The organism is Pseudomonas sp. OA65 (genome assembly GCF_017498305.1).
In the GTDB taxonomy this organism is placed as follows: Bacteria; Pseudomonadota; Gammaproteobacteria; order Pseudomonadales; family Pseudomonadaceae; genus Aquipseudomonas; species Aquipseudomonas zanjanensis.
Map to the genome: position 1 here is coordinate 138,593 of NZ_JAGDEZ010000010.1, position 57,276 is coordinate 195,868.

Sequence of the window (57,276 nt, forward strand, 5' to 3'; positions counted from 1 at the left end):
GTCCAGCTTGATGACCTTGAATTCCAGCTCTTTGCCTTCCAGGTGCGTGGTGTCGCGCACTGGACGAACGTCAACCAGGGAACCTGGCAGGAACGCACGGATGCCGTTAACGTCGACAGTGAAGCCGCCTTTAACCTTACCGTTGATAACGCCCTTGACCACTTCCTCAGCTGCGAAGGCCGCTTCCAGAACGATCCAGCATTCAGCACGCTTGGCTTTTTCACGGGACAGCTTGGTTTCACCAAAGCCATCTTCAACCGAGTCCAGCGCAACGTGAACTTCGTCACCGACGTTGATGTTCAGTTCGCCAGCGTCGTTGTAGAACTGCTCAAGCGGGATCAGCGCTTCAGACTTCAGACCAGCGTGAACGGTTACCCAGCGAGCTTGGTAATCGATATCAACGATAACGCCGGTGATGATGGAGCCTGCCTGAAGGTTCAGGGTTTTCAAGCTTTCTTCAAAGAGTTCCGCAAAGCTTTCGCTCATTTTAATTCCTGTTGATTAGGGCGAAGTAAACGCCCATCTCCACACCCCAGACAGTGTGGGTTAGTTTCATATAAAAGAAGCGCCGCAGGACTATGACTGGTCCCCTGCGGAGCTTCCTGTCACCCGGCGATATCGCGAAGCGCGATCTCGCTCATGATGCGTTGCAACACCTGATCAATGGACAACTCCGTGGAATCCAGCTGTATCGCATCGGCCGCCGGCTTTAGCGGGGCTACTGCGCGCTGGGTGTCACGCTCATCGCGTGCACGGATCTCATCTAGCAGACTCGACAGACTAACATCCTCGCCTTTGCCCTTCAACTGCAAATATCGGCGGCGCGCCCGTTCCTCGGCGCTGGCAGTCAGGAAGATCTTCAATGGCGCATCGGGGAACACCACCGTGCCCATGTCGCGGCCATCGGCCACCAGCCCCGGCGGCTCCTGGAATGCGCGCTGGCGTTGCAGCAATGCCTCGCGCACCGCTGGCAACGCGGCGACCTGGGAGGCCCCGGCGCCCACGCTTTCGGTACGGATGACATCGCTGACTTCATCGCCTTCCAGAATGATGCGCTGGAGCTGGCCGTCGGTCGCCGCAATGAATTGCACGTCCAGATGAGCGGCCAGTGCCTTGAGCAACTCTTCGTTGGTCAGGTCGACGCCATGGTTGCCAGCGGCGAACGCCAGCAGACGGTACAAGGCACCCGAATCCAGCAGGTTCCAGCCCAACTGCCTGGCCAGGATCCCGGCGACGGTGCCCTTGCCCGAACCGCTTGGGCCATCGATGGTGATGATCGGTGCCTTGATGTTCACGACTGTGCCTCTTGTGCTACTCGGATACCGACCTGCGCGCACAGCGCCAGGAAGTTCGGGAACGACGTCGCGACGTTGGCGCAGTCATGGATGCGAATCGGCGCGCTGGCGCGCAAAGACGCAACACTGAAGGCCATGGCGATGCGGTGATCGCCGTGACCGTGGACTTCGCCGCCGCCGATCTGGCCGCCGTCGATGATGATCCCATCCGGGGTTGGCTGGCACTTGACGCCCAGGGCGAGCAAGCCATCGGCCATCACCTGGATGCGATCCGATTCCTTGACCCGCAGCTCTTCGGCACCGGTCAACACGGTGCGGCCTTCTGCGCAGGCGGCCGCCACGAACAGCACCGGGAACTCGTCGATGGCCAGCGGAACCAAGGCCTCCGGAATCTCGATACCCTTGAGTTTAGCCGCTCGTACGCGCAGGTCCGCTACCGGCTCGCCACCCACTTCACGCTGGTTTTCCAGGGTGATGTCGGCGCCCATCAGGCGCAGGATGTCGATCACGCCGGTACGGGTCGGGTTGATGCCAACGTGCTCCAGAACCAGGTCGGAGCCTTCGGCGATCGAGGCGGCCACCAGGAAGAACGCCGAGGACGAGATGTCGCCCGGCACTTCGATGTGGGTCGCGGTCAGCTTGCTGCCAGACTCGACGGACGCCGTGGCGCCATCGACCGTGACCGGGTAGCCGAAGCCGCGCAGCATGCGCTCGGTGTGGTCGCGGGTCGGGGCCGGCTCGGTGACGGTGGTCTTGCCTTCGGCGTAGAGACCGGCCAGCAGCAGGCAGGATTTCACCTGGGCGCTGGCCATGGGCATGGTGTAGGTCAGGCCCTTGAGCTTGTTGCCACCACGAATGGTCATCGGCGGACGACCCTCGGCGGCCGTCTCGATGACCGCGCCCATTTCCCGCAACGGGTTGGCCACGCGATTCATCGGGCGCTTGGACAGCGACGCATCACCGGTCAGGGTGCTGTCGAAGTCCTGGGCGGCCAGCAGGCCGGACAACAGGCGCATCGAGGTCCCGGAGTTGCCCAGGTAGATCGGCCCCGGAGCAGGCTTGAGGCCGTGCAGGCCGACACCATGGATGGTCACGCGACCGTGGTGCGGGCCTTCGATGACCACGCCCATGTCGCGAAACGCTTGCAGCGTCGCCAGGGCGTCTTCGCCCTCGAGGAAGCCTTCCACCTCGGTCACGCCTTCGGCCAGGGAGCCAAGCATGATCGAACGATGGGAAATCGATTTATCGCCCGGTACACGAATACGCCCACTCAGGGAGCCACCAGGTTGTGCCAGGAAAATCAGATCGTTGGAGTTCATAGCGTCCACATAGGCCCGACGGGCCAGGATTTTACTGAAATGCTCGCGGGCCACCCTGGCGCGTGTGAAAACGCCCAGCAATTGGTGCCCGTCCCCTGCATCGACCGCGTCGCGCAAGGCGTCGAGGTCGCTGCGAAATGTATCGAGTGTGCGCAAGACAGCTTCGCGGTTGGCGAGGAAGATGTCGTGCCACATGACCGGGTCGCTTCCGGCGATTCTCGTGAAATCGCGGAAACCGCCGGCAGCGTAACGGAAGATCTCAAGATTTTCATTGCGTTTGGCCAATGAATCCACCAGGCCGAACGCCAACAGGTGCGGTAAATGGCTGGTGGCCGCCAACACCTCATCGTGACGCTCGACCTGCATGTGCTCGACATCGGCGCCCAATTCACGCCACAAACGGTCCACCACCGCCAGCGCGGCCGGATCGGTCTGGTCCAGCGGCGTAAGGATCACTTTATGACGTCGAAACAGTTCGGCATTGGAGGCTTCCACCCCGCTCTGCTCGGAACCGGCAATCGGATGACCGGGCACGAAGCGCGCCGGCATCCCACCGAACGCCTCGGTGGCCGCACGCACGACGTTGCCCTTGGCGCTGCCGACGTCAGTCAGGATCGCTTGCCCCAGGTTCATGGTCGCCAGGCGCGCCAGCAGTTTTTCCATGGCCAGGATCGGCACCGCCAGCTGGATCACATCCGCGCCCTGGCACGCGAGCGCCAGGTCATCTTCGCAGCGATCGACCACCCCCAGCTCCACGGCCAGCTTGCGCGACTGCGGATCCAGGTCGACACCGACCACCTCGCGACACAGACCGCTTTCACGCAAGCCCTTGGCAAACGAACCGCCGATCAACCCCAGGCCGACCACCACCAGGCGACCGATCATAGGGGTAGCAGGTTGCAGCGAAGTGACATCAACCACGAACCAGGACCTTGCTCAACGCCTCGAGGAAACGGCTGTTTTCCGCCGGCAGGCCAATGGTGACGCGCAGATGGTTCGGCATGCCGTAATTGGCCACAGGGCGCACGATCACACCTTCGCGCAACAACCCCTGGTAGACCGGCGCAGCGACGCGCCCCAGGTCGATACAGATGAAGTTGCCTTTCGAGGGAATCCAGCCCAAGCCCAGCTCACGCAGACCGGCTTCCAACTGCTCCATGCCGGCTGCGTTGAGGCGACGGCTTTCGGCCAGGTAGGCTTCATCCTGCAAGGCCGCACAGGCGGCGGCCAGGGCGAAGCTGTTGACGTTGAACGGCTGGCGCACGCGATTCAGCACATCGGCCACCACCGCAGTGGACAGGCCGTAGCCGACCCGCAGCGAAGCCAAGCCGTAGGCTTTGGAGAACGTGCGCGAAACCAGCAGGTTCGGGTAAGCCGCGAGGAAATCCAGGCCATCGGGCAAATCGCTGCCTTCGGCGTATTCGATGTAGGCCTCGTCCAGCACCACCAGCACATGGGCGGGCACGTCCTGGAGGAAGTCATCCAGGGCCTGGGCATCGAACCAGGTGCCGGTCGGGTTGTTCGGGTTGGCAATGAAGACCACGCGGGTGTTGGCATCGATGGCCGCCAGCATGGCCGGCAGATCGTGCCCCCAGTCCTTGGCCGGAACCACATGGGCGTCCGCGCCGACGGCCTGGGTCGCGATCGGGTAGACCGCGAACGCGTGCTCGCTGAAGACGGCGTTGAGACCTGGCGCCAGGTACGCCCGCGCCACCAACTCAAGAATGTCGTTGGAGCCATTGCCCAGGGTCACCTGGTTCAGCTCGACACCGCAACGCTCGGCCAGCAGGCTTTTCAGTGCAAAGCCATTGCCATCAGGGTAACGGGTCAGCTCGGCCAGTTCGTCGCGGATCGCCGCCAACGCCTTGGGGCTCGCGCCCAATGGGTTTTCGTTGCTCGCCAATTTGACGATGCTGGCCGGATCCAGGTCCAGCTCGCGAGCCAGTTCGTCCACGGGCTTGCCCGGAACGTAAGGCGAGAGTTGTTGCACGCCTGGCTGAGCCAGGGCGAGGAAGTTGCCACTCATTTGCTATCCGCCCTTAAAGAACTGCCTTGGGGTAGGAACCCAGCACCTTGAGTGCCACTGCTTCCTGACTGATTTTTTCCAGCACACCTTTTACCAGCGGATCGCGGTGGTGGCCGACGAAATCGATGAAGAACACGTAGGTCCACTTACCGCTACGCGACGGACGGGTCTCGATCCGCGTCAGGTCGATACCGTTGTCATGGAACGGCACCAGCAGCTCATGGAGCGCACCGGGCTTGTTGCTCATGGACACGATAATCGAGGTCTTGTCGTCGCCGGTCGGCGGGACTTCCTGGCTGCCGATCATCAGGAACCGCGTGGAGTTGTCCGGGCGATCCTCGATCTTTTCAGCCAGGCGCGTCAGCCCGTAGAGGCCGGCCGCCATGTCGCCGGCAATCGCCGCCGAGTTCCACTCGCCCTTGACCCGCTTGGCCGCCTCGGCGTTGCTCGAGACCGCCACGCGTTCGACGTTCGGGTAATGGGCGTCCAGCCACTTGCGGCACTGGGCCAGCGATTGGGCGTGGGAATAGATCCGGCTGATGCTGTCGGTCTTGGTGTTCTCGCCCACCAACAGGTGATGATGGATGCGCAGTTCGACTTCACCGCAGATCACCATGTCGTGCTCGAGGAAGCTGTCCAGCGTGTGGTTGACCGCGCCTTCGGTGGAGTTCTCCACCGGCACCACGCCAAAATTCACCGCGCCGGCGGCGACTTCACGGAACACTTCGTCGATGGCCGCCATCGGCTTGCTGATCACCGCGTGACCGAAGTGCTTCATGGCCGCAGCCTGTGTGAACGTGCCTTCCGGCCCCAGGTAGGCGACTTTCAGTGGCTGCTCGAGGGCCAGGCACGAGGACATGATTTCGCGGAACAAGCGCGCCATCTCTTCGTTGCCCAGCGGCCCTTTGTTGCGCTCCATGACACGCTTGAGCACCTGGGCTTCACGCTCGGGGCGATAGAACACCGGCACTTCGCCTTCAGCCAGGGAGGCCATTTTCACCCGGGCGACTTCCTGGGCGCAGCGCGCGCGCTCGCTGATCAGCTCCAGGACTTTTTCGTCCAGGGCGTCGATGCGCAGGCGCAGCGCCTTGAGTTCTTGCTCAGACATCAGCCATGTTCCTTCTCGAACTCTGCCATGTAGGCGATCAGCGCATTGACGGCGTTGATGTCGACGGCGTTGTAGATGGAGGCGCGCATGCCACCAACCGAACGGTGGCCCTTGAGGTTCAGCAGGCCGCGCTCGTCGGCACCGGCCAGGAACGGCTTGTCGAGACGGTCGTCGGCCAGGCGGAACGGCACGTTCATCCATGAGCGATCAGACTTGTTGATCGGGTTGCTGTAGAGGCCGCTGGCGTCGATGAAGTCATATAGCGTGCGCTGCTTCACTTCGTTGAGCTTGCCGATGGCTTCGACACCGCCCTGCTCTTTCAGCCATTCGAACACCAGGCCGGACAGGTACCAGGCCAGGGTCGGCGGGGTGTTGTACATCGAGCCGTTGTCGGCTGCGACCTTGTAGTTGAGCATGGTCGGACACAGCGAACGGGCGCGCCCCAGCAGGTCTTCACGAATGATGGCGACCAGGATGCCGCTTGGGCCGATGTTCTTCTGGGCACCGGCGTAGATCATGCCGAAACGGGAGATATCCACCGGGCGCGAGAGGATGTCCGAGGACATGTCGGCCACCAATGGCACGTCGCCAGTTTCCGGAATCCAGTTGAATTCCAGGCCGCCGATGGTTTCGTTCGGCGCGTAGTGAACGTAGGCCGCGTCCTTGGACAGGTTCCATTCGTTCTGGCCGGGAATCGCGAAATAGTCGTAGGGCTTGGCGGTGGCCGCCACGTTGACGTGACCGTAGCGCGACGCTTCTTCGATGGCTTTCTGCGACCAGATGCCGGTGTCGATGTAGTCGGCGCTGGCGTTTTCCGGCAACAGGTTCAACGGGATCTGGGCGAACTGCTGACTGGCGCCGCCCTGCAGGAACAGCACCTTGTAGTTGGACGGGATGTTCAGCAGATCACGCAGGTCCTGCTCGGCCTTGGTGGCAATGGACACGAACTCATCGCTGCGATGGCTCATTTCCATGACCGACAGGCCTTTGCCGTGCCAGTCGAGAAGTTCACCCTGGGCACGCTTCAGGACCGCCTCAGGAAGCGCCGCCGGGCCGGCACAGAAGTTATAGGCTCTCTTGCTCACATCCAATCTCGCTCTGATCTGGTGGTTCACGCAATTAATACGGTATCAGGTGGTGCGCATTGTGGGCCTAGGGCGAGAGAGCAAAGGTGTGGGAGCAAGGCTTGCCCGCGATAGCAGACTGTCATCCAACATTGATGTTGACTGGTCTACCGTCATCGCGGGCAAGCCTTGCTCCCACAGGCTTTGCTCCCACACAGGCCTTGCTCTCACAAAGCTGTAATTTGATACGAAATTTCAAACAGAACAAACAACAAGGGGGCGAATCTTCATCCGCCCCCTGCGTGTCCGCTTAGTCCTGCGGTTCTTCTTCGTCTGCGGCAGCGTCGAGCGGTTGGTCGCCGACAGCGTCGTCGACATCGGCGCCAAGGGTGCCGTCGAACGCCACGCCACCTTCACCTTCCAGCTCCGCGCCTTCCAGCTCCTCGCCTTCGACTTCCGACGGTTCCTGGACCCGCTCGAGCCCGACCAGCGTTTCATCGCTGGCCAGCTTGATCAGCGTCACGCCCTGGGTGTTACGGCCCAGGCTCGACACTTCGGCGACTCGCGTGCGCACCAGGGTGCCCTGGTCGGAGATCAACATGATCTCCTCGCCATCGAGCACCTGGACCGCACCGACCAGACGACCGTTACGGTCGTTGCTGACCATGGCGATCACGCCCTGGCCGCCACGCTTGTACTCGGGGAACTCGCTGATGGCCGTGCGCTTGCCATAACCACGGGCCGAAGCGGTGAGGATCTGGCTGCCTTCTTCAGGGATCAGCATGGAAATAAGCTTCTGCCCTTCCGGCAGGCGCATACCACGGACACCGCGGGCGGTGCGGCCCATGGCGCGGACGTCGGATTCCTTGAAGCGGGTAACCTTGCCGCCGTCGGAGAACAGCATGACCTCACGCTCGCCGTCGGTGATGGCGGCGGAAATCAGCACGTCGCCTTCGTCCAGCTCCAGGGCGATCAGGCCGACGCTGCGCTGGCGACTGAAGGATTCCAGCGGAGTTTTCTTCACGGTGCCGTTGGCGGTCGCCATGAAGATGTAGTGACCTTCGGTGTATTCCTCCACCGGCAGCATGGTGGTGATGTATTCACCATCGTCCAGCGGCAAGAGGTTGACCAGCGGACGGCCGCGAGCGGCACGGGACGCTTCCGGGATCTCGTAGGTCTTGAGCCAGTACACCTTGCCTTTGCTGGAGAACAGCAGCAGCGTGGTGTGGCTGTTGGCGACCAGCAGGTGAGCAATGTAGTCCTCGTCCTTGACGCCGGTCGCCGACTTGCCTTTGCCGCCGCGACGCTGGGCCTGGTAGGCGGCCAGCGGCTGGGTCTTGGCGTAGCCGCCGTGGGAAATGGTCACCACGCGCTCTTCTTCCGGGATCATGTCACCCAGGGTCAGGTCCAGGCGTGCATCGAGGATCTCGGTGCGGCGCACGTCGCCGTATTCGGCGCGGATCACTTCCAGTTCTTCGCGGATCACTTCCATCAGGCGCGTGGCGCTGTTGAGGATGCGGATCAGCTCGCCGATCTGGTTGAGGATTTCCTGATACTCGGCCAGCAGCTTCTCGTGCTCCAGGCCGGTCAGGCGGTGCAGGCGCAGTTCCAGGATGGCTTGCGCCTGTTCCGGGGACAGGAAGTACTTGCCTTCGCGCAGGCCGTATTGCGGGTCGAGGTTCTCCGGACGGCAGGAATCGGCACCGGCGCGCTCGACCATGGCGACCACCGCAGAGGACTCCCAAGGCGTGCTGACCAGCGCTTCCTTGGCTTCCGACGGCGTTGGCGAGGCCTTGATCAAGGCGATCACCGGGTCGATGTTCGACAGGGCAACGGCTTGGCCTTCAAGAATATGGCCCCGCTCGCGCGCCTTGCGCAGTTCGAATACGGTACGGCGGGTGACCACTTCGCGACGGTGACGGACGAAGGCTTCCAGCAGGTCCTTGAGGTTCAGGATCCGCGGACGGCCGTCGATCAGCGCAACGATGTTGATGCCGAACACGCTTTGCAGTTGGGTCTGGGCGTAGAGGTTATTGAGGATCACCTCAGGCACTTCGCCACGGCGCAGCTCGATCACGACGCGCATGCCGTCCTTGTCGGACTCGTCACGCAGCTCGGTGATGCCTTCGAGCTTCTTCTCTTTCACCAGCTCGGCGATCTTCTCGATCAGGCGAGCCTTGTTCAGCTGGTACGGCAGTTCGGTGATAACGATCTGCTGGCGGCCGCCGACCTTGTCGATGTCTTCGACGGTCGAGCGGGCGCGCATGTAAATGCGGCCACGGCCGGTGCGGTAGGCTTCGATGATGCCGGCGCGACCGTTGATGATCGCGGCGGTAGGGAAGTCCGGACCGGGGATGTATTGCATCAGCTCATCGACGGTCAGCTCGGGATTGTCGATGAGGGCCAGGCAACCGTCGATGACTTCACCGAGGTTGTGCGGCGGGATATTGGTCGCCATGCCCACGGCAATACCGCTGGAGCCGTTGACGAGCAGGTTCGGGATACGGGTCGGCATGACCGCCGGGATCATTTCGGTGCCGTCGTAGTTCGGCACCCAGTCCACGGTTTCCTTGTGCAGGTCGGCCAGCAGTTCGTGGGCCAGCTTGGTCATGCGCACTTCGGTGTATCGCATGGCCGCAGCGTTGTCGCCGTCCACGGAACCGAAGTTGCCCTGGCCGTCTACCAGCAGGTAGCGCAGGGAGAATGGCTGCGCCATACGAACGATGGTGTCGTACACGGCAGTGTCGCCGTGGGGGTGATACTTACCGATCACGTCGCCGACGACACGGGCGGATTTCTTGTACGGCTTGTTGAAGTCGTTGCCCAGCTCGCTCATCGCGAACAGCACGCGCCGGTGCACGGGCTTCAAGCCATCGCGCGCATCCGGCAGCGCCCGCCCGACGATTACGCTCATTGCGTAGTCGAGGTAGGACTGTTTCAGCTCGTCTTCGATATTGACCGGGAGGATTTCTTTGGCCAGTTCGCCCATGAGAAGCCTGATTCCTTTTTCTGGTGAAACCTCGTCACATCCAGATGGGACGAACGAAGCTCGCCGCTGCAGAACAAATGCCGTGCAGCGACTTACGACAAATCAACGAGTTATGCCATGGATCTGCGCAGTAAAGGCCACCTCGCGAGGCAGCCTTGGAAACCGCCGGATGTTATCACAAGAGCCGCCACGCACCTATCCCCCAGATGCGCATGGTGCGTAGTTAGTTGACCGGTGACAGGCTGATATGGGATCAGAGGGGCTTAGAAGCGCTGCGGCTGGAGATTCAGGGGGCAAATGCAAGGAATTTGTTGCCTTTAAGGGCCTCATCGCGAGCAGGCTCGCTCCCACAAGGGTCTCTTATGCCTGAAACTTCAGACACACTCACTATCCACTGTGGGAGCGAGCCTGCTCGCGATGGCGATGGAACAGACACCAAAAGTCTTCAGTGCAACCGCTTGCGACACATCAACTGCGCCAGCTTGGCGGTGTCCGGGCGCTCGATGATGCCTTTCTCGGTCACAATCACATCGATCAAATCCGCCGGGGTGACATCGAAGACCGGGTTGAAAGCGCCTACCTCCGCGCCGAGCCCCTTGCCGTCGATTTCCAGCAGTTCGCACCCGTCGCGCTCTTCCACCGGGATGTCATCACCGCTGGCCAGGCCCATGTCGATGGTCGAGCTCGGCGCCACGACCATGAAGCGCACGCCATGGTGCATGGCACAGACCGCCAGCTGATAAGTGCCGATTTTGTTCGCCACGTCGCCATTGGCGGCGATGCAATCGGCACCGACGATCACCCAGGTCACACCTTTTGTCTTCATGATGTGGGCAGCGGCCGAGTCGGCGTTGAGGGTCACCGGAATGCCCTCACGAGCCAGTTCCCACGCCGTCAGGCGCGAGCCTTGCAGCCACGGCCGGGTTTCGTCGGCATAGACGCGCTCCACCATGCCTTCGATATAGGCACCCCGGATGACCCCCAAGGCCGTGCCGAAACCGCCGGTGGCCAGGGCGCCAGTGTTGCAGTGGGTGAGGATGGCCTGGGCGTTGCCCTGGTGTTTGCGGATCAGGTCGACGCCGAGCTGGGCCATGGTCAGGTTGGCTTCGCGGTCGCTCTCGTGGATGGCGATGGCTTCGGCCTCGAGCACCGCCAGCGGCTCGGCCTGCTCTTTCAAGCGCCCCAGCCGATCACGCATCCGATCCAGCGCCCAGAACAGGTTCGCCGCCGTCGGCCGGGCCTCGGTCAGCAAGGCAAAATCAGCCTCCAGCGCCGCTTGCCAATCGCCGCCCTCGGCCATCCTGGCCCGCGCCGCCAGCACAACGCCATACGCCGCGCTGATGCCGATGACCGGCGCGCCGCGCACGACCATTGAGCCAATGGCCTCGGCCACGTCGGCGACACGGGTGCAGGCGATCCAGTTTTCCTCGAACGGCAAGCTACGCTGGTCCAGCAGGTACAGGACGCCATCGCGCCAATCGATGGCCTTCACCTTCTCCGCAGCCAATAGTCGATCGCGCATCCTTCACCCCGTACTCATGAACAAAAGCCGCCGATTATAGCGATCCCTCCGCGAAGACGCTCGGGTATACTTCGCCATCCTTTATACCCCATGGAACCGTTCCACGATGCCCAAGCCTGCCGTTGCGCTCGACTTATTATTGCTGCCGACCTGGTTGGTGCCTGTCGAGCCCGCCGGTGTAGTGCTCAAGGAGCATGGCCTGGGCATCCGCGACGGTTGCATTGTGTTCATCGGCCCACGGGCAGAAGCCTTGAAGTGCGACGCCACCGAGGTCCGTGAACTGCCGGGCATGCTGCTGAGCCCAGGCCTGATCAACGCTCACGGCCACGCGGCCATGACCCTGTTTCGCGGCTTGGCCGATGACCTGCCCTTGATGACCTGGCTGGAACAGCACATCTGGCCGGCCGAGGCCAAATGGGTCGATGAAGATTTCGTGCGCGACGGCACCGACCTGGCGATCGCCGAACAGATCAAGGGCGGCATCACCTGCTTCTCCGACATGTATTTCTACCCCAAGATTGCCAGCGAGTGCGTTCACGACAGCGGGATCCGCGCGCAGATCGCCATTCCGATCCTCGATTTCCCGATCCCCGGTGCCGCCAGCGCCGACGAAGCCATTCGTCAGGGCATCGAATTATTTGGCGACCTCAAGCACCACCCACGGATCAAAGTCGCATTCGGCCCGCACGCGCCCTACACGGTAGGCGACGAGAACCTGGAGAAAATCCGCGTGATCGCCGAGGAACTGGACGCGGCCATTCATATGCATGTTCACGAAACCGCCTTCGAAGTGCAGCAGGCTGTGGATAACACCGGTGAGCGGCCGATGGCTCGCCTCGGGCGCCTGGGCCTGCTGGGGCCACGCTTCCAAGCCGTGCACATGACTCAAATCAGCGACGAAGACCAGGCCTTGCTGGTAGAAAGCAATTGCAGCGTGATTCATTGCCCGGAGTCGAACCTGAAGCTGGCCAGCGGTTTCTGTCCGGTGGAACGCCTGTGGCAGGCCGGCGTCAATGTCGCCCTTGGCACCGACGGCGCGGCGAGCAACAACGACCTTGACCTGCTCGGCGAAACCCGCACCGCCGCCCTGCTGGCCAAGGCCGTCGCCGGTTCGGCCACGGCCCTGGACGCCCATCGGGCGCTGCGCATGGCCACGCTCAACGGCGCCCGGGCGCTGGGCATCGAAACGACCGTCGGCTCGCTGGAAGTCGGCAAGGCCGCCGACCTGGTGGCTTTCGATTTGTCGGGCCTGGCCCAGCAACCGATCTACGACCCGGTGTCGCAGTTGATCTATGCCACCGGTCGCGATTGCGTCAAACACCTGTGGGTAGGCGGCAAGCCGTTATTGGAGGATGGCCGGCTGACCCGCATGGACGAACCGACACTGACCGCCACGGCCCAGGCCTGGGGTCGCCGCATCAGCGGCCACAACGAATGACCACACCCCTGGAGCCACGGCTCGGGGCACCTGATTTTTCAAGCTTTTCGAGGATCTGCAATGAGCAACGTCGACCACGCCGAAATCGCCAAATTCGAAGCCCTGGCCCATCGCTGGTGGGACCGTGAAAGCGAATTCAAACCGCTGCACGACATCAACCCGCTGCGGGTCAACTGGATTGACGAACGGGTCAACCTGGCCGGCAAGAAAGTCCTCGACGTCGGCTGCGGCGGCGGCATCCTCAGCGAAGCCATGGCCCAGCGCGGCGCGACGGTGATGGGCATCGACATGGGCGAAGCGCCGCTGGCAGTGGCGCAACTGCATCAGTTGGAATCGGGTGTCAGCGTGGAATACCTGCAGATCACCGCCGAAGCCCTGGCCGAAGAAATGCCCGGCCAATTCGACGTGGTCACCTGCCTGGAAATGCTCGAGCACGTGCCGGACCCGTCCTCGGTCATCCGCGCCTGCTTCCGCATGGTCAAACCGGGTGGGCAAGTGTTCTTCTCCACCATCAACCGCAACCCGAAGGCCTACCTGTTCGCCATCATCGGTGCCGAATACATCATGAAGTTGTTGCCACGGGGCACCCACGACTTCAAGAAATTCATCCGCCCTTCCGAGCTGGGCGCCTGGAGCCGCGCGGCCGGGCTGACGGTCAAGGACATCATCGGCCTGACCTACAACCCGCTGACCAAGCACTACAAGCTGGCCGCCGACGTTGACGTCAACTACATGATCCAGACCTTGCGCGAGGAATAAGTCGATGCGTCTCAAAGCGGTTCTCTTCGACATGGACGGCACGCTGCTCGACACCGCGCCAGACTTCATCGCCATCTGCCAGGCCATGCGCGCCGACCGTGGCTTGCCACCGATGAACACCCAGCACATACGCGACGAGATTTCCGGCGGCGCCCGGGCGATGGTCGCGGTGACCTTTTCCATGGACCCGGAATCACCGGGGTTCGAGGAACTGCGCCAGGAATTCCTCGACCGCTACCTCAAGGGGTGCGCGGTCCACAGCCACCTGTTCGACGGCATGGCCGAGGTGCTGGCTGATATCGAAGCGGCCAACCTGATCTGGGGCGTTGTGACCAACAAGCCGGTGCGTTTCGCCGAACCGATCATGCAGCAACTGGGCCTGGCCGAGCGCTCGAAAGTGTTGATCTGCCCTGACCACGTGAAAAACAGCAAGCCAGACCCGGAACCCTTGACCCTGGCGTGCAAGATGCTCGACCTGGACCCGGCCAGCGTGCTGTTCGTGGGCGATGACCTGCGGGACATCGAGTCCGGTCGCAGCGCCGGCACCAAGACCTGCGCGGTGACCTACGGCTACATTCACCCGGACGACAACCCCAAGCACTGGGGCGCGGATGTGGTGATCGATCACCCCTCGGCGTTGCGCGAGGTGCTGGATTGTGGGAGCAAGGCTTGCCCGCGATGAAGGCGATGGGGTCTTTCAGAATCGAGTCGCCTGCTTCGCGAGCAAGCTTTGCTCCCACAGCCTGCTCCCGTATCGCGAGGATTACTCCCCTCGCCACAACAGCTTCTGCCGACAAATTGATTTTGTTGAGGTTTTTTTATGTTTGATTATTCCGCCCGCCCCGACCTGCTCAATGGCCGGGTGATCCTGGTCACCGGCGCCGGTCGTGGAATCGGTGCCGCTGCGGCGAAAGCCTACGCCGCCCACGGTGCCACCGTCCTGTTGCTGGGCAAGACCGAAGCCAACCTGACCCAGGTCTACGATGAAATCGAAGCGGCCGGTCATCCGCAGCCAGCGGTGATCCCGTTCAACCTCGAAACCGCCCTGCCGCATCAATACGATGAACTGGCGGCAATGATCGAAACCGAGTTCGGGCATTTGGACGGCCTGCTGCACAACGCCTCGATCATCGGTCCACGCACGCCCCTGGAACAGTTGTCCGGCGAGAACTTCATGCGGGTGATGCACGTCAACGTCAACGCGATGTTCATGCTCACCAGTACCTTGCTGCCCTTGCTCAAATTGTCCAAGGACGCGTCGGTGGTGTTTACGTCCAGCAGCGTCGGCCGCAAGGGCCGGGCCTACTGGGGCGCCTATGGTGTGTCCAAGTTCGCCACCGAGGGGCTGATGCAGACCCTGGCCGACGAAGTCGATACCGTCGCCGCGGTGCGCGCCAACAGCATCAACCCCGGCGCCACCCGCACCAGCATGCGTGCCCAGGCCTATCCGGGAGAAAACCCGCTCAATAATCCAACGCCCGAAGAAATCATGCCGGTCTACCTGTACCTCATGGGCCCGGACAGCACCGGCGTCAACGGCCAGGCGTTCAACGCGCAATAATGATTCTGCCGGTATCGCGACGATTTACCGTCGCGATACCGGCACCGGTCGATGCCAAACCAGGCGAACCGCCAAGCCCACGTCGCCTCAGCCTACCGCGAGCTGTTTTCAATCCATTGATTCCTAATCGGTTTTTACTGAAATGAACCGAATGGCACGACTTTCGCTCTAACCTCTTCAAACATGCCATGTTCGGCAGGTAATGGACGTTGAGACGAGACTTATGCCGGCCATGGAAAGCGGACTAGACTCAAATCAGTTGTCCTACGGGACTGATGGACCAGTACGACGCGCAGCCCAAAGCCGCCACACCCAACCTGCGGGACAGATTTAGCTTAGGGGCTAATGCCATATGAAAACGCCCACCCAGATCAACGCGATCGACTTCGATAGCGCCAAGTTGCAGCGCCTGGGCCTGGCCCAGACATCGCCGCTGGCGGCACGCTCTGTCAGTCTGTCGCAATTGCGTCAACAACTGAGCCAGCAACTGCAGACCAGCCTGGAGCCACAGCGCATCCTGGGCCTGTTTTTCCGCGAAATTCAGCGACTGGTGCCACTGGATGCGTTGGCCTATCAGCACAAAGCCAGCGACCTGCGCCTGGAGTTCGGGCAACGTGGGCATCACACCCTCAGCTACAACCTCAGCCATGAAGGCGAACACCTGGGTGAATTGGTATTTCGTCGCAACCAACGTTTCACCGAGGCGGAACAGAGCGATCTCGAATCCATCATGTCGACGCTGCTGTACCCGCTGCGCAACGCCCTGCTCTACCGCGCCGCCACCCAAAGCGCCCTGCGTGATCCGCTGACCGGTACCGGCAACCGCATCGCCATGGACCAGACATTGATGCGGGAAATCGACATGGCCAAGCGTCATTCGCAGCCCTTGTCGGTGCTGATGCTCGATATCGATCATTTCAAGCGCATCAACGACAGCCATGGTCACGGCGTGGGCGACGAAGTGCTCAAGGCCGTGGCCGAGTCGATCAAGGGGCAACTGCGCAACGTGGACATGGTGTTCAGGTTCGGCGGTGAAGAATTTTTGATCCTGCTGGCCAATACCAGCCGGGACGCGGCGGCCATGGTTGGCGAACGGTTGCGTTATGCCGCCCAGACCCAGGATTACTTCTCCGCAGGCACCAGGATCGAGCTGACGGTCAGCCTGGGGTGCGCCACCCTGTTACCGGGGGAATCCTCGGAAAGCCTGCTGCGCAGGGCCGACAGCGCGCTGTACGTGGCCAAGCGCGAGGGTCGCAACCGACTGGCGATGGCTGGCTGACAAGTATCGGCAGCAAAGAATATCGAAATATCTGTGGGAGCGGGCTTGCTCGCGAAAGCGGTGGATCAGCCTAATGAATATGTTGAACGCACCGAAGTCTTCGCGAGCAAGCCCGCTCCCACAAGGTTTTGCAGCGACCACAAGCCAGCATTCACCCAAAAACAACTGTGGGAGCGAGCCTGCTCGCGATAGCGGCCTGGCAGTCAACCTCCCCGTCGACTGTCAGACCGCTTCGCGAGCAGGCTCGCTCCCACATGGGTGTGGCTATCTGTAGCGGTAGTTATCAGCTACCGGCCAGTGCCAGGCGCTCACGAGTGGATGACGCCCTGCTGGCAGGCTCCGCCTGTTCCAGCTGCATGCAACGCTCCAGGAACAGATACATGTAGTCATAGCTCTTGCACACGGCCTGGCGCAGCTCCGTTTGCAGGGCCTTGCTCGGGTTCATCCCCGCCAGCGTGCAGATGATTTCCAAGGCTTCCCAAGGATGGGCATCGTCGTACTGGGCATGCATCTTCAGCCATTTCATGGCCCGCTTGCGGTCTTCCTCGGGGAAGGCGGCCGCATAGACACCATTGGAACACACCAGCGCCGACCACTCTCCCGTGGCGCCCTCGATGGCATAGTTGGTCGCGGCGATGGCCACGATCAACGCATCCGAGGAACTGGTGTGCCAGCACCAGTGACTCAAGGCATGAAGCTCAGGCGGTACCTGCTGGGCCTGTAAGTCTTCCAGGGTCACGCCATGGGCGGCGCTCCAATTGACCCAGTAGTCGGCATGGTTGAGTTCGACACGAATGTTGCGCATCAGCCAGCGACGCGCCATGTCCTCGCCAGGATGGCGGGCAAAGCGGGTCTTGGTGAGGTTCTGTGCCATGTATAAAGCGAACTGTTCAACGACCGGCCAACCACCAATGAGGTAGTGGCGCATGGTCTTGGCGCTGAGCTTGTTGTCGCGCATGCGCTGATACAGTTCGTGTTCGACAACCCGGCGCTTGCTCTCGCTGCAATCGGTAATGAGCTGCTGTGCCCATTTCGGATAGCTTGTGGCGTCCATGAGCGGGCCTGTTCGGTTGAATGTGTCGATCACTGTCGGGCTCCTTTTGATTGTGATTTTGTCGGATCAACAAGCGTTTCAGCGGAACGTGCCGGGGGCCTTGAATAACAACGGCTGGGGCCGGGCCGGCCGACATTGCAACGTGTCGCAGGTAAACAATTGCGGGCGTTCGATCACATACCCCTGAGCGTAGTCCACCCCAATCTCCAGCAATGCCTGCTCGATCTGGGCGGTTTCTACAAACTCGGCAATCGTGCGCTTACCCATGACGTGACCGATGTGATTGATCACTTCGACCATTGCACGGTTAATCGGGTCGTCCAGCATATCCTTTACGAAACTCCCGTCGATCTTCAAGAAGTCTACAGGTAAATGTTTCAGGTAAGCGAATGAAGACATTCCGGCGCAAAAGTCATCCAGCGAGAAATAACATCCCAAGCTCTTGAGTTCATTGATAAAACGGATCGCACTACCGAGATTCGAAATAGCGCTGGTTTCTGTAATTTCAAAACAAATCATTTCCGGCGGAATCGAGTAGGCCGCGAACTGTTTACGCAGGAAGTCGAGGAACGCCTGATCTCCGATAGTTGTGCCTGACAGATTAATCGCACACATCGCCATGGGCCCCTGTCGCGATTCATTCAGGCACCGGCGGATGATCTTGAAGACGTTCTCCACCACCCAACGGTCCAGGGACGTCATCAGCCCATAACGTTCCGCCGCGGGGATGAAGCTGTCCGGCAGGATCATCCGCCCGGCTTCGTCATGCAGGCGCAGCAGGATTTCAATGTGTCCGCCACCATGATCGCCCGGGCCCAGCGCGGCGATTTCCTGGGCGTACAGGCAAAAACGGTTTTCCTCCAGTGCCATGTGCAGGCGTTGGACCCAGGCCATCTCGCCAAAGCGCAGGGACAACTCCGAATCGTCGGCATGATAGACCTGGACCCGGTTGCGCCCCTTTTCCTTGGCCATATAGCAGGCCATGTCGGCGGCCCGCAGGGATGCCTCCAGGGTCGTCGGGGTCTGGGCGATGTGCACCAGGCCAATGCTCACGGTGGTCACGAACGGCCGGCCCTTCCAGACAAAATGCAGGTTCTGCACGGTCTGGCGCAGCCCTTCGGCAATCTTCTCCGCCGCCTCCGGCGAACAGTTCTCCAGCAGGATCCCGAACTCATCGCCGCCCAACCGCGCCAGGGTGTCGTTTTCCCGCAGCCCTGATTGCAGCAACGCACAGATATGCCGCAACAATTCGTCACCCGCCGCGTGGCCACAGGTGTCGTTGACCAGCTTGAACTGGTCCAGGTCGAGAAACATCAAGGCATGGCGCCCGATCTGGCGAGTGAGGTTGTGCAAGGCCTGCTCGAGGCGATACTCGAATTCCCGGCGGTTGGCCAAGCCGGTCAGGGCGTCATGGGTGGCCTGCCACGACAGGTTGGCGATGTATTGCCGCTCCTGGGTCATGTCATGCAGCACCAGCACGGCGCCGCTGACTTTGCCTGCATGACGGATCGGCGCGCCCACCAGGGTGACCGAGACGGTGCTGCCATCCAGGCGCTGGATCAGTTTCGAATGTTCGCTGGCGCCGCTGAGCCGACCGCTGAGGATGTGCTCGATCAAGGTCAGCCCTTCGGTCTGGGCGTTGTCATCGAGCAGATTGAACAGCGCGGCCAAGGGCAGGCCCGTGGCGTGTTCCGCCTTCCAATGGGTCATCGCTTCGGCGGCGGGGTTCATGTAGGCGATGGCCCCTTCCACGTCGGTGGTGATCACCCCATCGCCAATGGATTGCAGGGTGATCTGCGCTCGTTCTTTCTCCATCTGCAACGCATTGGCGAACACCTGCCGCTGGGCTAGCAGTTTATGGGTACGCAACAGCGCCAGGACGATCAACCCCAGGGCGGTGGCGAAATTGGTCACGAGCAAAAGCCGCAGGATGAAACGCGAGCCCTCGCCCAGTGCGTCGCTGAACGCCTTGGCGGCCGGCGTCACGGAATCGTTGATCGCAAAGATCTGGGCCTTCCAGCCGCGGATATCCGCCTCCGACGCCTGGCCCGCGGCAATGCTGCCATGCATCTGCCGGGCGACGTTATTCAGTTCGATCAGATAGCCGTCGCCCACCGTCCAGAGATCAATGGCTTCTTCTAGGTAACTGAAATGACGGAAATTCAGATAAAGCCAGATCAGGCTGGACACGTCGTCCGGGTGATTGCCGCCCTTGAGGATGCCGACCCGTGCTGCGTCCAGGTCCGGCGGTTTGCGGTCCAGCGCCACCCGCAGTTCGTGACCGCCCTCGGGAACGGCGATGGCTTGCTGAAATTTGCGGAAAATCGCCTCGTCACGGCTGTCGGCGTAGAGATTGAGGTAATAGATGGCGTCTTTCTGGCCCTTGGACCAGAGGCTTTCTCCCGCTACATAGCCGCGAACTGCGGACAATACATAAAGGCTGACGCCGCCGAGCAATGCCTGAAATAGCACAACGGCGATGAAGGGCCAGACGATGCCCAGCAGCCGTGGTGTTCCGAGAGTCTGCTTTTGCTTCATGAGATCCCTTGCACAGGTATTGCGGACGAACACCCGCCAGAATTCCACTCCTGACTCAATAGCCTAGGCTAGTTTTCGACCCATCGAATGAATGGATGAACGGATCGACAGACTTTGCGTGAAATTTGGGAAGAACGGCGGGTTTGCCTGCTTTTTTTCCGATACTAAGCGCAGAAAACCGCTGGAAACTCAAGGCTGCTGTATTTGTTGCAAATGACCGTAAAGCCGAGCGTAGAGGCCGCCTTCGGCAATCAACTGCAAATGGTCGCCGTCTTCGGCGATCTGCCCACCGTCGAACACCAGGACCCGATCGGCCTGTTTTACCGCCGAGAGCCGGTGGGCAATGATCAACGTGGTACGCGCACTCAAAAAACGCGCCAGGGCCTGGTGCAGGTTGTACTCGGTGGCCGCGTCCAGGGCCGAGGTCGCTTCGTCGAGAATCACCACCCGAGGATTGGCCAATACCATGCGGGCAATGGCCAGTCGTTGGCGCTGTCCGCCCGACAACCGCACCCCGGAACGCCCGACTACGCTTTCCAGGCCCTGGGGAAGCGCCCGCACCGTGGCGTCGAGTTGGGCGATTTCCAGCGCCCGCCAGCAGTCGTCGTCGCTGCACTCACGACCCATGGCGAGGTTGGCCCGCACCGTGTCGTTGAACAGTGCCGGATGTTGCAGCACCACAGCGACATTCTCGCGGATGGTTTCCAGGCCAATCTCCTGCTGCGTGGCGCCGCCGAAACGAATGCTGCCCGACTGCGGCGTGTACAGCCCGAGTAGCAACTGCACCAAGGTGCTCTTGCCGCCGCCACTGGCGCCGACGATGGCAACTTTCTCGCCCGGCGAGATGGACAGGTTCAATTGGTCGAGCACCAACTCCTCGCCGTAACCGAAACTCAACCCTTGGATCTCGATACCCACGGTGTCACGGCCCTTGAACGGATCGACGCCGCCGGCGTACTGCGGCTCGTCGGCCCGGGCCAGCAGTTCATTGATGCGGTTCAAGGCGCCGCCCGCGGCGTAAAAGGCGTACTGCAAGTTCAACAACTGCTCGACCGGACCGATCATGAACCAGAGGTAGCTGAACACTGCCAGCATCTGGCCGATGGACAGGTCGGAAAACACCACGGTGAGCATGGCCGCTGCGCGAAAAATATCGATGCCGAACTGGAACAGCAGACCGCTGGCGCGGTTCGAGGCGTCGGTTTTCCACTGCGAGTTCACAGCGTAATCACGGACTTCCTTGGCGCGCATCCCCAATCGCCCAAGGAAATAACCCTGGCGGTTGCCGGCGCGCACTTCCTGGATGGCATCCAGGGTTTCGGTCAAGGCCTGGGTGAAACGTGAAGTGCTGTCGTTCTCCAGTTTCTTGAGGTGCTTGACCCGCTTGCCCAACTGCACCGTGGCGTAGATCACCAGCGGGTTGAACAACAGGATCAGCAGCGCCAGCTCCCAGTGCATCCACACCAGGATCCCGGCGGTGCCCACCAGGGTCAGCATCGCCACCAGGAAACGGCTAAGGGTTTCGCCGATGAATTTGTCAAGGGTGTCCAGGTCCGTGACCAAGTGGGCCGCCACGGTGCCGCTGCCCAGGCTTTCGTACTCGCCCAGGGAGATTCGCTTGAGACGTTCGATCAAGCGGATGCGAATGCGGTAGACAAGGTCCTTGGCCAGCCTGGCGAACAAGCGCGCCTGCACCACATTGAACAGCAGGGCGCCGCAGCGCAGGGTCAGGGTCGCCAGCAACATCAGCCCGATATAGCCGGCAGCACTCTGCCACGCCGTTGGCAAGGCATGGTTCATGACGTTCAGGGCCGCATCGCCATGGCCCAACAGGACCTCATCCACCAGCAGCGGCAACAGCAACGGAATCGGCACGCTGCACAGCGTCGCCAGCACGGCCACGCCGTTGGCGATCCACAGGGCTTTTTTATGCGTGAGGGCCAAGCGACGGATTTCCGCCCAGCTCAACCGGTCGATGCGCTGCGCCGCCGAGGGTGCTGGCGGCCGCTCAGGCACAGGTCGCGCGCTCCAGCCAGCGGCCCAGCAACGGCGACAACTGGCTCAGGGGTTGATAACCGTTGGTCAGCAAGGCCAGTTGGCCGTCGCGCTCGGCCAAGAGCGTGGGGAACCCGGCGATGCCCAGGTCCTGTACCCAGGTGAAATCCGCTGCGGTGGCCGCGTGTTGGTCGGCGCGGTCAAAAGCCGCAGCGAATTCGATACGTGGCAATCCGGCCTGTTCGGCCAGCTCCACCAGGACGCTGGCGTGGGTGACGTCGCGACCTTGCACATAAAAGGCCTGCTGGATCAGCTTCACCAGTTTCCAGGCCAGGTCCGGGGCCAGGCTGCGGGCCGTCACCAATGCCCGGCAGGCTGGCTCGGTGTCGTAGACAAAACCGTCCGGCAGCGCGCCCTCAAGCTTGAAGGGCTGGCCAGTGGCCTGAGTCACGGCCTGCCAGTGCTCAAGAATGTAGCGCCGGGTATTCGGCTCCAGTGCCGAACCGCTGCCGGTGCGCAAACCGCCCACCACCAAATGCAGTTCCACACCGGCGGCGTGCGCCTGCTCGACCAATGCCTCGGCCACCGGCGCAAAGCCCCAGCACCAGGAACACATCGGGTCCATCACATAGAGCAGGCGTGACGCCATGGTTCAAGCCTCGGAAGATGTCTGCTTGTAGTTGTAGCCGATCGGGTGCGGCATGTTGCGCGCCTTGGCCAACTCGATCTGCTTCTGTCGGTCGATGGCGCTGCGACGGGTTTTCTCGCTCAACTTGTCCCAGCAATGCGGGCAACTGATGCCAGGCACATAGTGCTCCGAAGCGCGGTCTTCGACGCTCACCGGGGTACGACAAGCGTGACATTGATCGTAGTCCCCTTCGCTGAGGTCGTGGCGAACGGTCACGCGGTTATCGAACACAAAGCAGTCGCCGCGCCACTTGGTTTCTTCCTGAGGCACCTCTTCGAGGTATTTCAGGATGCCACCCTTGAGGTGATAGACCTCGTCGAAGCCTTGGCCAAGCATGTAGCTGGAGGCTTTTTCACAACGAATGCCGCCGGTGCAGAACATCGCGACTTTCTTGTGCCTGGCCGGGTCGAAGTTGGCCTTGATGTACTCGGGGAACTCGCGAAAGCTGGTGGTCTTGGGGTCGATGGCGCCTTCGAAGGTGCCGATGGACACTTCGTAGTCGTTGCGGGTGTCGATCAACAACACTTCCGGATCGCTGATCAGCGCGTTCCAGTCCTGCGGTTCGACGTAGGTGCCGACCTGCTTGTTCGGGTCCACGCCTTCGACGCCAAGGGTGACGATTTCTTTCTTGAGCTTGACCTTGGTGCGGTAGAACGGCTGCTCGTCGCAGTACGACTCTTTATGGTCGATGTCGATCATGCGCGGATCGTTCTTGAGCCAGGCCAGCAGGCCATCGATGCCTTCGCGGGTGCCGGAGACGGTGCCGTTGATGCCTTCTTCGGCGATCAGCAGCGTGCCTTTGATGCCGTTGTCGAGCATGGCCTTGAGCAGTGGCTCACGCAGCTCGACGTAATCTTCCAGGGTGACGAACTTATACAGTGCCGCCACGACAATGGGTTGTGTCATGGGTGTTTCTCCAGGTGGCTACCCTCGTAAAGGGTGAACCGGATGCGAAAAAAAACGCGCCGGGTGAGCGGCGCGTTGCGGATTCTAACAAAAACAGGAGGGATGCAGACAGCGATCGCTGTGGGCAACAGTCTGTGAGGATCACCTTGTGGGAGCAAAGCCCTGTGGGAGCAAGGCTTGCCCGCGATGAAGTTGATGCGGTCTCGCAGAAATCGAGGTGTCTGCATCGCGAGCAAGCTTTGCTCCCACGGACTCAAGGCTTGCCATCACAGCAGCCCAGTCAGTGCTTGCTGCCACCGGCACAGGTCGGCGAAGCCGGAGCGGCGTCGATCTGCGCCCACTCCTCAGGTGTGTAGGTGTGCAGCGCCAACGCATGGAACTCACCCATCAGCTCGCCCAGCGTGCCGTAGACCTTCTGGTGACGCTTGACGCGATTGAGCCCTTCGAACTGCTGGCTGACCACCACGGCCTTGAAATGCGTCTGCAGGCCACGGCTGTGCATGTGGCTTTCATCCAGCACTTGCAAGTGCTCGGGCTGCAGGAGTCCGAGTGTCGATTCGATGCGTTGTTGCATGCTCATACCGGGCTCCGCTTACGGCTTTTTCTTGGCAGGGGCAGCGGCTTTTGGCTCGAGCTCGGCCGTCATGTCGGCCAGCAGCTTGTTGACCACCGGCACCGCGCTTTCCAGCTTGGCCTGGGTCAGTTGGGCCGATTGCTGGGTCAGCTGTGGCATTTTTTCCAGGACTTTCTTGCCCAATGGCGATTTGTAGAAAGCCACCAGGTCCTTGAGCTCCGACTCGTTGAAGTTGCTGGTGTAGAGCTTGACCATGTCGGGCTTGAGCTTGTTCCAGCCGATGGCCTGGTCCAGCGCGGCATTGGCCTTGGCCTGATAGGTTTCCAGGGTGGCTTTTTTCGACTCAGGGGCCTTGGTCTGTTCAAAGCGCTGGGCAAACATCTGCTGCACTTGCATGTACACCGGAGTACCCAGTTTGTCAGCGTGCGCCAGGGTCAGGAACGCTTCGGCGCTGGCGTTGTGGCTGGCGGTATCGGCGAAAACAGGGCCGCTGGCACACACCAGAGCAACTGCGGTACAGATGGCGCGAAGACGGGTCATCGAGTTTCCTTTGATTACAGGCGAGGTAAAACCCCAAGGGCGACCATTCTGCGCCTAAAAAACGCCGGGCCTCAACCCCGATGCTTGTCGGGTCCGATTGACGGGCCGGCGCCACTGCTCCTAGATTGAGGGAACCGGTGCCGCCCATCCGGGCCTAAACTGCGCATTCAGCCTTTAAGGAGCTTGACCCGATGAGCCGTATCGAAACCGACAGCCTTGGCCAGGTTGAAGTCCCGGACGACGCCTACTGGGGCGCCCAGACGCAGCGTTCCATGATCAACTTCGCCATTGGCAACGAACGCATGCCGCTGTCGGTGCTGCACGCCCTGGCACTGATCAAGAAAGCCGCCGCGCGGGTCAATGATCGCAATGGCGACCTCCCCGCCGACATCGCCCGCCTGATCGAACAGGCCGCCGACGAAGTGCTCGCCGGCCAGCACGACGACCAGTTCCCGTTGGTGGTCTGGCAGACCGGCAGCGGCACCCAGAGCAACATGAACGTCAACGAGGTGATCGCCGGACGCGCCAACGAACTGGCCGGCAACCCCCGCGGCGGCAAGAGCCCGGTGCACCCCAACGACCACGTCAACCGCTCGCAGAGTTCCAACGATTGCTTCCCCACCGCCATGCACATCGCTGCCGCCCAGGCCGTCCATCAGCAATTGCTGCCGGCCATCAGCGAGCTGTCCGGCGGCCTGGCGGAACTGGCAGCGCGCCACATGAAGCTGGTCAAGACCGGCCGCACCCACATGATGGATGCAACGCCGATCACCTTTGGCCAAGAACTGTCGGCCTTCATTGCCCAGCTCGATTACGCCGAACGGGCGATCCGCGCCGCGCTGCCGGCCGTCTGCGAACTGGCCCAGGGCGGCACGGCGGTGGGCACCGGGCTCAATTCACCCCATGGTTTCGGCGAAGCGATTGCCGCTGAACTGGCGGCGCTGTCGGGCCTGCCATTCGTCACCGCACCGAACAAATTCGCCGCGCTGGCGGGCCACGAACCCCTGACCTCGTTGTCCGGCGCGCTGAAGACCCTCGCCGTGACCCTGATGAAAATCGCCAACGACCTGCGTCTGCTGGGCTCAGGCCCCCGGGCCGGCTTCGCCGAGGTGAAATTGCCAGCCAACGAACCGGGCAGTTCCATCATGCCTGGCAAGGTCAACCCGACCCAGTGCGAAGCCTTGTCGATGCTGGCCTGCCAGGTCATGGGCAACGACGTGACCATTGGTTTTGCCGCCAGCCAGGGGCATTTGCAGTTGAACGTGTTCAAGCCGGTGATCATCCACAACCTGCTGCAATCGATTCGTCTGCTGGCCGACGGCTGCAGCAACTTCCAGCAGCACTGCATCGCTGGTCTCGAACCGGACGCCGAGCAGATGGCCGCGCACCTGGAACGTGGGTTGATGCTGGTGACCGCGCTGAACCCGCACATCGGCTACGACAAGTCAGCGGAAATCGCCAAGAAAGCCTACGGCGAAGGACTGACCTTGCGCGAGGCGGCGCTGCAACTGGGGTACCTGACCGATGAAGAATTCGATGCCTGGGTGAGGCCGGAGAATATGTTGGAGGCGGGTAGCCAGGGCTGAGTTGGGCGTTGATCGACAGTCCGCTATCGCGGGCAAGCCTTGCTCCCACAAGGGGCCAGCGTGAACCGCGATAGTGCAACCGCTAAGGGTCCATTGTGGGAGCGAGCCTGCTCGCGATGGGGCCGGCAGGCTCGACATTTCTATTGCCTGTCAGGTTGCCATCGCGAGCAGGCTCGCTCCCACAGCGGGCTAACGCCCGACAGCCAAACGCTCGCGCCGGGCCCTGAGTCCGGCGATCAGCGAAGGGCCCAAGGCGACCAGCGCCGACCCCAACACCACCAGCACCGCCCCGCCATAGCCCAGCAGGTTGATCTGCTCGGCATGGACATAATCAGGCCACCACCAAGCCGCCATCGCCACTGCGGCGAAGGTCACCAGCGGCGTGATCGCCAGGGTCGCGCTGACCCGCGACGCTTCCCAATGGGCCAGGGCTTCAGCAAACGCGCCATAGGCAATCAAGGTATTGAGGCAGCACGCGAGCAACAACCAGCCTTGCAGCGGGCTCAATTGCAGCGCCTCCAACGGATGCACCCAAGGCATGAGCAGCAACGCGCAGAACAGGTAGATCACCATCATCACTTGCAGCGAGTTCCACACCGTCAACAACTGCTTCTGGCCCAGGGCATAGAACGTCCAGACCGTCGATGCCAGCAACACCATCAACACCCCGGCGGTATAGTCGCTCAGGGACGTCAGCAACTCGCCCAGGCGCTGGTTGAAAAACAGCGTGAAGCCGATCAGCAGCACCAGCAGGCCAATGCCCTGCCCCACGCTGAACCGCTCCTTGAACACAAACAGGCTCGCGACCAGCAGCATGATCGGCCCCATCTGCACCACCAATTGCGCGGTGCCGGGGCTCAAGCGGTTCAGGCCCATCAGGTACAACACGTAGTTGCCCACCAGCCCGAGCACCGCCATTACCACCAGCCAGCCGCCGCGTGGGCCGAGAACCTTGCGACTGGGCAGGCGCCGGGTCGCCGCCAAATAAATGAACAGCAAACCGCCGGATACCAGCAAGCGAAACCAGGTCACGGTAACCGGGTCCATCACTTGCAGCACTTGCTTGAGCTTGATCGGCAGGATCCCCCAGAGCAGGGCCGTCAACAGGGCGAGAAACAAGCCGTAGACCCAGCGACCGGACGATATGTGCATGCAACCCTCGAAGCCCAGGACAAAGAACGCATTCTAGGCGTCTATCGCCCAACGACACAGGAACAGTTGAGGATTAATTGAACCGGATACCGACATGGCACATGGCCGCCTATCGGCTGGCCAAGCAGCCCTTCATGCCAGGCCCTAAACTTCACTGAACCTGATTCAGCTGCTTTTCTCGGAGCCCCCCATGCTTGGCAAACGCGCCCAGGACCTCGCCCCGGCGATGGTCTTTCCCAGTGACCGGATTTGCCGCATCAACGGCGAATTTTATTTCAGTACCCGGGAAGGCACCCAGGAAGGGCCATTCGCCAGTCGCGAAGAGGCGCTGCGGGAAGTGGAGGCGTATGTTCAGCGGATGCTGCAACTGACCCAGGTTGCCAGCTAGCGCAGCTCTCACAGCTGCACCGCACTCCCGTGGCCAAGTGATTTATCTGTGGGAGCAAGGCCCTGTGGGAGCAAAGCTTGCTCGCGATGCAGACACCTCGGTTTGAGAGACCGCATCAACTTCATCGCGGGCAAGCCTTGCTCCCACAGAGATAGATCCTCGCCACAAAAGCTCTGTGCAAGCATACTTTTTGCGGTTACCTCACCGCCTCGAACAACCCCGTAGCCCCCATACCGCCGCCCACGCACATGGTCACGATGCCGTAGCGCAGGTTACGCCGTTGCAGCTCGCGCACCAGATGCCCGACTTGCCGCGAGCCGGTCATGCCGAACGGATGGCCGATGGAAATCGAGCCGCCGTTGACGTTGTATTTCTCCGGATCGATTTCCAGCCGGTTGCGGCTGTACAGGCACTGGGAAGCAAACGCCTCGTTGAGTTCCCACAGGTCGATATCGGCGATCTGCAAGCCCTTGGCCTTGAGCAGCTTGGGCACCGAAAATACCGGGCCGATGCCCATCTCGTCCGGTTCGCAACCGGCCACGGTGAAGCCACGGAAAAACGCCTTGGGCTTGAGCCCCAGCGCCAGGGCTTTTTCCAGGCTCATCACCAAGGTCATCGAGGCGCCGTCGGACAACTGCGACGAATTGCCCGCCGTTACCGAACCGTCTTCGGCGAACACCGGCTTCAGGCCCGCCAGGCTTTCATAGGTGGTGTCCGGACGGTTGCAATCGTCACGATCGACCACGCCCTCAAGAATCTGCACCGCACCGGTCTGCTTGTCCTCGACCCGGTACTTGACCGCCATCGGAACAATTTCATCATCGAACAACCCGGCCGCCTGGGCCTTGGCGGTGCGTTGCTGGCTCTGCAAGGCGTAGCGGTCCTGCTCCTCGCGGCTGACCTGGTAACGACGGGCAACGATCTCCGCTGTCTGGCCCATGGGGAAATAGATCCCGGGCACCTGCTCCTTGAGCAGCGGGTTGATCAGGTTGTCGGTGTTGACGCTTTTCATCGTCAGGCTGATGGATTCCACACCGCCTGCCACAATGATGTCGCTGCAACCGGAAGCGATCTGGTTGGCGGCGATGGCAATGGCTTGCAGGCCCGAGGAACAGAAGCGATTGAGGGTCATGCCGGCCGTGCCGATGCCCAATCGCGAGAGCACCGCCACGTTGCGCCCGATGTTGTAGCCCTGGGCGCCCTCATTGGACCCGGCCCCGACGATGCAATCCTCGACGCTGGCCGGGTTGATGTCGTTGCGCGCCAGCAAAGCATCGACGCAATGGGCCGCCATGTCATCCGGACGGGTCATGTTGAACTTGCCACGAAAGGACTTGGCCAGGCCGGTCCGTACGCTGTCGACGATCACCACTTCACGCATGGCTGTACCTCATTGTTCTGGTCGGTTGAGAGTGAATCGAGCATAGATCCACTGGATAACCGACCGCGACAATCATTCACCTCGCGTATGCGTACCCATCGCCCTAGCGCTTCCTCTTGCGAGCCTGTTTTGCGCTGCGCTCGAAAGCCGCCTCCAGCGCCTGGTTGAGGGTGCGCAACACCTTGACCCGCGCCCAGCGCTTGTCGTTGGCCTCCACCAAGGTCCAGGGGGAAATCTCGGTGCTGGTGCGGTCGACCATGTCGCACACCGCCGCGCGGTAGGCGTCCCATTTGTCGCGGTTGCGCCAGTCATCCTCGGTGATCTTGAAACGCTTGAACGGGATTTCCTCGCGCTCCTGGAAACGCTCCAGTTGGGTTTCCTTGTCGATGGCCAGCCAGAACTTGACCACCACCACACCGGCGTCAGCGATCTGTTCCTCGAAGTCGTTGATTTCACCGTAGGCCCGCAGCCAGTCGGCCTGACTGCAAAACCCTTCGACCCGCTCCACCAGCACCCGGCCGTACCACGAGCGGTCGAACATGGTGAACTTGCCGCGGGCGGGAATATGCCGCCAGAACCGCCACATGTAAGGGTGGGCGCGCTCCTCTTCCGTGGGCGCGGCAATCGGCACGATGCTGTATTGGCGCGGGTCCAGGGCTGCCGCGACCCGCCGGATCGCCCCACCCTTGCCCGCCGCGTCGTTGCCTTCGAACACCGCCACCAGGGCATGCTGGCGCATGCGTTTGTCCCGCAGCAGGCCGGCGAACCGCGCCTGCTCGGTGATCAGTTGTTCTTCGTAGTCGGCCTTGTCCAGGCGTCGGGTCATGTCCAGGCTGTCGAGCAGCGTGATCTGGCCGTCCAGCGCAGGCAACGGCGCTACGCTGACCTTTTGCGGTTTGATCTTCGACCGGTCCAAGGCCTGGCGCAAGCCGTCGAGCAGGATTCGCCCGACGGTGAGGCTGCGATAACAGCTGTCCACACCTTCGATCACATGCCACGGCGCGTAGTCACGACTGGTGCGGCGCAGCACCCGCTCACCGTATTTGACGAACTTGTCGTAAGTCTGGGATTGCTGCCAGTCCAACGGGCTGATGCGCCAGCTGTGCAGCGGATCATCCTTGAGCCCCTTGAGTCGGGCCTTCATCTGCTTCTTGGACAGGTGAAACCAGAACTTGAAGATCAGCGCGCCTTCATCGCAGAGCATCTTTTCCAGGCGCTCGGCACCGGCGATCGCCTGGTCGAGCCGCGGGTCCTTGATCTCGCCGTGGACTCGGCCCTGTAGCATCTGGCTGTACCAGTTGCCGAAGAAAATCCCCATGCGCCCCTTGGCCGGGAGCATCCGCCAATAGCGCCACGCGGGAGGCCGCGCCAACTCTTCGTCGGTCTGCTGGTCGAAAGTGCGCACTTCGATCAGCCGCGGGTCCATCCATTCGTTGAGCAACTTCACCGTCTCGCCCTTGCCCGCGCCTTCGATGCCGTTGATCAACACGATGACCGGAAACCGGCCCTGCTGCTGCAACTCGAACTGCGCTTCCAGCAGCGCTTCACGCAGGGCGGGCACCTCGGCCTCGAAGGTGTCTTTATCGATGACATGACCGATTTCAGCGGATTCAAACATGGGCTGCTCCTTCCGGGGATGGCTCAAGACTAGCGGATTGGATGCGGCCCTGTGCAGCAGATTCCATCCAGATGCGCGCTCTGTTGCGATGGGTCAAGCAAGCCGATACCGATCGGCTAGAATGGCCCCTCAGTTTTGACCGAGCCAGCCATGACGCCCATCCAGCAACACGCCCTACTCGACTGGGACGACCAAGGGCGCCCGCGCTCGCGGGTGTTCGACGATGTGTATTTTTCCGACCAGTCGGGCCTGGACGAAACCCGCTATGTGTTCCTTGAGCAGAACAACCTGGCCGAGCGCTTCGCTGCGCTGGCCGATGGCGGGCGGCTGGTGATCGGCGAAACCGGGTTTGGCACCGGTTTGAATTTCCTCTGTGCCTGGCAATTGTTCGAACAGTGCGCGCCAGCAGGCGCCCGGCTGCATTTTGTCAGCGTCGAAAAGTACCCCTTGAACCCCGAGGACCTGCGCCGGGCGCTGGAACTGTGGCCGCAGCTCAGCCTTCAAGCCGAGCAATTACTTGCGCAATACGTGGCGATCCACCAGGGTTTCCAGCGCCTGGTCCTGGCCAACGGGCGGGTGACGCTGACCTTGTTGATCGGCGATGCCCTGGAGCAGTTGCCGCAGCTGGACGGGCAGATCGACGCCTGGTTCCTGGACGGTTTCGCACCGGCGCGAAACCCCGAGATGTGGACCGCCGAGCTGTTCGCCGAACTGGCCCGGCTGGCCGCACCCGGCGCGACCCTCAGTACTTTCACCAGCACCGGTTGGGTTCGGCGATTGCTGAACGCGGCGGGCTTCAAAATGAAGCGCACGCCGGGCATCGGGCATAAATGGGAAATCCTGCGCGGCGTGTTTCTTGGCTGGCCCGAGTCGACACCCGCGCCGTCCCCGGCAAAACCCTGGTACGCCCGTCCCTTGCCGCCCACCGGCGAGCGTCGGGCCTTGGTCATCGGCGGTGGCCTGGCCGGTTGCGCCAGCGCGGCGAGCCTCGCCGCCCGTGGCTGGCAGGTGACGCTGCTGGAGCGTCATGCCGGGTTGGCCGAAGAAGCCTCCGGCAACCCCCAGGGCGTGCTGTACCTCAAGCTGTCGGCCCATGGCACCGCGTTGTCGCAGATGATCCTCAGCGGCTTCGGCTACACCCGCCGTGTGCTGGAGCAACTGCAACGCGGCGTTGACTGGGAGGCCTGTGGCGTCTTGCAACTGGCCTTCAACAGCAAGGAAGCCGAGCGCCAGGCGCAACTGGCCGAGGCGTTCCCGGCCGACTTGCTGCATCCCCTGGATCAGTCCGAGGCCCAGGTTCGCTCCGGCATCGGCCTGGCCTGTGGCGGCTTGTTTTATCCCGAGGGCGGTTGGGTGCATCCGCCGGCGTTGTGTCGCTGGCAAGCGTCGGGGCCGGCAATTGATGTGCGCCCCCATCATGACGTGCTGCACCTGCGCCGGGCCGACGGCCAATGGCAGGCATGGGACGGCGAACGCTGCCTGGCCAGCGCGCCGGTGGCGATCCTCGCCAGCGCCGCCGAAATCAAACGTTTCGAACCGGCAGCCGACTTGCCGCTCAAGCGTATTCGCGGACAAATCACCCGGTTACCGCAAACCACCCGCAGCCAGAGCCTGGCGACCGTGGTCTGCGCCGAAGGTTACGTGGCGCCGCCGCGGTTGGGCGAGCACACCCTGGGCGCCAGCTTCGATTTCAACAGCGACGACCTGACCCCCACCGCCGCCGAGCACGCCGGCAACCTGCAGATGCTCGAAGAAATCTCCCACGACCTGGTGGAACGTCTGGATGCCAGCATCCTGGACCCGCAACACCTCGAAGGCCGCGCGGCGTTTCGCTGCACCAGCCCGGATTACCTGCCGATTGTCGGGCCGTTAGCCGACCGCCAGGCCTTTACCGAAGCCTACGCAGCCCTGGGCAAGGACGCCCGCCAAGTGCCAGACGCCCCCTGCCCATGGCTCGATGGCCTGTACATCAACAGTTGCCACGGTTCCCGAGGCCTGATCACCGCGCCCCTGTCGGGCGAACTGATCGCCGCCTGGCTGGACAACGAACCCCTGCCGCTGCCCCGTAGCGTGGCCGAGGCCTGCCATCCGAACCGGTTTGCGTTGCGGGCGTTGATTCGGGGCAAGGCCTAGCGCAGTTCGCTGGCCCACCACAATTCCTGTGGGAGCGGGCTTGCTCGCGATTGCGGTGAGTCAGTTAATTCGATATCGACTGATACTCCGCTTTCGCGAGCAAGCCCGCTCCCACAAAGAGCCTGTGCCATACACATCATTTCTGCGGTCGATGAAAATCAACTGTGGGAGCGAGCCTGCTTGCGATTGCGGTGTGTCAGTCAATTCAATATCGACTGATACTCCGCTTTCGCGAGCAAGCCCGCTCCCACAAAGAGCCTGTGCCAGACACATCATTTCTGCGGTCGATGAAAATCAACTGTGGGAGCGAGCCTGCTCGCGATTGCGGTGTGTCAGTCAATTCAATATCGACTGATACTCCGCTTTCGCGAGCAAGCCCGCTCCCACAAAGAGCCTGTGCCAGACGCATCATTTCTGCGGTCGATGAAAATCAACTGTGGGAGCGGGCTTGCTCGCGAAGGCGGTGAGCCAGTCAATTCAATATCGACTGATACTCCGCTTTCGCGAGCAAGCCCACAAAGAGCCTGTGCCAGACACATCATTTCTGCGGTCGATGAAAATCAACTGTGGGAGCGAGCCTGCTCGCGAAGGCGGTGTGTCAGTCAATTCAATATCGACTGATACTCCGCTTTCGCGAGCAAGCCCGCCCCACAAAGAGCCTGTGCCAGACACATCATTTCTGCGGTCGATGAAAATCAACTGTGGGAGCGGGCTTGCTCGCGAAGGCGGTGAGCCAGTCAATTCAATATCGACTGATACTCCGCTTTCGCGAGCAAGCCCGCTCCCACAAAGAGCCTGTGCCAGACACATCATTTCTGCGGTCGATGAAAATCAACCGTGGGAGCGAGCCTGCTCGCGATTGCGGTGTGTCAGTCAATTCAATATCGACTGATACTCCGTTTTCGCGAGCAAGCCCGCTCCCACAAAGAGCCTGTGCCAGACACATCATTTCTGCGGTCGATGAAAATCAACTGTGGGAGCGGGCTTGCTCGCGAAGGCGGTGTGTCAGTCAATTCAATATCGACTGATACTCCGCTTTCGCGAGCAAGCCCACTCCCACAAAGAGCCTGTGCCAGACGCATCATTTCTGCGGTCGATGAAAATCAACTGTGGGAGCGAGCCTGCTCGCGATTGCGGTGTGTCAGTCAATTCAATATCGACTGATACTCCGCTTTCGCGAGCAAGCCCGCTCCCACAAAGAGCCTGTGCCAGACACATCATTTCTGCGGTCGATGAAAATCAACTGTGGGAGCGGGCTTGCTCGCGAAGGCGGTGAGCCAGTCAATTCAATATCGACTGATACTCCGCTTTCGCGAGCAGGCTCGCTCCCACAAGGAGCCTGTGCCAGACACATCATTTCTGCTGTCGATGAAAATCAACTGTGGGAGCGGGCTTGCTCGCGAAGGCGGTGTGTCAGGCGCTTAGATACCAACTGATCTACCGCAATCGCGAGCAGGCTCGCTCCCACAGGTTTCGCTCTATTCTTCAGTCATGCAGCAGACCAAACGGGCCCCACCCCGCCGGCTTATAACGCATTGATCTAAAACTCACAGCAATCCCTCCGGTCAGTTTCAGGGTACCCGCCCTTTCGGCGCGTGTTGCTTGACCCCTCCCCAACGGAAAAACCGGTAAGGACTTATGTGCGGATTAGCTGGAGAGTTACGTTTCGATCAACAACCTGCGGACCTTGCGGCCGTAGAGCGAATCACCCATCACCTGGCCCCTCGCGGCCCCGATGCCTGGGGTTTTCATAGCCAGGGACCGATTGCCCTGGGCCATCGGCGCCTGAAAATCATGGACCTGTCGGACGGCTCGGCCCAGCCGATGATCGACAACCAACTGGGCCTGTCCCTGGCCTTCAACGGCGCGATCTACAACTACCCGGAATTGCGCAGCGAACTCGAAAGCCTGGGCTACACCTTTTATTCCGGTGGCGACACCGAAGTGTTGCTCAAGGGTTACCACGCCTGGGGCGAAGCGCTGTTGCCCAAGCTCAACGGCATGTTCGCCTTCGCCATTTGGGAGCGCGATGCCAAGCGGCTGTTCATCGCCCGCGACCGCCTCGGTGTCAAGCCGCTGTACCTGTCGCGCACTGGCCAGCGCCTGCGCTTCGCCTCGGCATTGCCAGCGCTGCTCAAGGGCGGCGACATCAACCCGATGCTCGACCCGGTGGCCCTCAATCACTACCTGAATTTCCACGCGGTGGTGCCGGCGCCCCGCACCTTGCTGGCCGGCGTGGAAAAACTGCCGCCCGCCACCTGGATGCGCATCGAAGCCGACGGCACTACCGAGCAGAAAACCTGGTGGACGCTGCCCTACGGCCCTCGCGCCGACGAACAGCACCTGAACCTGGAAGACTGGATCGATCGTGTGCTCGACAGCACCCGCGAAGCCGTCGCCATTCGCCAGCGTGCCGCTGTCGACGTGGGCGTGCTGCTGTCCGGCGGCGTCGACTCGAGCATGCTCGTGGGCCTGTTGCGCGAAGTCGGCGTCGAGGACCTGTCGACGTTCTCCATCGGCTTCCAGGATGCCGGCGGCGAGCGCGGTGACGAATTCCAATATTCGGACCTGATCGCCAAGCACTACGGCACCCGTCACCACCAATTGCGCATCGACGAAAAAGAGATCATCAAGCAACTGCCCGCAGCGTTCCGCGCCATGAGCGAGCCGATGGTCAGCCACGACTGCATCGCCTTCTACCTGCTGTCGCGGGAAGTGGCCAAGCATTGCAAAGTCGTGCAAAGCGGCCAGGGCGCCGACGAGCTGTTCGCCGGCTACCACTGGTACCCGCAGGTCGATGGCGCCAGCGATCCGTACGCGGCCTATCGCGCGGCCTTCTTCGACCGCAGCTACGAAGAATATGCCGCCACCGTGCAGCCCAACTGGCTGACGGCCAATGACGCGGCCGGGGATTTCGTCAAGGAGCATTTCGCCCAACCCGGCGCCGATGCCGCGGTGGACAAGGCCCTGCGCCTGGACAGCACCGTGATGCTGGTGGACGACCCGGTCAAGCGCGTCGACAACATGACCATGGCCTGGGGTCTGGAAGCGCGCACGCCGTTCCTCGACTATCGCCTGGTGGAACTCTCGGCCCGGGTTCCGGCGAAATTCAAGCTGCCCGATGGCGGCAAGCAGGTGCTCAAGGAAGCCGCCCGACGGGTGATTCCCAGCGAAGTGATCGACCGCAAGAAAGGCTATTTCCCGGTGCCGGGCCTCAAGCACCTGGAGGGCGACACCCTGGCCTGGGTTCGCGAGCTGCTGCTGGATCCGAGCCAGGATCGCGGCTTGTTCAACCCGGCCATGCTCGACCGCCTGCTCACCGACCCCAACGGCCAACTCACGCCGTTGCGCGGTTCGCGGCTGTGGCAACTGGCGGCGCTGAACCTGTGGCTCAGCGAGCAAGGAATCTGATCGATGAAACCTCACGCAACTGTTCACAACCAACGCCTCTTGCGCGGCCAGGCGCCCTCCTATGAACGCCTGCAGGCACGCCTGGCCGAAGACGGCAGCGAATTGGGCGCCGACCCGATCGCGGTGCATTGCGGCTGGGGCCGGCTGCTGATCGGCCACACCTTCCCGGACGCGGCGTGCCTGGCCCGGGAACTGCTCAACGAACAACCCGGCGAACGCGACATTGCCTTGTACGTGGCCGCGCCCCAGCAGGTACTGGGGCTGGAACCGGCGCAACTGTTCCTCGATCCATCCGACACCTTGCGCCTGTGGTTCAGCGACTATCGTCAGTCCACCCGAGTGTTTCGTGGTTTCCGCATTCGCCGCGCCCAGAGCGAGACCGACTGGCAGGCCATCAACCAGCTCTACCAGGCCCGGGGCATGCTGCCCATCGACCCGCTGCGACTGACCCCGCGTCACGAAGGCGGGCCGGTGTACTGGCTGGCCGAGGACGACGACACCGGCGCGGTGATCGGCAGCGTCATGGGCCTGAATCACCAGAAGGCCTTCAACGACCCGGAAAACGGCAGCAGCCTCTGGTGCCTGGCCGTCGATCCGCAATGCCCGCGGCCCGGCGTCGGCGAAGTGCTGGTGCGTCATCTCATCGAGCATTTCATGAGCCGTGGCTTGAGCTACCTCGATCTGTCGGTGCTGCACGACAATCGCCAGGCGAAAAACCTCTACGCCAAACTCGGCTTTCGCAACCTCTCGACCTTCGCCATCAAACGCAAGAATGGCATCAACCAGCCGTTGTTCCTCGGGCCCGGGCCCGAGGCGCAGTTCAATCCGTATGCACGGATCATTGTCGAAGAGGCTCACCGGCGCGGCATCGAAGTGCAGGTGGACGATGCCGAGGCCGGCTTGTTCACCCTGGTCCACGGCAGCCGCCGGGTGCGCTGCCGCGAATCCCTGAGCGACCTGACCAGCGCCATCAGCATGACCCTGTGCCAGAACAAAAGCCTGACCCACAAGGTGCTGAAAAACGCTGGCCTGAACCTGCCGGCGCAACAGCTGGCGGGCAATGCCGATGACAACCTGGCGTTTCTCGATGAGCACGAACGGGTCGTGGTCAAGCCGCTGGACGGAGAACAGGGGCAAGGCGTGGCGGTGGACCTGCGCACCATCGAGGAAGTGCAGAGCGCTATTGAAGCGGCCCGGCAGTTCGATAGCCGGGTGTTGCTGGAAAGCTTCCACGAAGGACTCGACCTGCGCATCCTGGTGATCGGCTTTGAAGTGGTGGCGGCGGCGATACGGCGTCCGGCGGAGGTGATCGGCGACGGTCGGCACACCATCGGCGCCCTGATCGAAGCCCAGAGCCGCCGACGACAGGCCGCCACGGGTGGCGAAAGCAAGATCCCGATGGATGCCGAGACCCTGCGCACCCTCAATGCGGCGGGGTACGACTACGACAGCGTCCTGCCGGCCGGAGAACACCTGTTCGTACGCCGTACCGCGAACCTGCATACCGGCGGTGTCCTGGAGGATGTCACCGGCATTCTGCATCCGACCCTTACCGATGCGGCGGTGCGCGCCGCGCGGGCGCTGGACATCCCTATGGTCGGCCTCGACCTGCTGGTGCCGGCGGCCGATCAGCCCGAATACGTGTTCATCGAAGCCAACGAACGCGCAGGTTTAGCCAACCACGAACCCCAACCCACCGCCGAGCGTTTTGTGGATCTGTTGTTTCCTCATAGCCAGACGGTGGCTTAGCCCTTCTTCCGTGGCGAGGGAGCTTGCTCCCGCTGGGCTGCGAAGCGGCCCCTCTGCGCAGCCCTCCGGGTTGTGTATCGACCTGGAGCTTAAAGGGGACCGCTTCGCGCTCCAGCGGGAGCAAGCTCCCTCGCCACAGGGTTCCCCTACTTCAATTTAATGTTCCGAGAGGAGTTTCCATGATCAGCAAAATTCCCGAACCGGATCTCGAATACCTGCAAAAGGTCCTGCTGGAAATGCTCGCCATCCCCAGCCCGACCGGCTTTACCGATACCATCGTGCGCTATGTCGCCGAACGCCTCGAAGAGCTGGGTATCGCCTTCGAAATGACCCGCCGTGGCACGATCCGCGCCACGCTCAAGGGCCGCAAGAGCAGCCCCGACCGGGCCGTGTCGGCGCACCTGGATACCATCGGCGCCTCGGTGCGCGCCATCAAGGACAACGGTCGCCTGACCCTGGCTCCGGTTGGGTGCTGGTCCAGCCGGTTTGCCGAAGGCAGCCGGGTCAGCTTGTTCACCGACACCGGCGTGATTCGCGGCAGCGTGCTGCCATTGATGGCCTCCGGTCACGCGTTCAACACCGCCGTGGATGAAATGCCCATCAGTTGGGACCACATCGAATTGCGCCTGGACGCCTATTGCGCCACACGCGCCGATTGCGAAACCCTGGGGGTGGGCATCGGCGATTACGTGGCCTTCGATCCCCTGCCGGAATTCACCGAAAGCGGTCACATCAGCGCCCGGCACCTGGACGACAAGGCCGGGGTCGCGGCGCTGCTGGCGGCGCTCAAGGCGATTGTCGACAGTGGCGAGGAATTGCTGATCGACTGTCACCCGCTGTTCACCATCACCGAGGAAACCGGCAGCGGCGCAGCGGCCGCATTGCCCTGGGACGTCAGCGAATTCGTCGGCATCGACATCGCCCCTGTCGCACCCGGGCAGCACTCGAGCGAACATTCGGTCAGCGTGGCAATGCAGGACTCCGGCGGCCCCTACGACTATCACCTGTCGCGGCACCTGCTGAAACTGGCCAAGGAGAACGACATCTCGGCACGCCGCGACCTGTTCCGCTACTACTTCAGCGACGCTCATTCGGCCATCACCGCCGGCCACGATATCCGCACCGCCCTGCTCGCCTTCGGCTGCGACGCCACCCATGGTTATGAACGCACCCACATCGACAGCCTGGCCGCCCTCAGCCGCCTGCTCGGCGCCTATATCCTCAGCCCACCGGTGTTCGCCAGCGACGCACAGCCGGCCCAAGGCTCGCTGGACCGCTTCAGTCACCAGATCGAGCACGACGCCCAGATGGAAAGCGATACCCGGGTGCCGTCGGTGGACAGCCTGGTGGGGCAGCGGTCGGATAGCTGATCCCGCACTTCACTGCCTGGAATATGGCCATCGCGAGCGGGCTCGCTCCCACAGGGTTTTGGGTTGCATCGAAGATCCCATGTGGGAGCGAGCCTGCTCGCGATGAGGCCAGAACAGCCACCACAAAACCCAGGCTAGCCGCAAAAGCCCATTGGCCGTAGCATCGCCCTATTGTCTAGCCGAGGTCCCCCATGCTCATCCCCCACGACCAACTCGAAGTCGACACGCTCACTCGCCTGATCGAGGATTTCGTGACCCGCGACGGCACCGACAACGGTGACGACACGCCCCTGGAAACGCGGGTGCTACGGGTCCGGCAAGCCCTGACCAAAGGCCAGGCCTTGATTGTCTTCGACCCCGAAAGCGAACAGTGCCAACTGATGCTCAAGCACGACGTGCCCAAGCACCTATTCGACTGAACAGGCCTTGCGGGCGGCGTTGGCCTTTTTCCTCTGGATCTTTTCATAGATTTCGGAGCGATGGACATCGACGTGCCGTGGCGCTTCCACGCCAAAACGCACGGTGGTGCCACTGACCGACAGCACACGGACGGAAATATCGTCACCGATGGAAATCAACTCACCCACAGCGCGGCTTAATACGAGCATGGTTCTTGTCCTTAAGAATATCTGGACCCTGACCATGCCCGCCCTGCTTCCTGTTCTCAAGACACCGGCGAGAATTCAGTAAGGCCCTACAAGGAAAGTTCTTGCGACTGAAGGAAACGTCCTGCAAAAACCTGGCGAACCGTAGGTTATTTCAGGAAACTGAGAACCGTGGGCCGAATAGAATCACGCTCGCCCCGAGCACGCAGAGCGCCACGCCGATCCAGTCGGAGCCCAGTGGCCGGACCCGCTCCACCACGGCCAGCCAGGCGATCGAGGCGATGATGTAGATGCCGCCGTAGGCGGCGTAGGCGCGCCCGGCATAAATGGCTTCGATGCGGGTCAGCAGCAGCGCGAACAACGTCAGGCTGAGCAGCGCCGGGGCGATCCACCAGGCGCTCTTGCCCTGGCGCAGCCACATCCAGAAGGCATAGCAGCCGGCGATTTCAAACAGCGCGGCGAGAAAGAACCATAGGTAATTGAGCATGCAGATGTCCATCAGGAAGGCCGAATGGCGCCATCCTGAGGACATCGCGCAGCCAGGTCAATTCAGGTTCTGGCGGGCCTTGGCGCGCATCTTGTCGGCCATGGCCGTCATTTCGTCGTAGAGCAACTGTGGGTTCTTCTGCTTGAGGGCCCAGGCCATGCGCCCCTGTTCATGGGGCAGGATCATGAACTGGCCGTCGGCGACTTGCTGGTAGATATAGTCGGCGATGTCGGCGGCGCTGATCGGTGAGCTTTCCAGCAGCTTGCCGACCTGAGCCTTCATGGCTGGGGTCGGGCCGCGGAAGGAGTCCAGCAGATTGGTCTGGAAGAACGACGGGCACACCACGTGTACACCGACTTCCTGCTGCGCCAGCTCTACCAGCAGGCTTTCCGACAACGCCACGACGCCCGCCTTGGCCACGTTGTAGTTGCTCATGGCTGGCCCCTGCATCAAGGCCGCCATGGAGGCGATGTTGATGATCTTGCCGCGGCTTTTTTCCAGCAGCGGCAGGAACGCCTTGCAGCCCTTGACCACGCCCATCAGGTTGATCGCGATCTGCCAGTCCCAATCTTCCAGGGACAGTTCGCTGAAGAACCCGCCCGAAGCGACGCCAGCATTGTTGACGATGATATCGATCCCGCCGAGCTTTTCTTCGCAAGCCTGGGCGAACGCCGTCAATTGGCTGTAGTCGCGCACATCGCAACGCTGGATGAAGCCGTCGCCACCGGCAGCGCGCACAAGTTTGAGGGTTTCCACCAGCCCCGGCTCGCTCACGTCCGACAAGGCCAGGCGCCAGCCTTCACGGGCCCAGCGCAGCGCGATTTCGCGACCCAGGCCGGAGCCGGCCCCAGTGATCATCATGCGATTTTGCATAGCAAACAGCCTTGTTCCGGGAGAGATAGGCCGAGTGTAGCGAAGGCACCTGCCGGACCCACGCTCCATCAGATTGCTGAATGGCGAGGGCAAACTGTGGGAGCTGGCGAAGCCTGCGATCTTTTGATCTTTCGCTTGGGATTCAAGTGTCTGGGGAAAGATCGCAGCCTCGTTTCACTCGGCAGCTCCAACGCAGCTTCTACCAGCGCCTACAAAAACTTTGAATTTTTTACAGGACATTACGGTCGGACTTATTAAGCCGCCCGGATTTAACACATGCGTGCTGGTAGTTGGAAGTTACATCACTCCAAAACTGACCAATAAGGAAATCTACAATGGGCACAATACTTATCATCATCCTGATCCTCCTGCTGATCGGTGGTCTTCCGGTCTTCCCGCACTCCAGAAGTTGGGGCTACGGTCCGTCCGGTATCATTGGTGTAGTGTTGGTGGTGCTGTTGGTCCTGCTATTACTGGGCAAGATATAAACCACTAAGTAAGCGCATAAAAAAAGAGGCCTCTACGGGCCTCTTTTTTTTATGCTCGCCGATTATCAGTCCGGCGTGCCGTCAACAACGCCGGCGGTGTTATCCAGCAGGCTCTTGGTCGCGGTTTGCAGGAACGATTCGAGCTTGAGTTTCATCTCGGCCGTCTCCGGCGCGTCCGGGATGACCTGTGCCCCCGGAGTGGCACCCAGTTCATAGCGGTACATCTTTGGCGGCATTTCCTTTTCCTTCGGCAGGACCAGGATCTTGTCGTCGCGAATGATCGCCGTCGTCTGTTCACTGCCCGACGGTTTGATCACGCCAAATCCGGTGTCGCCTTCCGGCAGGTTCAACAGGTCACGGCCCCAGCACTGGTTACGCACTTGCCCACCGAGCCGGCCCATGATGGTCGGCACGATGTCGACCTGGGTGCCCACGGTGTGGTTGCGCTGGCCGAATTTTTCCTGGACACCCGGGCCGATCAACAGCATCGGCACGTTGAAACGGCCCAGGTCCATTTCGGTGATCTGGCGTTCGTTGCCAAAGCCATGGTCGCCCACCACCACGAACAGGGTTTCCTTGAAGTAAGGTTCCTTGCGGGCCTTCTCGAAGAACTGGCCCAGCGCCCAGTCGGAATAGCGCATGGCGGTCAAGTGTTCGTTCAGGCTGCCACGGTCGGTGACCGGCTCCACCGGCAACGGCGTCGGCAACGCATAAGGCGTGTGGTTGGACAGGGTCTGCAGCAGTGCATAGAACGGCTTGCCGTTTTCCCGCGCCTTGAGCTCGATCAGGCCACGATCGAACATGTCCTGGTCGGACACGCCCCAGGTCGGGTCGGAGAACACCGGGTTCACGAAGTCGTTACGCCCGATGAAGTTGGTCATGCCCTGGCTGCTGAAGAAACCGGATTGGTTGTCCCAGGCAAAATCGCCGTTGTAGACATACACGTCGTCGTAGTTACGGGCGCTGAGCAGTTGCGGCAGGCCCGACAGCTTGTGGCTGCCCTCCGGCGTCTGCATCAGGTATTCGAAACCCGGCAAGTTCGGGAAGCACGCCATGGTGGCGAACATGCCCTGGTGGGTGTGGGTGCCGTTGGAGAAGAAACGGTCGAACAGCAGGCCTTCCTTGGACAATTTGTCCAGGTAAGGCGTGATGTTACCCGGCGCGCCCAGGGCGCCCACCGAGTGACCAGCCATGCTTTCCATGAGGATCACGACCACGTTCTTGATCGGCAGGGTCTTGTCCGTCGGCGGCGTGTAGTCGCGGCGCACGGCGGCGGTCTCGGTGTCGACGAGTTTGTCGTCAGGCATCACCAGCATGTCGCGCACGGTCTGCTGCGCCAGCGGCTGCTCGAGGGTGGCCTTCCAGATATTGTCACGGTCTTCGGACATCCGGCTCTTGGCCGCCGCCACCAGCGACAAGGTGCCATTGAGGCCTAACTGGTTGGCGAAGTTCGAATCGGTGGTGTAGACGTCGCCCCAACGCAGCGGCGGACCTTGGCGCAGGGTGCCGCGCGCAGCGGCCACGGCCACCAGCAGGCAAACCATGAACACCGCGATACGCCCGTACCACGGGGCGATCTGCCGCGTGCCGATGCTGCCGCCGCTGAAAGGTCCACGCGGGCGGGTGGCGCGGTCGGCGCCTTTGAACGCCAGGCTCAGGACCAGGGTGCCGCCCACCCAGGCCAGCAGGTAGCGCACCACCGGGAAACCGTACCAGAGCATGCTCATCACGGTTTTCGGGTCTTCCTTCACATATTGGAAAACCAGGCCGTTGAGGCGCTGGTGGAATTCACGGTAGAAGTCCATCTCCATCAAGCCGAGGAACAGCGCGATGCTGGAAGTGACGGTCAGCCAGAAACGAAAGAAACCACGAGCCGCCATCGCCCGGGAACTGAACAGCGCCAGCAGCAACGGGATGCAGAGATAGACCACCAGGCGCAAGTCGAAGCGCAGGCCGTTGAGGAACGCTTCAACAAACGTCGAAGCCGGCGTGTCGAGGATCATTTCGCGGTTGTAGACCAGCAGCGCCACGCGCAGCAGGCTCAGCATGACCATCATTACCAGGGCGCAAAGCAACGTGTAGGCCAGGTGCGATTTGACGGTCGGTTGCAGCAGGCGATGCGTGGTGCGCTGCTGACTCAGGGCGTCCGGGATTGCCATGTCGTTTAAGGACCCTATTGGAGTTGGAGTGACAAAAAAGAAACAACGGCGCGCCCTCTGTTGGCCAAAGCCTGGCCCCGGGGCTTGCGCGAGTGCGCAAATGTTGCACGAACGGCTACGGCATTGCCATTAAATAACCGGCGGCGATATGAGCGCGGGGGATTGTCCGCAAGATTTGGTGAAAATTTCGTTCAAAGAATATTCGGAAACACAAAAAGCCCGGCCTACTGCACGGTTGTGCCGAACGCTGTTATGACAGAGGACTTATCTGTGGGAGCAAAGCTTGCTCGCGATAGAGGCGATGCGGTCTTTCAGAAATCGAGGCGCCTGTTTCGCGAGCAAGCTTTGCTCCCACAGATGCTCCCTGGCTACAGGGGCACGGTGTTTATTGGAACTTGCGCCCCAGCCCCGCCGGCACGCCTTCGATGGTGGTGTCTTCCCACGGGCCATTCGGGCTGACGGAGCGGCTCCAACCATTGTTCCAACGGTAATAGGTACGCTGGCGATAGAACGTGTTCGTCTGGTTGTCCAGCACATACACCCCCAGCTTGGCGTCCCAGTGACTGTTGCCACCCGGTGGCGGGGCGAAACTGGCGGAGGTGCGTGGCAGCGGCTTGGCTGGTTTGTTCGGGGTGACAGGCTTGACCGGCGGTGGGGACGGGGCCGGTTTGTTGGTCGGGGTCGACGGCGGCATCGGCGGCAACGGCGCCGAGGGCTCCGACGGGCGCTGGACCGCACAAGCGCTCAGGCCCATGACGAGCGTGAGCAGGGTGATACGAGCGATGGCGGTCATGGTGCGAGTTCCTGTTATTTATCCGGACTGTCGATGGTCAGTTGTTGCTGCGCCGTGGTGCTGCTCGCCAGGGGCTGGCTGCGGCCGATCCACTCACCCGCGGTCGGCTGGCCGGCCCGGGAGATGCGCGCCATCAGTTGGACTTCGGGGAAGTTCGACAGTTTCAACTGCGGCATCATGGCGTCCGCATCGCCCAGTTCAACCGTGACCGGCAGATCGGCCACTGTCAGGCGCTTGGCGGCCAGGGGGGCCGGCGGGCCGGACACGGCGCGGGCAAAGATGAACACGCTGTCGCCCGGCTGCACCTTGGCCTTGAGTTCCGGCGCCAGGTCGACGCGAACCTTGAGCAATGCCCCGGTCTTGGCCTGCGGGGCCTGGACGACTTTGCCACCACTGGCCTGCAGCTTCTCGGTGGCCCGGGTGATGCCGCCCTGCAGCGCCTCGCGGGATTTGTCGCCTTCCGGCAGTTGCGCGAGCAGGCGCCCCCAGTAATCGATTGCCTCCTGGTAGCGTTCGCCTTCAAACGCGGCGATGCCCAACAGGCCGAGACTGGTGACTTCCTTCGGATCGAGCTTGAGCGCTTCGTCGGTCAAGGCCTGGACTTTATCCGACCATTTCTTGCCATCGGCGAAATACTGCGCCTGGGCCCATTGGCCCAACAGTTCCGGTTGGCGACCGGCGACCGCCACGGTGCGCTCGAAGATCTTCGCCGCATCCGCGGGCCGATCCTGGGCCATGTAGGTACGCCCGAGGAAATACAGGCCCTCGGCCGAGTCCGGCTGCGCCGCCACCGCGCGCTCCAGGCGCAGGGTCATCTCTTCCATCGACTGCGGCGCCTGGGCGAATTCACGCGTCAGCTCGACCTTGTCACTGGCACCGAAATGCAGGTACAGCGCCAGGCCCAACACCGGCACCAATACGGCAGCGAGCAACGGCAACGGTTTGCCCAGCCGGGATTCGCGCGGCGCATCGGCGCCCTCGGTGTCGGCGAGCAGTTCCCGAGCGGCTTCGGCACGACCGGTGTCCAGTTGCGCGGCGTTGAGCACGCCCTCCTCCCGCTCGGCTTGCAGTTCGGCCACGCGCTCCTGATACAGCGCCACGTTGAGTGCGGTGCGGTCCTCTTCGCGTTGAGCGCGACGACCACGCAGTACAGGAATCAACAGAAAACTCAGGGCAACCAGAAGAAGCAGACCTGCGGCGAGCCAGAAATCAATCATGCTTGGTTTTATCCAACAGTTGGTCGAGGCGCTGGCGCTCTTCGACAGAAAGCGTGTCCGGTGCGGCCGTGCGCTGGACCCGGCGTCGGCGCACGATGACGGCGATGATTACGAAACCGCCGAGCAACAGCCCGGCAGGGCCGAACCAGAGCAGCGCGGTCTTGGAGGACAGGGCGGGGTTGTAGCGCACGAACTCACCGTAGCGATCGACCATGAAGTCGATGATCTGCTGGTTGTCCTTGCCCTCGCCGAGCATGCGGAAGATTTCCTTGCGCAGGTCGGCGGCAATCGGGGCGTTGGAGTCGGCGATGTCCTGGTTCTGGCATTTGGGGCAGCGCAGTTCCTTGGTCAGTTCGCGAAATCGCTCGCGCTCGCCGTCGTTGGCGAATTCGTAGGTATCGATGGCGGCCTGGGCCACACCGACCAGGCTCAAGCCCAGGATGGCAGCGGCTAACCAACGCTTCATGGCTTGGCCTCGTCCACCAGGGCCTGGTATTTGGCGGCCAGCTTCTCACGCCAGACCTGTTCGTCGATCACGCCGACGAACTTGTCGCGGATCATGCCCTTGGCATCGATGAAGAAAGTTTCCGGCGCGCCATAGACGCCCAGGTTCAGGCCCAGGGAGCCGTCTTCGTCACGAATGTCCAATTGGTAGGGATTGTGAAACTCGGCCAGCCACTTCAGGGCGTCGGCGTTGACGTCCTTGTAGTTGACGCCATAAATCACCACACCGTTCTGGGCCAGCTTGTTCAGCACCGGGTGCTCGACCCGGCAGGAAATGCACCAGGTGCCCCACACGTTGACCAGCGCCGGTTTGCCCAGCAGGTCGGCGCGGGTCAGGGTCTTGTCGCCTTGCACCGAAGGCAGGGAAAACTCCGGGAACGGCTTGCCGATCATTGCCGAGGGCAATTCGCTCGGGTTCAGGTACAACCCCCGGTACAAGAACACCGCCATCAACAGGAACAGCGCCAGCGGCAACACCATCAACCAACGTTTCATGCAGTGGCTCCCGTCACGCCCAGGGCTTCACGCACCCGGGTTCTCACCTTGACTCGATAACGCCGATCCAGCGCCGCCAGTACCCCGCCCAGGCCGGTGAGCAAGCCACCGAACCAGATCCAGCGCACGAACGGCTTGACGTGGACACGCACCGCCCACGCGCCGTCGCCCAGGGACTCGCCCAGGGCCACGTAGAGATCGCGAGTGAAACCGGCATCGATCCCGGCTTCGGTCATGACCGAGTTCTGCACGGTGTAGAGGCGTTTTTCCGGGTGCAGCACGGTGATTTCCTGGCCGTTGTGAATCACCCGCACGGTGCCTTTGTCTGAGGTGAAGTTCGGCCCTTCGAAATGCTTGGCGCCTTCGAACACGAACTGATAACCCCCCAGGTCCATGGACTCCCCCGGCGCCAGGCGCAGGTCGCGCTCGGCACTGTTCTGGCTGGACAGCACCACACCCAAGGCGCAGACAGCGATGCCCAGGTGGGCGATCTGCATGCCCCAATAACTGCGGGTCAGGGATGGCAGGCCTTTGATCAAGCCTTTGTGGCGGGTCTTGTCGAAGATGTCCCGCACACCAGCCAGCAACACCCAGGCTGCCAGCACGAACGTCGCCAGCACCGCCCAGTTGAAGTCGCCATAGGCCACGCCGGCCACCACGGCCAGGGCGGCGGTGCCCAGCAGCACCGGGGTCAACATGCCCAGTAGCCACTTGACCGGGGTGTCTTTCCAGCGCACCAGCATACCGATGGCCATCACCACCATCAGGATCGCCATCAGCGGGATGAACAACGCGTTGAAGTACGGCGGGCCCACCGACAGCTTGGCGCCGGACAGCGCATCGAGCACCAGCGGGTACAACGTCCCCAGCAGGATCATCGACGCGGCCACCACCAGCACCAGGTTGTTGCCCAGCAACAGGGTTTCCCGTGACCAGAGGTTGAAGCCGACCTGGCTCTTGACCACCGGCGCCCGCAGGGCGAACAGCGTCAGCGAACCGCCAACCACGAACAGCAGGAACATCAGGATGAACACGCCACGCTCAGGGTCCGAGGCGAAGGCATGCACCGACGTCAGCACGCCGGAACGTACCAGGAACGTGCCCAACAGGCTCAACGAGAAGGCCGCGATGGCCAGCAACACGGTCCAGCTCTTGAACACCCCGCGCTTTTCCGTGACCGCCAGGGAGTGGATCAGCGCGGTGCCCACCAGCCAGGGCATGAAGGAGGCGTTTTCCACCGGATCCCAGAACCACCAGCCGCCCCAGCCCAGTTCGTAGTAGGCCCACCAGGAGCCCAACGTAATACCGATACCGAGGAAAGCCCAGGCAACGATGGTCCACGGGCGCGACCAACGTGCCCAGGCAGCGTCGAGGCGCCCACCGAGCAGCGCGGCGATGGCGAAGGCGAACGCCACGGAAAAACCGACGTAGCCCATATAGAGCATCGGCGGGTGGACGATCAGGCCGATGTCTTGCAGCAAGGGGTTGAGGTCGCGGCCATCCATCGGCATTTGCGGCAGGATGCGCTCGAACGGGTTGGACGTGACGATCAGGAACAGCAGGAAACCGGTGCTGATCATGCCCATGATCGCCAGTACGCGGGCGAGCATCACTTGTGGCAATTGTCGGGAGAACACCGAGACGGCGAAGGTCCAGCCGGCGAGAATCAACGCCCACAACAACAGCGAGCCTTCGTGGGCGCCCCACACGGCGCTGAACTTGTAGTACCAGGGCAACGCGCTGTTGGAGTTGCTGGCGACGTACTCCACGGAAAAATCGTCGGCCATGAACGCGTAGGTCAGGCAACCGAAGGCGAACAGCATGAACGCGAACTGCCCCCATGCCGCCGGCTGTGCCAGGCTCATCCACAGGCGGTCGCCACGCCAGGCACCGAGCAAGGGCACCACGGCCTGCGCCAGGGAAAAACACAGGGCCAGGATCATCGCCAGGTGGCCCAACTCGGGAATAAAGATGCCAGCAGTCATCGGTCAGCCCTCCTTCACGGGCGCGGGTGCCGACTGGCCGCTGTCTTTCAGGGCCTTGGTCACTTCCGGCGGCATGTATTTCTCATCGTGCTTGGCCAGCACTTCATCGGCGACCACAACGCCGTCAGCGTTGAGCTTGCCCAAGGCGACGATCCCCTGCCCTTCGCGGAACAGATCCGGGAGAATGCCGCGATAGGTGATCGTCACGGTCTTGCTGAAATCGGTGACATTGAATTTCACGTCCAGCGAATCCCCGGAACGCACCAGCGAGCCCTGCTCCACCATGCCGCCGGCACGGATGCGCGTGTCTTTCGGCGCTTCGCCATTGGCGATCTGGGTCGGGGTGTAGAACAGGTTGATATTCTGCTGCAAGGCGCTCAGGGCCAGGCCGACCGCGGCACCGACACCCACCAGGATCGCCAGAATGATGACAAGACGTTTTTTGCGCAGCGGATTCACTGACCGTTCTCCCGGCGCAAACGACGCGCCTCTTGTTGCAGATACCGCTTGCGGGCCAGGATCGGCACCGCCACGTTGAGGGCCAGCACCACCAGGCAAATGCCATAGGCTGACCAGACATACAGGCCATGATGGCCCATGGCGAGGAAATCGCCGAATGAAGCGAAACTCATCGAGCGGCCTCCAGGCTGTTCTGTACTTCGGCCTTCACCCAACTGGCCCGGGATTCGCGCTTGAGCACTTCCAGGCGCATGCGCAGCAACAGTACCGCGCCGAAGAAACAGTAGAACCCCAGCACCGTCAGCAACAGCGGCAGCCACATTTCAACGGGCATCGCCGGTTTTTCGGTCAGGGTGAAGGTCGCGCCCTGGTGCAGGGTGTTCCACCACTCCACCGAGTACTTGATGATCGGAATGTTGATCACGCCGACAATCGCCAGCACCGCGCAGGCCTTGGCCGCGCTGTCACGATTGCTGATGGCGTTGCCCAGCGCAATAAGACCGAAGTACAGGAACAGCAGGATCAGCATCGACGTCAGTCGTGCATCCCAGACCCACCACGAACCCCAAGTCGGCTTGCCCCAGATGGCCCCGGTGACCAGCGCCACGGCGGTCATCCAGGCACCGATGGGGGCGGCGCATTGCAGGGCCACGTCGGCCAGTTTCATCTTCCATACCAGCCCGACCACACCGCACACCGCCAGCATCACATAGATGGACTGGGCCAGCAGGGCCGTGGGCACGTGGATATAAATGATCCGAAAGCTGTTGCCCTGCTGGTAGTCCGGCGGGGCGAAGGCCAGGCCCCAGACCACGCCAGCGCCCATCAGTAGCAGCGCGAAGAGGCTCAACCAGGGGAGCAGTTTGCCGCTGATGCCATAGAACCATTTGGGTGAGCCGAGCTTGTGAAACCAGGTCCAGTTCATTGCTGTTTCCATCACGGTTGCGGTTCGCCATCACGAACCGCCGGGTCTGCCTTAACTTCCAGGGAAGTGGTCAGTTTTTGACCAGGCCTCGTTATTATTCGCCGACGCTGATTTTCAGGCCAGCGGCTATTGCAAAGGGTGTCAGGGTTATCGCCAGGGCAGTCAGGCTCCCAAGCCACAGCAGATAACCGGTCGCGGGCATGCCTTGCAATGCGGCTTGCAAGGCACCACTGCCCAGGATCAAGACCGGTATGTACAGCGGCAGGATCAGCAGCGCCAACAACAGGCCGCCGCGCTTCAAGCCCACCGTCAACGCCGCGCCCACCGCACCGAGCAGGCTCAGCACTGGCGTGCCCAGCAACAGCGAAACCAGCAGCACCGGCATGCAGGCGGCGGGCAAGCCCAGCATCATCGCCAGCAGCGGCGAGAGCAGCACCAGTGCCAATCCGGAAAAAACCCAGTGTGCCAGTACCTTGGCCAAAACCAGAAGGGCCAGGGGGTGCGACGAAAGGACCCACTGTTCCAGTGAGCCGTCTTCGAAATCACTGCGGAAAAGCCCGTCCAGCGAGAGCAGGACCGATAAAAGCGCGGCCACCCAGACCAGTCCCGGAGACAAGGTTTGCAACAATTGAGTCTCTGGTCCGACCGCTAACGGGAACAGTGCGATGACGATCGCGAAGAACACCAGCGGATTGGCCAATTCGGCCGGACGACGAAACAGCAGGCGCGCCTCGCGGGCGAGCAACAGGCCAAACACACTCATACGGCCCAGTTCCCCAGATCGATATTGCGATAACCGGACGGCATCCGCGCCAGCGTGTGGTGGGTGGTCAACAGGACCATGCCGCCGTTTTCGCAGTGCCGGGCCAGGTGCTCCTCGAGTTGCGCGACGCCCTGCTTGTCCAGGGCCGTGAACGGTTCATCGAGAATCCACAACGGTGGGCTGTCCAGGTACAACCGGGCCAAGGCCACTCGGCGCTGCTGGCCGGCGGACAGGGTGTGGCTCGGCACGTCTTCGAAGCCGCGCAGCCCGACCGCCGCCAACGCTTGCCAGATCGCCTCGCGCTCGGCCGGCGTATGCAGCGCGCAGAGCCAACTGAGGTTTTCTTCGGGGGTCAGCAAATCCTTGATGCCTGCGGCGTGGCCGATCCAGAGCAGGTTACGGGCCAGTTCGCTGCCCTGGCTGTTCAAGGGCTGGCCATTGAGCAACACTTGGCCTGCGGTGGGCTGCATCAACCCGGCGACCAGGCGCAACAGGCTGGTCTTGCCACTGCCGTTGGGGCCACTGATCTGCACCATGTCGCCAGGCGAGAGTCTCAATTCCAGGTTTTCGAAAAGCAGCCGCAAGTCTCGCTCACAGGCGAGGCCAACGGTTTGCAGGAGAGGACTGGTCAAGGGATCGCGGGCCTTATACGGTGTTCAAGTCGGCGGTGCAGCGGCCGTTAAAGAGGTGCAGCATAGATGCTTTGAGGGCCTGTTCCACAGAGCTGCGTCAAACAATCGCAAGGTTTTCGCCACTCCCTGAAAGACGGGCGGCATTATACATGCCCTGACCCACTCTCAAGAGAGCTTATTTCCCCAAGGTAAGACCGTAGATGACAGGCGACATGAACATCCCGCCGCTGCCCCAGGCCACGGCGACGACGCGTATGCCAGCGGTGACGGGTGAGCTGCTCAAGTTGCTGGCACCGGCCGAAGGGCTGATCGGGCCCGGCCAGACCGCCAAGGCCGAAGTGCTGTCGCTCAAGCAGGCGGACCAGACTTTTCAGCTACTGCTCAAGGTCACCCTGGAGAGCGGTCGACAGGCCACCGTGCAGGCCACCAGCACCCAGCCACTGCCCCAGGGCACCAGCCTGGCCGTGACCCAGCCGTCCGCCAGCAACCTGGCGATCGCGGTGCAACAGGCCGTTGCCTCCAGCGTTGCCACTTTGACGCGCATCGACACCGCGCAGATGCCGGTGGGCACGTTGCTGCAAGGCAAGGTGTTGACCAGCCAGGTGTTGCCCTCCTTGCCCGGCCAGCCGGCGGTCTACCGGTCGTTGGTGAGCCTGCTCAACACCGCCCAGGCTGGCAGCACCCTGGACATCGACAGCCCCCAACCGCTGCGCATCGGCACACTCTTGAGCGCCCAGGTGCAAGATGCACAGACGCTTAAATTCGTCCCCCTGAGCAACCGCCAGGAGCAATTGGCGGTGAGCCAGCAACTGGTCACCCAAGTCAGCCGCCAGGGCTCGCTGGACAGCCTGATCACTGCGCTGCAAAACCTTCCCGTCACTGACGACACAGAAACACAGCTGCGCGCGGCGGTGACTCGCTTGCTGGCCGGCCTGCCTGATGCCCAGCAACTGAGCACACCTAAGGGCGTGGCCCAGGCCATGGTCGCCAGCGGCGTGTTCCTGGAAAGCAAACTGCTCGCCGGACAGCCACCGAGCCTGGCGCCGGACATGAAAGGCGACCTGCTGAAACTGATTGCTCAACTGACACCGGCCCTGCCCGCCTCCACCAACCTTGGCGCCATCATTGCTGCCAACACCCTGGCCCAGGCCTTGCCGAGTTTCGTGCGCAGTGCCCTGGGGATGCTCGGCCAGGTCAGCGCCAAACCGTCGCCCACCAGCTTCCCGCTGCCCTCGCGGCAGTTGAAAGAGCAAGACGAAGAAGGTGACCTGGAACACCTGCTGCGCCTGGCCGCCGCGGCCGTCTCGCGCCTGCAAAGCCATCAATTGTCGAGCCTTGAACAGACCGGCCTGACCGACGACGGCCGACTGATGAGCACCTGGCAGTTGGAGATCCCGATGCGCAACCTGCAGGACATCGTTCCATTGCAGGTCAAGTTCCAGCGCGAAGAAACCCCGCCCCGGGAACAACCCGACGAACGCCGGGAAGAACGCGAGCCGAAACAGCAGCTCTGGCGGGTCGAGCTGGCGTTTGACATGGAGCCCCTCGGCCCGTTGCAGATTCAGGCCCAGTTGCTCAGCGGCAGCCTGTCCAGCCAGCTCTGGGCAGAACGGCCGTACACCGCGAGCCTGATCGAAAGCAACCTGACTGCCTTGCGTGAACGCCTTGTAACGTGCGGTCTGAATGTCGGCGACCTGGACTGCCACCTCGGCACCCCGCCCCAAGGCCCCAAGACTCGCCTGGAACAACGCTGGGTGGACGAAACCGCATGACCACCCACACCGAACCCCGCCAGGCCATCGCCCTCAAATACGACGGCCACCACGCCCCCACCCTCACCGCCAAGGGCGACGAAGCCTTGGCCGAGGAAATCCTGCGCATCGCCCGCGAAAGCGAAGTACCGATCTATGAAAACGCCGAGTTGGTGAAGCTGCTGGCACGGATGGAGTTGGGGGACAGCATCCCGGAGGAGCTGTACCGCACGATTGCCGAGATCATTGCGTTTGCGTGGAACCTGAAGGGCAAGTTTCCCCAGGGCTATGACCCGAATGCGCCGAGTGTCGAAAAGGATGTGACCGAGCGCGGTGATGATTACTGAGCCCGGCAACGATACCAAACGGAACCAAACCCTCCGCTACCGACAATCACTCATTCGATAACGACGCCAAAGATTTTAAGTCTGCAAATCTTGTAGGAAATAGCTACCTATAGAGACGGAGCTTGCTCCCCTCGGGACGCGAAGCGAGCCAAATCTCACGCAGCCGCCCCCTCAGACGCAGCGCAACACACGGTTTGACCGGGTTTGCATCACAAATCGAGGAGAATCACTCGCCAGATACGTCCCCTGGCATCCTACAGCCAGGTTGCGGCAACCAAAATCGCTGCCTAAAGTTGATCTGTCGCTGACATTGGTTGGCGAAGGGTTTCGCAGCCCTTAAGATTAATACCTTATCCTGTCATGTACGGGTCGGCTCCTGGTCGCGCATCGTTCCATGGCGGTTGTGCGTGGGAGACCTTCGGGTCTGCCGGGTCTTGGTGTTAATCCTCCGGTCTGCGAACCCGCGCATAGCTGCCACCCATCCTGTTTCGCAGCAGAACGGTGGCAATTCAATCTTCATCAGGATTAACACCATGACGACTCGACACCCGCTCAACCACACCCCCATGTCTCACTTCGCCACCGAACATCCCGTCCTCCTCATTGACGCCGACGCGCCACTGGGTGAACTCCATAGCTGCCTCAACGAACGCCTTGACGCCGTCCTCAAATACCTCAATCTCATGGCCTGGACCACCCTGCCCGACTACGCCGAAAACGACATCAATACCGTAACTAACATCGCTCGGATCCTGGTCCAGGATGTAAGTGATGTGTTTGGGGTAATTGAGCAACGGGGATTCGAGGTACAGGAGGGACAATAACGTTTTTCAACCACGCAACCCGCTTCGGCGGGTTGTTGCTTTCCTGCCTCATAATTTCGAAGCGCTGAAACAACGCATTTAAAATTGCCATAAAAAATCAGGAACCACCGTCCTTGGTTCTTGAATGGCCGCTACTCCATAGCGCTGACTGATTTTGCCTAGGAGCGTACGTTTCAAATTGCCTATAGAATCAGCCCCCCTTGAGTAGAATACGTTGCGAAAAATGATTTCAAGCACCTGTTCTCAAGAATTTCCGTGCTGAAACGGTGACTGAAGAACGCTGAGGATTTGCGATGAAAATTGAATACCTCGAGATCAAAGGCTTCAAGAGCGCGGCTAACATCGTCCTGAGGGACGTGCCGCCCTTTACAGCTTTTGCCGGCTCGAATGGCGCAGGTAAGAGCAACATCACTGATGCGCTGGCTTTTTTGGGAGCGATAGTGAAGCGAGGAGCGGCTCAGGCAATACGCGACTTCGGGGGATTCCAGCAAATCCACTGCTTCAAGCATCGAAAGGAAAAACGCACGACAATCTCTTTCGCCATCCGGGTAAAGCTCAAGGGAGAGACTTTCGACTACAGCCTGAAAATATCAGGCATAGACCGGGTACCTAAAATACTTGAGAGCTTAAAAGTCAACGACAAACAGGTCATTGACCGCAAGAGCAGCGATGAGACGCAGATTGTCTTGAGTGACACTCAGGGACTGCATCTCCTACCTGAGTATGCACAGGACATGACTGCGCTGATGCTGCTCAGCCATTCACCGTTGTATCGAATGCTTACCAATATCCAGGTATTTCGAATCGACCCGCTGGAAGCCAAGGAACCTGACAGTTCGACAGCAGACGCGACGACACTTGATAGCCACGGTCGGAACGTGGCAACCATGTTGTCAATTCTGGAGAAAAACGAGCGCTTTCGCGACCAAGTTCTTGAATGGATCGAATTGATCGTTCCAGGAATGGAAAATGTGTCTACCGAGAAGCAAAGGCTGGACGGCTCTACAGTAATAACCTTTAAGGAAGAAGGAACAAAAGCTCGATTCCCGGCACGGCTAATTTCAGACGGTACCATCTATGCTCTCTGCATCATGACCGCTGTGTTAAGCCGTTCAGACAAACCAGGCATAACAATCATAGAGGAGCCGGAGCGAGGCATTCATCCGAAAGCGATCGGCGAACTGGTTCAGTTGATGCGTGAAAATGCGTCTGTGGAGCATCCTGTTTTCATCACCACTCATAGCGAATCCGTTGTTCGCAATCTGGACCTTGAAGAGCTTCGGTTAGTGAATAAAGAGGATGGCAAGACCAAGATCAAGTGTGCTTCGGACTCGGCGGTGGATAAAAAAGATATTCCCTTGGATACGGCGTGGCTGACCAACCTTTTTGATGGAGGTCTGCCATGGTAAAAGTTGGGTTCATCGTGGAAGGCGATAGCGAAAAAATCGTCATCGAATCGGCCGACTTCAAAGCGTTTTTGCAGGCGAACGACTTTGAGTTGGTCAACCCCGTGGTCAATGCCAAGGGTGGCGGCAATCTACTACCGCAAAATATCGATGCTTATCTGGCACGTCTGGATCAGCAAGAGGTAGATAGAATCGTGGTGCTGACCGACCTCGAAGACGAAGACTCAGTTGATACCGTTAAAGAACGTATCTCAAACGCACGGATAGATATCACATTTGTCGCTGTAAAAGCATTGGAAGGATGGTTCTTGGCTGACTCAAATGCCATAGGCAAATGGCTTGGTGTGCACAACTTTGATGAGCCACAGCCCGAGCAAACACCGAACAAGCCATGGGACCGTCTCAAAGAAATATCAAATGGGCTTGGTAAACGGGGTCCGGGCAACAAAACCGCATTCGCAAAGAAAATGGTCAAGCATTATGGCTTTAGCATTCGCCAAGCGGCCTCGCACCCACAGTGCCCGAGTGCGAAGGAGATCGTTAACTATTTTACAAAACAGGGAAGAGTCTAAGCGCGATATAGCTAACAAGGCTGCGATCTACTGTTTTTCTCACAGCCTGTAGTTTGAAACGTTCAGCGGCCCTTGTGCAACTTGCTCATTAACTCCGCCTCGGCCTGGAAATCCTGCGGATCGCCCGGGACAGTGAAGTACCGATCTATGAAAATGCCGAGCTGGTGAAGCTGCTGGCACGGATGGAATAGGGGGAGAGCATCCCGGAAGAGCTGTACCGCACGATTGCCGAGATCATCGCGTTCGCCTGGAACCTCAAGGGCAAGTTTCCCCAGGGCCATGACCCGAATGCGCCGAGTGTCGAGAAGGATGTGACGGAACGTGGGGATGATTACTGATTCAGTGACGGCACTCTCCCGTGGCGAGGGAGCTTGCTCCCGCTCGGCTGCGCAGCAGTCGTAAAAAGCCTGGGGTCGCTTCGCAACCCAGCGGGGATAAATCCCCTCGCCACAAAGGCGTCTTTTTTAAAAAACTCCCGCCCCCACAAACGCCCCAGAAAATCCCCTGGTGCCCTCTTCTTCCAATAAAAAAAAAACAGACTCACCCTT

General features: G+C 61.4%; 50 protein-coding genes and 1 pseudogene (1 of these 51 running past the window's edge). 19 read left to right on the top strand and 32 right to left on the bottom strand.

Features of this window, described 5'->3' with window-relative positions; all coding sequences use genetic code 11:
- The 8 genes from rpsA to mtnA form a co-directional block, all read right to left on the bottom strand.
- Nucleotides 1-486, bottom strand: the beginning of a protein-coding gene (gene rpsA / locus J3361_RS11345; RefSeq protein WP_053120388.1) for a 30S ribosomal protein S1. The gene continues 1,206 nt to the left of window position 1, outside the view; only the first 486 of its 1,692 coding nucleotides appear in the window; the start codon lies at nt 484-486; the stop codon falls past the left edge of the window.
- A gap of 119 nt (nt 487-605) precedes the next feature.
- Nucleotides 606-1,295, bottom strand: coding sequence for a (d)CMP kinase (cmk, locus tag J3361_RS11350; protein WP_207964642.1), 690 nt, complete (start codon nt 1,293-1,295; stop codon nt 606-608).
- The gene (locus J3361_RS11355) at nt 1,292-3,499 is read right to left on the bottom strand and encodes a bifunctional prephenate dehydrogenase/3-phosphoshikimate 1-carboxyvinyltransferase (protein ID WP_243458838.1); all 2,208 of its coding nucleotides are present in this window, start codon (nt 3,497-3,499) and stop codon (nt 1,292-1,294) included. Before J3361_RS11355 ends, cmk begins: the two co-directional genes overlap by 4 nt.
- 28 nt (nt 3,500-3,527) lie before the next feature.
- Complete coding sequence (gene hisC / locus J3361_RS11360) at nt 3,528-4,640, bottom strand: histidinol-phosphate transaminase (RefSeq protein WP_207964646.1); 1,113 nt, start codon at nt 4,638-4,640, stop codon at nt 3,528-3,530.
- Nucleotides 4,641-4,653: 13 nt separating this feature from the next.
- On the bottom strand, nt 4,654-5,748 hold the full coding sequence (pheA, locus tag J3361_RS11365) for a prephenate dehydratase (RefSeq protein WP_003199233.1): 1,095 nt from the start codon (nt 5,746-5,748) through the stop codon (nt 4,654-4,656).
- Nucleotides 5,748-6,833, bottom strand: coding sequence for a 3-phosphoserine/phosphohydroxythreonine transaminase (gene serC / locus J3361_RS11370; RefSeq protein WP_207964648.1), 1,086 nt, complete (start codon nt 6,831-6,833; stop codon nt 5,748-5,750). The genes pheA and serC overlap by 1 nt, the downstream gene beginning before the upstream one ends.
- 289 nt (nt 6,834-7,122) lie before the next feature.
- Nucleotides 7,123-9,801 (bottom strand): DNA gyrase subunit A, encoded by a 2,679-nt coding sequence (gyrA, locus tag J3361_RS11375; RefSeq protein WP_207964650.1) that lies wholly within the window; start codon nt 9,799-9,801, stop codon nt 7,123-7,125.
- A gap of 445 nt (nt 9,802-10,246) precedes the next feature.
- Nucleotides 10,247-11,323, bottom strand: coding sequence for an S-methyl-5-thioribose-1-phosphate isomerase (mtnA, locus tag J3361_RS11380; RefSeq protein WP_207964652.1), 1,077 nt, complete (start codon nt 11,321-11,323; stop codon nt 10,247-10,249).
- A gap of 106 nt (nt 11,324-11,429) precedes the next feature.
- Between mtnA and J3361_RS11385 the strand changes: the two genes are divergently transcribed.
- The 5 genes from J3361_RS11385 (at nt 11,430) to J3361_RS11405 (ending at nt 16,360) form a co-directional block, all read left to right on the top strand.
- Nucleotides 11,430-12,761 (top strand): TRZ/ATZ family hydrolase, encoded by a 1,332-nt coding sequence (locus tag J3361_RS11385; RefSeq protein ID WP_207964654.1) that lies wholly within the window; start codon nt 11,430-11,432, stop codon nt 12,759-12,761.
- 60 nt (nt 12,762-12,821) lie between these two features.
- Nucleotides 12,822-13,520 carry a bifunctional 2-polyprenyl-6-hydroxyphenol methylase/3-demethylubiquinol 3-O-methyltransferase UbiG gene (gene ubiG, locus J3361_RS11390; RefSeq protein ID WP_207964656.1) on the top strand — a complete coding sequence of 233 codons (699 nt, stop codon included), beginning with the start codon at nt 12,822-12,824 and terminating at the stop codon, nt 13,518-13,520.
- A 4-nt stretch (nt 13,521-13,524) separates the two neighbouring features.
- Entirely contained in the window at nt 13,525-14,202 is a 678-nt protein-coding gene (gene mupP, locus J3361_RS11395; protein WP_207964658.1) for an N-acetylmuramic acid 6-phosphate phosphatase MupP, read from the top strand.
- Nucleotides 14,203-14,340: 138 nt separating this feature from the next.
- Nucleotides 14,341-15,081, top strand: coding sequence for a YciK family oxidoreductase (locus J3361_RS11400; RefSeq protein WP_014337217.1), 741 nt, complete (start codon nt 14,341-14,343; stop codon nt 15,079-15,081).
- Between the two features lie 352 nt (nt 15,082-15,433).
- The gene (locus tag J3361_RS11405) at nt 15,434-16,360 is read left to right on the top strand and encodes a GGDEF domain-containing protein (RefSeq protein WP_207964660.1); all 927 of its coding nucleotides are present in this window, start codon (nt 15,434-15,436) and stop codon (nt 16,358-16,360) included.
- Nucleotides 16,361-16,643: 283 nt separating this feature from the next.
- Here J3361_RS11405 and J3361_RS11410 read toward each other — a convergent pair whose 3' ends face one another.
- The 7 genes from J3361_RS11410 to J3361_RS11440 all read right to left on the bottom strand — a co-directional run bounded on the left by J3361_RS11410 (nt 16,644) and on the right by J3361_RS11440 (nt 24,655).
- Entirely contained in the window at nt 16,644-17,447 is an 804-nt protein-coding gene (locus J3361_RS11410) for an iron-containing redox enzyme family protein (RefSeq protein WP_207964661.1), read from the bottom strand.
- Between the two features lie 45 nt (nt 17,448-17,492).
- Nucleotides 17,493-19,952, bottom strand: a complete 2,460-nt coding sequence (locus tag J3361_RS11415; protein WP_207964663.1) for an EAL domain-containing protein — start codon at nt 19,950-19,952, stop codon at nt 17,493-17,495.
- Nucleotides 19,953-20,141: 189 nt separating this feature from the next.
- The gene (locus J3361_RS11420; protein ID WP_207964665.1) at nt 20,142-21,968 is read right to left on the bottom strand and encodes an ABC transporter ATP-binding protein; all 1,827 of its coding nucleotides are present in this window, start codon (nt 21,966-21,968) and stop codon (nt 20,142-20,144) included.
- On the bottom strand, nt 21,961-22,563 hold the full coding sequence (locus tag J3361_RS11425) for a DsbA family protein (protein WP_207964717.1): 603 nt from the start codon (nt 22,561-22,563) through the stop codon (nt 21,961-21,963). The genes J3361_RS11420 and J3361_RS11425 overlap by 8 nt, the downstream gene beginning before the upstream one ends.
- A gap of 36 nt (nt 22,564-22,599) precedes the next feature.
- Nucleotides 22,600-23,541, bottom strand: a complete 942-nt coding sequence (locus tag J3361_RS11430) for a rhodanese-related sulfurtransferase (RefSeq protein ID WP_207964667.1) — start codon at nt 23,539-23,541, stop codon at nt 22,600-22,602.
- Between the two features lie 280 nt (nt 23,542-23,821).
- A complete protein-coding gene (locus J3361_RS11435; protein ID WP_014337210.1) occupies nt 23,822-24,121 on the bottom strand; it encodes a BolA family protein in 300 nt (99 codons plus the stop codon).
- A gap of 12 nt (nt 24,122-24,133) precedes the next feature.
- Nucleotides 24,134-24,655 (bottom strand): DUF2059 domain-containing protein, encoded by a 522-nt coding sequence (locus J3361_RS11440; protein ID WP_207964669.1) that lies wholly within the window; start codon nt 24,653-24,655, stop codon nt 24,134-24,136.
- Between the two features lie 191 nt (nt 24,656-24,846).
- Here J3361_RS11440 and J3361_RS11445 point away from each other — a divergent pair, with 191 nt between their 5' ends.
- Nucleotides 24,847-26,241 carry a class II fumarate hydratase gene (locus J3361_RS11445; RefSeq protein WP_109751384.1) on the top strand — a complete coding sequence of 465 codons (1,395 nt, stop codon included), beginning with the start codon at nt 24,847-24,849 and terminating at the stop codon, nt 26,239-26,241.
- Nucleotides 26,242-26,430: 189 nt separating this feature from the next.
- Here the strand turns inward: J3361_RS11445 and J3361_RS11450 are convergent, their stop codons facing one another.
- Nucleotides 26,431-27,393 carry a DMT family transporter gene (locus J3361_RS11450; RefSeq protein ID WP_207964671.1) on the bottom strand — a complete coding sequence of 321 codons (963 nt, stop codon included), beginning with the start codon at nt 27,391-27,393 and terminating at the stop codon, nt 26,431-26,433.
- A 190-nt stretch (nt 27,394-27,583) separates the two neighbouring features.
- On the opposite strand from J3361_RS11450, the gene J3361_RS11455 reads away from it, so the two are divergent.
- Nucleotides 27,584-27,781: a DUF6316 family protein gene (locus J3361_RS11455; protein WP_207964673.1), complete on the top strand. Its 198-nt coding sequence runs from the start codon at nt 27,584-27,586 to the stop codon at nt 27,779-27,781.
- Between the two features lie 196 nt (nt 27,782-27,977).
- Here J3361_RS11455 and J3361_RS11460 read toward each other — a convergent pair whose 3' ends face one another.
- Both J3361_RS11460 and pap read right to left on the bottom strand, forming a co-directional pair.
- Nucleotides 27,978-29,162 (bottom strand): thiolase family protein, encoded by a 1,185-nt coding sequence (locus tag J3361_RS11460; protein ID WP_207964675.1) that lies wholly within the window; start codon nt 29,160-29,162, stop codon nt 27,978-27,980.
- A gap of 103 nt (nt 29,163-29,265) precedes the next feature.
- Nucleotides 29,266-30,780 (bottom strand): polyphosphate:AMP phosphotransferase, encoded by a 1,515-nt coding sequence (gene pap / locus J3361_RS11465; RefSeq protein ID WP_207964677.1) that lies wholly within the window; start codon nt 30,778-30,780, stop codon nt 29,266-29,268.
- Between the two features lie 150 nt (nt 30,781-30,930).
- On the opposite strand from pap, the gene mnmC reads away from it, so the two are divergent.
- From mnmC to J3361_RS11490, 5 genes are all read left to right on the top strand, one after another.
- Nucleotides 30,931-32,913, top strand: coding sequence for a bifunctional tRNA (5-methylaminomethyl-2-thiouridine)(34)-methyltransferase MnmD/FAD-dependent 5-carboxymethylaminomethyl-2-thiouridine(34) oxidoreductase MnmC (mnmC, locus tag J3361_RS11470; RefSeq protein WP_207964678.1), 1,983 nt, complete (start codon nt 30,931-30,933; stop codon nt 32,911-32,913).
- 1,638 nt (nt 32,914-34,551) lie between these two features.
- Nucleotides 34,552-36,324 carry an N-acetylglutaminylglutamine amidotransferase gene (locus J3361_RS11475; RefSeq protein ID WP_207964680.1) on the top strand — a complete coding sequence of 591 codons (1,773 nt, stop codon included), beginning with the start codon at nt 34,552-34,554 and terminating at the stop codon, nt 36,322-36,324.
- Between the two features lie 3 nt (nt 36,325-36,327).
- The gene (gene ngg, locus J3361_RS11480) at nt 36,328-38,073 is read left to right on the top strand and encodes an N-acetylglutaminylglutamine synthetase (protein ID WP_207964682.1); all 1,746 of its coding nucleotides are present in this window, start codon (nt 36,328-36,330) and stop codon (nt 38,071-38,073) included.
- A gap of 182 nt (nt 38,074-38,255) precedes the next feature.
- On the top strand, nt 38,256-39,443 hold the full coding sequence (locus J3361_RS11485) for an osmoprotectant NAGGN system M42 family peptidase (RefSeq protein WP_162277323.1): 1,188 nt from the start codon (nt 38,256-38,258) through the stop codon (nt 39,441-39,443).
- Between the two features lie 191 nt (nt 39,444-39,634).
- On the top strand, nt 39,635-39,862 hold the full coding sequence (locus J3361_RS11490; RefSeq protein ID WP_003199186.1) for a YheU family protein: 228 nt from the start codon (nt 39,635-39,637) through the stop codon (nt 39,860-39,862).
- On the opposite strand, the gene csrA is transcribed toward J3361_RS11490, so the two are convergent.
- From csrA to J3361_RS11505, 3 genes are all read right to left on the bottom strand, one after another.
- The gene (csrA, locus tag J3361_RS11495) at nt 39,851-40,051 is read right to left on the bottom strand and encodes a carbon storage regulator CsrA (RefSeq protein WP_053120338.1); all 201 of its coding nucleotides are present in this window, start codon (nt 40,049-40,051) and stop codon (nt 39,851-39,853) included. The genes J3361_RS11490 and csrA overlap by 12 nt on opposite strands.
- A 151-nt stretch (nt 40,052-40,202) precedes the next feature.
- Entirely contained in the window at nt 40,203-40,535 is a 333-nt protein-coding gene (locus tag J3361_RS11500; protein WP_207964684.1) for a YnfA family protein, read from the bottom strand.
- Nucleotides 40,536-40,592: 57 nt separating this feature from the next.
- The gene (locus tag J3361_RS11505) at nt 40,593-41,408 is read right to left on the bottom strand and encodes an SDR family oxidoreductase (protein ID WP_207964686.1); all 816 of its coding nucleotides are present in this window, start codon (nt 41,406-41,408) and stop codon (nt 40,593-40,595) included.
- A 335-nt stretch (nt 41,409-41,743) separates the two neighbouring features.
- Between J3361_RS11505 and J3361_RS11510 the strand changes: the two genes are divergently transcribed.
- Nucleotides 41,744-41,896: a DUF3309 family protein gene (locus tag J3361_RS11510; RefSeq protein WP_003183939.1), complete on the top strand. Its 153-nt coding sequence runs from the start codon at nt 41,744-41,746 to the stop codon at nt 41,894-41,896.
- Nucleotides 41,897-41,961: 65 nt separating this feature from the next.
- On the opposite strand, the gene J3361_RS11515 is transcribed toward J3361_RS11510, so the two are convergent.
- The 11 genes from J3361_RS11515 to ccmA all read right to left on the bottom strand — a co-directional run bounded on the left by J3361_RS11515 (nt 41,962) and on the right by ccmA (nt 51,828).
- Nucleotides 41,962-44,055, bottom strand: coding sequence for an LTA synthase family protein (locus J3361_RS11515; RefSeq protein ID WP_207964688.1), 2,094 nt, complete (start codon nt 44,053-44,055; stop codon nt 41,962-41,964).
- A 385-nt stretch (nt 44,056-44,440) separates the two neighbouring features.
- Nucleotides 44,441-44,848 (bottom strand): hypothetical protein, encoded by a 408-nt coding sequence (locus J3361_RS11520; RefSeq protein ID WP_207964690.1) that lies wholly within the window; start codon nt 44,846-44,848, stop codon nt 44,441-44,443.
- Nucleotides 44,849-44,862: 14 nt separating this feature from the next.
- Nucleotides 44,863-46,065 carry a c-type cytochrome biogenesis protein CcmI gene (ccmI, locus tag J3361_RS11525; RefSeq protein ID WP_207964692.1) on the bottom strand — a complete coding sequence of 401 codons (1,203 nt, stop codon included), beginning with the start codon at nt 46,063-46,065 and terminating at the stop codon, nt 44,863-44,865.
- Nucleotides 46,058-46,531, bottom strand: coding sequence for a cytochrome c-type biogenesis protein (locus tag J3361_RS11530; RefSeq protein WP_207964694.1), 474 nt, complete (start codon nt 46,529-46,531; stop codon nt 46,058-46,060). Before J3361_RS11530 ends, ccmI begins: the two co-directional genes overlap by 8 nt.
- The gene (locus tag J3361_RS11535) at nt 46,528-47,064 is read right to left on the bottom strand and encodes a DsbE family thiol:disulfide interchange protein (protein ID WP_207964696.1); all 537 of its coding nucleotides are present in this window, start codon (nt 47,062-47,064) and stop codon (nt 46,528-46,530) included. The genes J3361_RS11530 and J3361_RS11535 overlap by 4 nt, the downstream gene beginning before the upstream one ends.
- Complete coding sequence (locus tag J3361_RS11540) at nt 47,061-49,049, bottom strand: heme lyase CcmF/NrfE family subunit (protein ID WP_207964698.1); 1,989 nt, start codon at nt 49,047-49,049, stop codon at nt 47,061-47,063. Before J3361_RS11540 ends, J3361_RS11535 begins: the two co-directional genes overlap by 4 nt.
- Nucleotides 49,050-49,052: 3 nt before the next feature.
- Entirely contained in the window at nt 49,053-49,508 is a 456-nt protein-coding gene (ccmE, locus tag J3361_RS11545; protein ID WP_186704692.1) for a cytochrome c maturation protein CcmE, read from the bottom strand.
- Nucleotides 49,505-49,681, bottom strand: a complete 177-nt coding sequence (gene ccmD, locus J3361_RS11550) for a heme exporter protein CcmD (RefSeq protein WP_003199159.1) — start codon at nt 49,679-49,681, stop codon at nt 49,505-49,507. The genes ccmE and ccmD overlap by 4 nt, the downstream gene beginning before the upstream one ends.
- Nucleotides 49,678-50,433 carry a heme ABC transporter permease gene (locus J3361_RS11555; protein ID WP_207964700.1) on the bottom strand — a complete coding sequence of 252 codons (756 nt, stop codon included), beginning with the start codon at nt 50,431-50,433 and terminating at the stop codon, nt 49,678-49,680. Before J3361_RS11555 ends, ccmD begins: the two co-directional genes overlap by 4 nt.
- A 94-nt stretch (nt 50,434-50,527) precedes the next feature.
- Nucleotides 50,528-51,196: a heme exporter protein CcmB gene (gene ccmB, locus J3361_RS11560; protein WP_003183957.1), complete on the bottom strand. Its 669-nt coding sequence runs from the start codon at nt 51,194-51,196 to the stop codon at nt 50,528-50,530.
- Complete coding sequence (ccmA, locus tag J3361_RS11565; protein ID WP_207964701.1) at nt 51,193-51,828, bottom strand: cytochrome c biogenesis heme-transporting ATPase CcmA; 636 nt, start codon at nt 51,826-51,828, stop codon at nt 51,193-51,195. The genes ccmB and ccmA overlap by 4 nt, the downstream gene beginning before the upstream one ends.
- Nucleotides 51,829-52,028: 200 nt before the next feature.
- On the opposite strand from ccmA, the gene J3361_RS11570 reads away from it, so the two are divergent.
- The 6 genes and pseudogenes from J3361_RS11570 to J3361_RS11595 all read left to right on the top strand — a co-directional run.
- On the top strand, nt 52,029-53,600 hold the full coding sequence (locus J3361_RS11570) for a flagellar hook-length control protein FliK (protein WP_207964703.1): 1,572 nt from the start codon (nt 52,029-52,031) through the stop codon (nt 53,598-53,600).
- Nucleotides 53,597-53,926 (top strand): EscU/YscU/HrcU family type III secretion system export apparatus switch protein, encoded by a 330-nt coding sequence (locus J3361_RS11575; protein ID WP_109751363.1) that lies wholly within the window; start codon nt 53,597-53,599, stop codon nt 53,924-53,926. Before J3361_RS11570 ends, J3361_RS11575 begins: the two co-directional genes overlap by 4 nt.
- A 533-nt stretch (nt 53,927-54,459) precedes the next feature.
- The gene (locus tag J3361_RS11580) at nt 54,460-54,750 is read left to right on the top strand and encodes a fructose-bisphosphate aldolase (RefSeq protein ID WP_207964705.1); all 291 of its coding nucleotides are present in this window, start codon (nt 54,460-54,462) and stop codon (nt 54,748-54,750) included.
- Nucleotides 54,751-55,043: 293 nt separating this feature from the next.
- The gene (locus tag J3361_RS11585) at nt 55,044-56,159 is read left to right on the top strand and encodes an AAA family ATPase (RefSeq protein ID WP_207964707.1); all 1,116 of its coding nucleotides are present in this window, start codon (nt 55,044-55,046) and stop codon (nt 56,157-56,159) included.
- Complete coding sequence (locus J3361_RS11590) at nt 56,153-56,728, top strand: DUF4276 family protein (RefSeq protein WP_207964710.1); 576 nt, start codon at nt 56,153-56,155, stop codon at nt 56,726-56,728. Before J3361_RS11585 ends, J3361_RS11590 begins: the two co-directional genes overlap by 7 nt.
- Before the next feature lie 110 nt (nt 56,729-56,838).
- Nucleotides 56,839-57,066 (top strand): annotated as a pseudogene (locus J3361_RS11595) (EscU/YscU/HrcU family type III secretion system export apparatus switch protein); the annotation flags it as partial.
- Nucleotides 57,067-57,276 lie beyond the last annotated feature (210 nt).

What these genes read in the sequence shown, in the direction of transcription:
- J3361_RS11430 (WP_207964667.1), bottom strand. Translation starts at nt 23,541, where the DNA reads ATGACACAACCCATTGTCGTGGCGGCACTGTATAAGTTCGTCACCCTG.
- J3361_RS11555 (WP_207964700.1), bottom strand. Translation starts at nt 50,433, where the DNA reads ATGAACTGGACCTGGTTTCACAAGCTCGGCTCACCCAAATGGTTCTAT.
- J3361_RS11530 (WP_207964694.1), bottom strand. Translation starts at nt 46,531, where the DNA reads ATGAAGCGTTGGTTAGCCGCTGCCATCCTGGGCTTGAGCCTGGTCGGT.
- J3361_RS11445 (WP_109751384.1), top strand. Translation starts at nt 24,847, where the DNA reads ATGAGCCGTATCGAAACCGACAGCCTTGGCCAGGTTGAAGTCCCGGAC.
- J3361_RS11450 (WP_207964671.1), bottom strand. Translation starts at nt 27,393, where the DNA reads ATGCACATATCGTCCGGTCGCTGGGTCTACGGCTTGTTTCTCGCCCTG.
- ubiG (WP_207964656.1), top strand. Translation starts at nt 12,822, where the DNA reads ATGAGCAACGTCGACCACGCCGAAATCGCCAAATTCGAAGCCCTGGCC.
- J3361_RS11580 (WP_207964705.1), top strand. Translation starts at nt 54,460, where the DNA reads ATGACGACTCGACACCCGCTCAACCACACCCCCATGTCTCACTTCGCC.
- J3361_RS11535 (WP_207964696.1), bottom strand. Translation starts at nt 47,064, where the DNA reads ATGAAACGTTGGTTGATGGTGTTGCCGCTGGCGCTGTTCCTGTTGATG.
- J3361_RS11405 (WP_207964660.1), top strand. Translation starts at nt 15,434, where the DNA reads ATGAAAACGCCCACCCAGATCAACGCGATCGACTTCGATAGCGCCAAG.
- J3361_RS11515 (WP_207964688.1), bottom strand. Translation starts at nt 44,055, where the DNA reads ATGGCAATCCCGGACGCCCTGAGTCAGCAGCGCACCACGCATCGCCTG.
- J3361_RS11435 (WP_014337210.1), bottom strand. Translation starts at nt 24,121, where the DNA reads ATGAGCATGCAACAACGCATCGAATCGACACTCGGACTCCTGCAGCCC.
- ccmD (WP_003199159.1), bottom strand. Translation starts at nt 49,681, where the DNA reads ATGAGTTTCGCTTCATTCGGCGATTTCCTCGCCATGGGCCATCATGGC.
- J3361_RS11590 (WP_207964710.1), top strand. Translation starts at nt 56,153, where the DNA reads ATGGTAAAAGTTGGGTTCATCGTGGAAGGCGATAGCGAAAAAATCGTC.
- J3361_RS11575 (WP_109751363.1), top strand. Translation starts at nt 53,597, where the DNA reads ATGACCACCCACACCGAACCCCGCCAGGCCATCGCCCTCAAATACGAC.
- J3361_RS11425 (WP_207964717.1), bottom strand. Translation starts at nt 22,563, where the DNA reads ATGTGTTCCTGGTGCTGGGGCTTTGCGCCGGTGGCCGAGGCATTGGTC.
- csrA (WP_053120338.1), bottom strand. Translation starts at nt 40,051, where the DNA reads ATGCTCGTATTAAGCCGCGCTGTGGGTGAGTTGATTTCCATCGGTGAC.
- J3361_RS11540 (WP_207964698.1), bottom strand. Translation starts at nt 49,049, where the DNA reads ATGACTGCTGGCATCTTTATTCCCGAGTTGGGCCACCTGGCGATGATC.
- ccmB (WP_003183957.1), bottom strand. Translation starts at nt 51,196, where the DNA reads ATGAGTGTGTTTGGCCTGTTGCTCGCCCGCGAGGCGCGCCTGCTGTTT.
- J3361_RS11455 (WP_207964673.1), top strand. Translation starts at nt 27,584, where the DNA reads ATGCTTGGCAAACGCGCCCAGGACCTCGCCCCGGCGATGGTCTTTCCC.
- mnmC (WP_207964678.1), top strand. Translation starts at nt 30,931, where the DNA reads ATGACGCCCATCCAGCAACACGCCCTACTCGACTGGGACGACCAAGGG.
- mtnA (WP_207964652.1), bottom strand. Translation starts at nt 11,323, where the DNA reads ATGCGCGATCGACTATTGGCTGCGGAGAAGGTGAAGGCCATCGATTGG.
- J3361_RS11500 (WP_207964684.1), bottom strand. Translation starts at nt 40,535, where the DNA reads ATGCTCAATTACCTATGGTTCTTTCTCGCCGCGCTGTTTGAAATCGCC.
- mupP (WP_207964658.1), top strand. Translation starts at nt 13,525, where the DNA reads ATGCGTCTCAAAGCGGTTCTCTTCGACATGGACGGCACGCTGCTCGAC.
- J3361_RS11510 (WP_003183939.1), top strand. Translation starts at nt 41,744, where the DNA reads ATGGGCACAATACTTATCATCATCCTGATCCTCCTGCTGATCGGTGGT.
- J3361_RS11440 (WP_207964669.1), bottom strand. Translation starts at nt 24,655, where the DNA reads ATGACCCGTCTTCGCGCCATCTGTACCGCAGTTGCTCTGGTGTGTGCC.
- J3361_RS11570 (WP_207964703.1), top strand. Translation starts at nt 52,029, where the DNA reads ATGACAGGCGACATGAACATCCCGCCGCTGCCCCAGGCCACGGCGACG.
- J3361_RS11415 (WP_207964663.1), bottom strand. Translation starts at nt 19,952, where the DNA reads ATGAAGCAAAAGCAGACTCTCGGAACACCACGGCTGCTGGGCATCGTC.
- J3361_RS11400 (WP_014337217.1), top strand. Translation starts at nt 14,341, where the DNA reads ATGTTTGATTATTCCGCCCGCCCCGACCTGCTCAATGGCCGGGTGATC.
- J3361_RS11505 (WP_207964686.1), bottom strand. Translation starts at nt 41,408, where the DNA reads ATGCAAAATCGCATGATGATCACTGGGGCCGGCTCCGGCCTGGGTCGC.
- J3361_RS11585 (WP_207964707.1), top strand. Translation starts at nt 55,044, where the DNA reads ATGAAAATTGAATACCTCGAGATCAAAGGCTTCAAGAGCGCGGCTAAC.
- J3361_RS11490 (WP_003199186.1), top strand. Translation starts at nt 39,635, where the DNA reads ATGCTCATCCCCCACGACCAACTCGAAGTCGACACGCTCACTCGCCTG.
- pap (WP_207964677.1), bottom strand. Translation starts at nt 30,780, where the DNA reads ATGTTTGAATCCGCTGAAATCGGTCATGTCATCGATAAAGACACCTTC.
- J3361_RS11355 (WP_243458838.1), bottom strand. Translation starts at nt 3,499, where the DNA reads ATGATCGGTCGCCTGGTGGTGGTCGGCCTGGGGTTGATCGGCGGTTCG.
- hisC (WP_207964646.1), bottom strand. Translation starts at nt 4,640, where the DNA reads ATGAGTGGCAACTTCCTCGCCCTGGCTCAGCCAGGCGTGCAACAACTC.
- J3361_RS11460 (WP_207964675.1), bottom strand. Translation starts at nt 29,162, where the DNA reads ATGCGTGAAGTGGTGATCGTCGACAGCGTACGGACCGGCCTGGCCAAG.
- J3361_RS11385 (WP_207964654.1), top strand. Translation starts at nt 11,430, where the DNA reads ATGCCCAAGCCTGCCGTTGCGCTCGACTTATTATTGCTGCCGACCTGG.
- pheA (WP_003199233.1), bottom strand. Translation starts at nt 5,748, where the DNA reads ATGTCTGAGCAAGAACTCAAGGCGCTGCGCCTGCGCATCGACGCCCTG.
- J3361_RS11475 (WP_207964680.1), top strand. Translation starts at nt 34,552, where the DNA reads ATGTGCGGATTAGCTGGAGAGTTACGTTTCGATCAACAACCTGCGGAC.
- J3361_RS11520 (WP_207964690.1), bottom strand. Translation starts at nt 44,848, where the DNA reads ATGACCGCCATCGCTCGTATCACCCTGCTCACGCTCGTCATGGGCCTG.
- ngg (WP_207964682.1), top strand. Translation starts at nt 36,328, where the DNA reads ATGAAACCTCACGCAACTGTTCACAACCAACGCCTCTTGCGCGGCCAG.
- gyrA (WP_207964650.1), bottom strand. Translation starts at nt 9,801, where the DNA reads ATGGGCGAACTGGCCAAAGAAATCCTCCCGGTCAATATCGAAGACGAG.
- ccmI (WP_207964692.1), bottom strand. Translation starts at nt 46,065, where the DNA reads ATGATTGATTTCTGGCTCGCCGCAGGTCTGCTTCTTCTGGTTGCCCTG.